This window comes from Streptomyces sp. NPDC053673, from assembly GCF_055585225.1.
In genome coordinates this window covers 49,562-91,662 of record NZ_JBVJKN010000030.1, presented here as the reverse complement: position 1 = coordinate 91,662, position 42,101 = coordinate 49,562, and the positions used below count along the sequence as shown (strand labels likewise).

At 70.9% G+C, this 42,101-nt stretch carries 35 protein-coding genes; 15 read left to right on the top strand and 20 right to left on the bottom strand.

Annotation, left to right across the window (positions count from 1 at the left end; genetic code table 11):
* Window positions 1–395 precede the first annotated feature (395 nt).
* The gene (locus tag ACZ6ZQ_RS30960; protein ID WP_469771826.1) at window positions 396–1,403 is read right to left on the bottom strand and encodes a stage II sporulation protein M; all 1,008 of its coding nucleotides are present in this window, start codon (window positions 1,401–1,403) and stop codon (window positions 396–398) included.
* Between the two features lie 214 nt (window positions 1,404–1,617).
* Here ACZ6ZQ_RS30960 and ACZ6ZQ_RS30955 point away from each other — a divergent pair, with 214 nt between their 5' ends.
* Complete coding sequence (locus ACZ6ZQ_RS30955; protein ID WP_469771829.1) at window positions 1,618–2,622, top strand: RDD family protein; 1,005 nt, start codon at window positions 1,618–1,620, stop codon at window positions 2,620–2,622.
* 12 nt (window positions 2,623–2,634) lie between these two features.
* Here ACZ6ZQ_RS30955 and ACZ6ZQ_RS30950 read toward each other — a convergent pair whose 3' ends face one another.
* The 3 genes from ACZ6ZQ_RS30950 to ACZ6ZQ_RS30940 form a co-directional block, all read right to left on the bottom strand.
* Complete coding sequence (locus tag ACZ6ZQ_RS30950; RefSeq protein ID WP_469771825.1) at window positions 2,635–3,249, bottom strand: hypothetical protein; 615 nt, start codon at window positions 3,247–3,249, stop codon at window positions 2,635–2,637.
* Window positions 3,250–3,586: 337 nt separating this feature from the next.
* The gene (ahcY, locus tag ACZ6ZQ_RS30945; RefSeq protein ID WP_469771824.1) at window positions 3,587–5,044 is read right to left on the bottom strand and encodes an adenosylhomocysteinase; all 1,458 of its coding nucleotides are present in this window, start codon (window positions 5,042–5,044) and stop codon (window positions 3,587–3,589) included.
* A gap of 379 nt (window positions 5,045–5,423) precedes the next feature.
* A complete protein-coding gene (locus ACZ6ZQ_RS30940) occupies window positions 5,424–5,627 on the bottom strand; it encodes a hypothetical protein (RefSeq protein WP_469771823.1) in 204 nt (67 codons plus the stop codon).
* Between the two features lie 25 nt (window positions 5,628–5,652).
* On the opposite strand from ACZ6ZQ_RS30940, the gene ACZ6ZQ_RS30935 reads away from it, so the two are divergent.
* Window positions 5,653–6,153 carry a PTS sugar transporter subunit IIA gene (locus ACZ6ZQ_RS30935; RefSeq protein ID WP_469771822.1) on the top strand — a complete coding sequence of 167 codons (501 nt, stop codon included), beginning with the start codon at window positions 5,653–5,655 and terminating at the stop codon, window positions 6,151–6,153.
* 148 nt (window positions 6,154–6,301) lie between these two features.
* Here the strand turns inward: ACZ6ZQ_RS30935 and ACZ6ZQ_RS30930 are convergent, their stop codons facing one another.
* From ACZ6ZQ_RS30930 to ACZ6ZQ_RS30905, 6 genes are all read right to left on the bottom strand, one after another.
* Entirely contained in the window at window positions 6,302–7,279 is a 978-nt protein-coding gene (locus tag ACZ6ZQ_RS30930) for a cation diffusion facilitator family transporter (RefSeq protein ID WP_469771821.1), read from the bottom strand.
* A gap of 104 nt (window positions 7,280–7,383) precedes the next feature.
* On the bottom strand, window positions 7,384–8,535 hold the full coding sequence (manA, locus tag ACZ6ZQ_RS30925) for a mannose-6-phosphate isomerase, class I (RefSeq protein ID WP_469771820.1): 1,152 nt from the start codon (window positions 8,533–8,535) through the stop codon (window positions 7,384–7,386).
* Window positions 8,536–8,727: 192 nt separating this feature from the next.
* Entirely contained in the window at window positions 8,728–9,861 is a 1,134-nt protein-coding gene (locus tag ACZ6ZQ_RS30920; RefSeq protein WP_469771819.1) for an SIS domain-containing protein, read from the bottom strand.
* An 81-nt stretch (window positions 9,862–9,942) separates the two neighbouring features.
* Window positions 9,943–10,125: a Trm112 family protein gene (locus ACZ6ZQ_RS30915; RefSeq protein ID WP_453663151.1), complete on the bottom strand. Its 183-nt coding sequence runs from the start codon at window positions 10,123–10,125 to the stop codon at window positions 9,943–9,945.
* Between the two features lie 309 nt (window positions 10,126–10,434).
* Window positions 10,435–11,811, bottom strand: a complete 1,377-nt coding sequence (locus tag ACZ6ZQ_RS30910) for a phosphomannomutase/phosphoglucomutase (RefSeq protein WP_469771818.1) — start codon at window positions 11,809–11,811, stop codon at window positions 10,435–10,437.
* A gap of 112 nt (window positions 11,812–11,923) precedes the next feature.
* Entirely contained in the window at window positions 11,924–12,352 is a 429-nt protein-coding gene (locus tag ACZ6ZQ_RS30905) for a DUF3499 domain-containing protein (RefSeq protein ID WP_469771817.1), read from the bottom strand.
* Window positions 12,353–12,740: 388 nt separating this feature from the next.
* Between ACZ6ZQ_RS30905 and ACZ6ZQ_RS30900 the strand changes: the two genes are divergently transcribed.
* Window positions 12,741–13,169 carry a metallopeptidase family protein gene (locus ACZ6ZQ_RS30900; RefSeq protein WP_469771816.1) on the top strand — a complete coding sequence of 143 codons (429 nt, stop codon included), beginning with the start codon at window positions 12,741–12,743 and terminating at the stop codon, window positions 13,167–13,169.
* 98 nt (window positions 13,170–13,267) lie between these two features.
* Here ACZ6ZQ_RS30900 and ACZ6ZQ_RS30895 read toward each other — a convergent pair whose 3' ends face one another.
* From ACZ6ZQ_RS30895 to ACZ6ZQ_RS30885, 3 genes are all read right to left on the bottom strand, one after another.
* On the bottom strand, window positions 13,268–14,857 hold the full coding sequence (locus tag ACZ6ZQ_RS30895; protein ID WP_469771815.1) for a DUF5719 family protein: 1,590 nt from the start codon (window positions 14,855–14,857) through the stop codon (window positions 13,268–13,270).
* Window positions 14,854–18,549, bottom strand: coding sequence for a glycosyltransferase family 2 protein (locus ACZ6ZQ_RS30890; RefSeq protein WP_469771814.1), 3,696 nt, complete (start codon window positions 18,547–18,549; stop codon window positions 14,854–14,856). The genes ACZ6ZQ_RS30895 and ACZ6ZQ_RS30890 overlap by 4 nt, the downstream gene beginning before the upstream one ends.
* Window positions 18,550–18,898: 349 nt before the next feature.
* A complete protein-coding gene (locus ACZ6ZQ_RS30885; RefSeq protein WP_017945871.1) occupies window positions 18,899–19,162 on the bottom strand; it encodes a WhiB family transcriptional regulator in 264 nt (87 codons plus the stop codon).
* A 685-nt stretch (window positions 19,163–19,847) separates the two neighbouring features.
* Here ACZ6ZQ_RS30885 and ACZ6ZQ_RS30880 point away from each other — a divergent pair.
* The 3 genes from ACZ6ZQ_RS30880 (at window position 19,848) to ACZ6ZQ_RS30870 (ending at window position 22,719) form a co-directional block, all read left to right on the top strand.
* Window positions 19,848–20,348, top strand: a complete 501-nt coding sequence (locus ACZ6ZQ_RS30880; protein ID WP_469771813.1) for a cysteine dioxygenase — start codon at window positions 19,848–19,850, stop codon at window positions 20,346–20,348.
* Between the two features lie 119 nt (window positions 20,349–20,467).
* On the top strand, window positions 20,468–21,424 hold the full coding sequence (gene cofD, locus ACZ6ZQ_RS30875) for a 2-phospho-L-lactate transferase (protein ID WP_469771812.1): 957 nt from the start codon (window positions 20,468–20,470) through the stop codon (window positions 21,422–21,424).
* On the top strand, window positions 21,421–22,719 hold the full coding sequence (locus ACZ6ZQ_RS30870; RefSeq protein ID WP_469771811.1) for a coenzyme F420-0:L-glutamate ligase: 1,299 nt from the start codon (window positions 21,421–21,423) through the stop codon (window positions 22,717–22,719). The genes cofD and ACZ6ZQ_RS30870 overlap by 4 nt, the downstream gene beginning before the upstream one ends.
* Before the next feature lie 133 nt (window positions 22,720–22,852).
* Here the strand turns inward: ACZ6ZQ_RS30870 and ACZ6ZQ_RS30865 are convergent, their stop codons facing one another.
* The 3 genes from ACZ6ZQ_RS30865 to ACZ6ZQ_RS30855 form a co-directional block, all read right to left on the bottom strand.
* Window positions 22,853–23,857, bottom strand: coding sequence for a DNA-3-methyladenine glycosylase family protein (locus tag ACZ6ZQ_RS30865; RefSeq protein WP_469771810.1), 1,005 nt, complete (start codon window positions 23,855–23,857; stop codon window positions 22,853–22,855).
* A 177-nt stretch (window positions 23,858–24,034) separates the two neighbouring features.
* Window positions 24,035–25,126 (bottom strand): mannose-1-phosphate guanylyltransferase, encoded by a 1,092-nt coding sequence (manB, locus tag ACZ6ZQ_RS30860; RefSeq protein ID WP_469771809.1) that lies wholly within the window; start codon window positions 25,124–25,126, stop codon window positions 24,035–24,037.
* Between the two features lie 116 nt (window positions 25,127–25,242).
* Complete coding sequence (locus ACZ6ZQ_RS30855; protein WP_469771808.1) at window positions 25,243–26,697, bottom strand: peptidoglycan recognition protein family protein; 1,455 nt, start codon at window positions 26,695–26,697, stop codon at window positions 25,243–25,245.
* A gap of 128 nt (window positions 26,698–26,825) precedes the next feature.
* On the opposite strand from ACZ6ZQ_RS30855, the gene ACZ6ZQ_RS30850 reads away from it, so the two are divergent.
* From ACZ6ZQ_RS30850 to ACZ6ZQ_RS30835, 4 genes are all read left to right on the top strand, one after another.
* Window positions 26,826–27,581: a TIGR03089 family protein gene (locus tag ACZ6ZQ_RS30850; protein WP_469771807.1), complete on the top strand. Its 756-nt coding sequence runs from the start codon at window positions 26,826–26,828 to the stop codon at window positions 27,579–27,581.
* Between the two features lie 162 nt (window positions 27,582–27,743).
* On the top strand, window positions 27,744–28,961 hold the full coding sequence (locus ACZ6ZQ_RS30845) for an LCP family protein (RefSeq protein WP_469771806.1): 1,218 nt from the start codon (window positions 27,744–27,746) through the stop codon (window positions 28,959–28,961).
* 225 nt (window positions 28,962–29,186) lie between these two features.
* Window positions 29,187–30,926, top strand: coding sequence for an LCP family protein (locus ACZ6ZQ_RS30840; protein ID WP_469771805.1), 1,740 nt, complete (start codon window positions 29,187–29,189; stop codon window positions 30,924–30,926).
* Window positions 30,927–30,976: 50 nt separating this feature from the next.
* Window positions 30,977–32,656 carry an LCP family protein gene (locus tag ACZ6ZQ_RS30835; protein ID WP_469771804.1) on the top strand — a complete coding sequence of 560 codons (1,680 nt, stop codon included), beginning with the start codon at window positions 30,977–30,979 and terminating at the stop codon, window positions 32,654–32,656.
* 137 nt (window positions 32,657–32,793) lie between these two features.
* On the opposite strand, the gene ACZ6ZQ_RS30830 is transcribed toward ACZ6ZQ_RS30835, so the two are convergent.
* Window positions 32,794–33,813: a glycosyltransferase family 2 protein gene (locus ACZ6ZQ_RS30830; RefSeq protein ID WP_469771803.1), complete on the bottom strand. Its 1,020-nt coding sequence runs from the start codon at window positions 33,811–33,813 to the stop codon at window positions 32,794–32,796.
* A 168-nt stretch (window positions 33,814–33,981) separates the two neighbouring features.
* Between ACZ6ZQ_RS30830 and ACZ6ZQ_RS30825 the strand changes: the two genes are divergently transcribed.
* A complete protein-coding gene (locus ACZ6ZQ_RS30825; RefSeq protein ID WP_469771802.1) occupies window positions 33,982–35,535 on the top strand; it encodes an LCP family protein in 1,554 nt (517 codons plus the stop codon).
* A 255-nt stretch (window positions 35,536–35,790) separates the two neighbouring features.
* On the opposite strand, the gene ACZ6ZQ_RS30820 is transcribed toward ACZ6ZQ_RS30825, so the two are convergent.
* Window positions 35,791–36,339, bottom strand: a complete 549-nt coding sequence (locus ACZ6ZQ_RS30820; RefSeq protein ID WP_469771801.1) for an acyl-CoA thioesterase — start codon at window positions 36,337–36,339, stop codon at window positions 35,791–35,793.
* 119 nt (window positions 36,340–36,458) lie between these two features.
* Here ACZ6ZQ_RS30820 and ACZ6ZQ_RS30815 point away from each other — a divergent pair, with 119 nt between their 5' ends.
* Both ACZ6ZQ_RS30815 and ACZ6ZQ_RS30810 read left to right on the top strand, forming a co-directional pair.
* Window positions 36,459–37,670 (top strand): LCP family protein, encoded by a 1,212-nt coding sequence (locus ACZ6ZQ_RS30815; RefSeq protein ID WP_469771800.1) that lies wholly within the window; start codon window positions 36,459–36,461, stop codon window positions 37,668–37,670.
* Window positions 37,671–37,761: 91 nt separating this feature from the next.
* Window positions 37,762–38,070: an antibiotic biosynthesis monooxygenase family protein gene (locus ACZ6ZQ_RS30810; RefSeq protein ID WP_469771828.1), complete on the top strand. Its 309-nt coding sequence runs from the start codon at window positions 37,762–37,764 to the stop codon at window positions 38,068–38,070.
* A 69-nt stretch (window positions 38,071–38,139) separates the two neighbouring features.
* Here the strand turns inward: ACZ6ZQ_RS30810 and ACZ6ZQ_RS30805 are convergent, their stop codons facing one another.
* A complete protein-coding gene (locus ACZ6ZQ_RS30805) occupies window positions 38,140–39,297 on the bottom strand; it encodes an acyl-CoA dehydrogenase (RefSeq protein ID WP_469771799.1) in 1,158 nt (385 codons plus the stop codon).
* 165 nt (window positions 39,298–39,462) lie between these two features.
* On the opposite strand from ACZ6ZQ_RS30805, the gene ACZ6ZQ_RS30800 reads away from it, so the two are divergent.
* The gene (locus tag ACZ6ZQ_RS30800) at window positions 39,463–40,803 is read left to right on the top strand and encodes a UDP-glucose dehydrogenase family protein (RefSeq protein ID WP_469771798.1); all 1,341 of its coding nucleotides are present in this window, start codon (window positions 39,463–39,465) and stop codon (window positions 40,801–40,803) included.
* A gap of 121 nt (window positions 40,804–40,924) precedes the next feature.
* On the opposite strand, the gene ACZ6ZQ_RS30795 is transcribed toward ACZ6ZQ_RS30800, so the two are convergent.
* Window positions 40,925–41,287, bottom strand: coding sequence for a VOC family protein (locus ACZ6ZQ_RS30795; RefSeq protein ID WP_469771797.1), 363 nt, complete (start codon window positions 41,285–41,287; stop codon window positions 40,925–40,927).
* Between the two features lie 96 nt (window positions 41,288–41,383).
* On the opposite strand from ACZ6ZQ_RS30795, the gene ACZ6ZQ_RS30790 reads away from it, so the two are divergent.
* The gene (locus ACZ6ZQ_RS30790; RefSeq protein WP_469771796.1) at window positions 41,384–41,896 is read left to right on the top strand and encodes a CGNR zinc finger domain-containing protein; all 513 of its coding nucleotides are present in this window, start codon (window positions 41,384–41,386) and stop codon (window positions 41,894–41,896) included.
* The last annotated feature ends 205 nt before the right edge of the window (window positions 41,897–42,101 follow it).

Here is a 42,101-nt window from a genome sequence, read left to right as displayed (position 1 = left end):
AGTTCTCAAGGAACGGACGCTTCCTTCGTACTCACCCTCTCGGGCTTTCCTCCGGGCGCTTCCCTTCGGTGTTTCCAACCTTACCAGATTCTTTTTCCGTTCCGTTTCCGGTCTGGATTTCGTTTCCGGTGGCCGTTGGAAGGCCTTTTGCCTTTCCGGCGATATCGACTTTATCAGAGTCTTTTCGGCCGATCTAATCGGCTTCGTGACTCGGATGAGGAATCGATTGGCTCTGCGGAAATTCGTTTTCCAGCGAGAGCAAGATAGATGTTAGCCGTGACACTCGAACATGTCCAGTCCGAGGCAACCGTTAGAATCTACCTCCCCACTCCAACCGTGTCAACGGTCTTTGCGGGCGAAGAGGAGACTAGCAGGTCACAGGGGGTGCTCGCACATCAGGCGGCCGTGGGGAGCTCGGCGCTCCGGTCGGCGGCGTCTACGTCGCCCAGCTCCCCGGCGCGGGCCGCTCGGCCGCCGAGGACGTACACGTACAAGAGGAAGGCCAGCTCAGCGGCGATTCCGATGGTGATGCGCGCCCAGGTCGGAAGGCCGGAGGGGGTTACGAAGCCCTCGATCATGCCCGACACGAAAAGGACCAGGGCGAGGCCGATCGCCATGCCGATGGCGGCGCGTCCTTGTTGGGCGAGGGCCGTGCGGCGGGACTGGGGGCCTGGGTCGATGAGGGTCCAGCCGAGTCGGAGGCCCGTGCCGGCAGCGACGAAGACCGCGGTGAGTTCGAGGAGGCCGTGAGGGAGGACGAGGCCCAGGAAGACGTCGAGGCGGCCGGCCGAGGACATCAGGCCGATGCCGACACCGAGGTTCGCCATGTTGAGGAAGAGGATCCAGAGCACGGGGACGCAGAGGAACGCGCCGAGCACCAGACACATGGCGGCCGCCTGCGCGTTGTTCGTCCAGACCTGGGCGGCGAACGAGGCTGCAGGGTGGCTCGAGTAGTACGTCTCGTACTCACCTCCCGGACGGGTGAGCCGGCGCAGCTCGTCCGGGGCCGCGATGGCCGACTGGACCTCGGGGTGTGTGCCGATCCACCAGCCGATGATCGCGGCGAGGAGTGTGGAGAGCACTGCCGTGGGGATCCACCAGTGCCGGGAGCGGTAGACGGCGGCCGGGAACCCGGCCGTCAGAAAGCGGACGGCGTCACTCCAGGAGGCGCGGCGGGTGCCGGTGACCGTGGAACGGGCGCGGGCGACGAGCTGTGTGAGCCGGGCGGTGATCATCGGGTCCGGTGCGCTGGACTGGATGAGGGAGAGGTGGGTGGCGGTGCGTTGGTAGAGCGCCACGAGCTCATCGGCCTCGGCGCCGGTGAGGTGGCGCCCACGGTGCAGGAGGTGGTCCAGGCGGTCCCACTCTGCACGGTGGGTCATCACGAAGACGTCGAGGTCCATGGTCGGCTGCTGCTCCAGGCACTGGTTCGGGTCCGTTCCCGGTCCGGTCCGGGTTCGCTCTGGATCCGTACGCTCTGGATCCCGTACGGACGGTTCGTACTACGACTCGTACTACTGCTCGTATCTACTGCGGCGCACTGCGGGTCAGCTTGGCAGACTGGCGTTCTGAGGGGTCCAGAAGGTCGAAGTGCGTCAGGAAAGTGGGGTGGGTGCGGTGAGTGGGGTGGTGACGGGGGACGCCGTCGTACTGGGGCTTCGTCCGGCGAGGCTGCCCAGCAGGGCGCTGGCGCTCGCGATCGATCTCGCCGTGGTGTGGGCGGCGTATCTGCTGATATCCGTGGGCCTCGCGGTCGCGACGGCCTCTCTGGACGAGGCCGCGGTCATGGCGGTGACGATCGCGACGTTCCTGCTGGTGCTCGTGGGGGCGCCGATCGCGGTGGAGACGCTCAGCCAGGGGCGTTCGCTGGGGAAGCTGGCATGCGGGCTGAGGGTGGTACGGGACGACGGCGGTCCGATCCGGTTCCGGCACGCGCTGGTGCGTGGCGCGATCGGGGTGGTGGAGATCCTGATGTCTTTCGGGGTCATCGCGTGCATCGCTTCGCTGGTGTCGGCGCGGGGGCGGCGGATCGGCGATGTCTTCGCGGGGACTCTGGTGATACGGGAACGGGTTCCGGCAGCCCGGGCGGTGCCGGTGCCTCCTCCGCCGCCGTGGCTGGTGGGGCGGTTCGCTGAGCTCGATCTGTCCGGGGTGCCGGACGATCTGTGGCTGGCGATACGTCAGTACCTGACCCGGATGCATCAGCTCGACGCGAAGGTCAGCTGGTCCCTGGCGGAACGGCTGGCCGCTGATCTGGTGGCTTGTACGGGGACGCCTGCGCCGCAGGGGGTGCCGGCGGGAGCGTTCCTGGCGGCCGTGGTGAACGAGCGCCAGGCGCGGGACGCGCGGCGGGCCGTCGCGGTGGCCTCGGCGTCCATGACCTCTCCGTCGCCTACTCCCGCGGCTCCTCCTGCTTCTCCCGTGCCTTCTTCCCCTTCGCCCGTTTCGGCGTCGTCTTCGTCCGCGTCTGTGCCCTGGTCTGCGCCGTCGCCTGTGCCGTCGCCTGTGCCTCCGGTCCGGACCAGCCCGGTTTCCGCGGCCTCGGGCACGCCGGCCGATGCGGCGGGGTCCGGCGTCGCGGGGGCCCCTCGGCCCGCGACGGGGTTCGTGCCGCCCGCGTAGGGCGGCCGCGGGTCAGGGGAAGACCGAAGGTGGGGTTTCGAGGTCCTCGAGCTCGATGCCGGGGGCCGACAGGACCACGTCACCCGCGATGTGGACCGTGTGCTGTTCGCCGGTGTCCAGGGCGCTGACCTGGTATTCGTCCACGGTCAGGACGCCGTTGTCAGTGGCGTGCGCTTCACTTTTCACCAGGGCCCACGACTGGTCGACGGTGCGGGGGGCGAGGACCGGGTCCGTGAATGCGACGAGGCGGACGCGGGTCGCGGGGGCGCCGGGTGTGAGGCGGAGCAGCCGGGCTGTCGCGACGAGGAAAGCGGGGGAGGTGCCGGTGAAGGCGTGGGCGCGGACATTGCCTTCGGTGGCGTGTGTGCCGGTGGGATCGGTGCGGACCCAGGTGACGCCGTCAAGGGCGGCGCCGCGGACCTGCCAGCTCGAGGCGTGGAGTTCGAGGCGGATGGGGCGGCCGAGTTCGTCGAGAGCAAGGTCGACGGAGCCTGCGTGGTCTCCGGAGGGGGTGGTCAGCTGGGAGACATAGCGCCAGCCGGAGGGGCCGGGTGCACAGTGGAAGTGCTCTTCACCGAGGGGGGTGTGATCGTGCGGATCATGGAGCGAATAGCGGCCGCGGGGCATGGGGCGGGGTCCTTGCGATGCGTTGGGGCCCGGTAGCGACGCGGGGGATGTGTCCCTCCGGAAGGCCGGGAGTCCGGATGGCTGCCTGGCCGGATGGCTGCCTGGCCGGAGTCTGTCTGGCCGGAGTCTGTCTGGCCGGATGGCCGCCCGAGTGGATGGTCGGGGCCCTGGTCCCCGACGACGGGGGCCGACGGGGACGGCATGGGCCGCAGGCCCCCGTGCCCGGGGGTCCGGGGGCCTGCGGTGGGTACGTCAGTACCGGTTGGAGTGCCGGTAGGCGCCGGTATCTCTGGGCACCTGGTGGTGCCCGGACGGGTACCTACTGGTACCCGCAGCGTCAGTACCGGTAGTGGTCCGGCTTGTACGGACCCTCGACCTCGACACCGATGTAGGCGGCCTGCTCGGGGCGGAGCGTCGTGAGCTTCACGCCGAGTGAGTCGAGGTGGAGGCGGGCGACCTTCTCGTCGAGGTGCTTGGGCAGCACGTAGACGTCGGTCGGGTACTCCTCCGGCTTGGTGAACAGCTCGATCTGGGCCAGCGTCTGGTCCGCGAACGAGTTGGACATCACGAAGGACGGGTGGCCGGTCGCGTTGCCCAGGTTGAGCAGACGGCCCTCGGACAGCACGATGATCACCTTGCCGTCGGGGAACGTCCAGGTGTGGACCTGCGGCTTGACCTCGTCCTTGACGATGCCCGGGACCTTGGCGAGGCCTGCCATGTCGATCTCGTTGTCGAAGTGACCGATGTTGCCGACGATCGCCTGGTGCTTCATCTTGGCCATGTCCGAGGCCATGATGATGTCCTTGTTGCCCGTCGTCGTGATGAACAGGTCGGCCTTGTCGATGACCTCGTCGAGGGTCGTGACCTGGTAGCCGTCCATCGCCGCCTGCAGCGCGCAGATCGGGTCGATCTCGGTGATGATCACGCGGGCGCCCTGGCCGCGCAGGGACTCCGCGCAGCCCTTGCCGACGTCGCCGTAGCCGCACACGACCGCGACCTTGCCGCCGATCAGCACGTCGGTGGCGCGGTTGATGCCGTCGACCAGGGAGTGACGGCAGCCGTACTTGTTGTCGAACTTGGACTTGGTGACGGCGTCGTTGACGTTGATCGCCGGGAAGAGGAGGGTGCCGTCGCGCTGCATCTCGTACAGACGGTGGACACCGGTCGTGGTCTCCTCGGTGACGCCGCGGATCTCGGACGACAGACGGGTCCACTTCTGCGGGTCCTCGGAGAGGGTGCGGTTCAGCAGGGTGAGGATGTGGCCGTACTCCTCGCTGTCCGCGGTGGACGGGTCCGGGGCCTCGCCGGCCTTCTCGAACTCGACGCCCTTGTGGACGAGGAGGGTGGCGTCACCGCCGTCGTCCAGGATCATGTTCGGGCCGCCGGTGGGCGAGTTCGGCCAGGTCAGGGCCTGCTCCGTGCACCACCAGTACTCTTCCAGGGTCTCGCCCTTCCAGGCGAAGACCGGGATGCCCTGGGGGTTGTCCGCGGTGCCCTTGGGGCCGACCGCGATGGCGGCGGCGGCGTGGTCCTGGGTGGAGAAGATGTTGCAGGACGCCCAGCGGACCTCGGCGCCGAGGGCGACCAGGGTCTCGATGAGGACGGCGGTCTGCACGGTCATGTGCAGCGAGCCGGTGACGCGGGCTCCGGCGAGCGGCTGCGAAGCCGCGTACTCCTTGCGGATCGACATCAGGCCGGGCATCTCGTGCTCGGCGAGGGTGATCTCCTTGCGGCCGAAGTCGGCGAGGGAGAGGTCGGCGACCTTGAAGTCCTGGCCGGCGGCGACAGTCGTCATTGCGAGCTGCTCCTCATGTGGGTCGAGAGGTGGGTAGGGCTGGATGGCTCTGCGGCCACTGCGGCGATACGGGCACAGCGATGCCCGGACGCCCGCAGACGTCCGCAGCGCAGTCCGTCGGAGGCCCTCTCTCCCTCGGCCGGTCCACAGTCGCGGACCGCCCGACCGCCATCAGCAGCGACGTCTGGCACTGGTCACGAATCTACACCGATCGCCGCGGCCGCCCACAGCCCGCCCATGGCCGCACTCCGGCCGAATCCCGGGCCCACGGGCCCGCCGGAAGGAGGCTCTTCGCCTTTTGACGTGGCGTCCATCTGTTGCACGATGCTGCGCGAGGATCGCGAACACGAGCACGACGCGATCAACAGCGCGACGCGACCTACAGCACGATCTGCGCCAACGGCACGATCTGCTCCACCAGCATCGCGGCCGGGACCCTCGTCACAGCGGTCACCACGAATGCGCTGATCGGAATCAAGGAGCGGACAGCGGGCGGACGCGCCCCGGTGCCGACTCCCGTGTCCGTGCCGACTGCCGTGCCGGCGCAGGCGGCGGAGCCGGTCCTCGCGGGAATCGGTGCCACGGGTGCTCCTACGGCGGCCCCGTCGGTGGAGACGGCCGCCCCCGCTGCGAAGTCGGCCGGGGCCGATGGCGCCGAGGTGCTCTCCGGGTATCTGAACGGGCAGACCGTGAGGGTCCGCCTTGCCGCCGGCAGCAAGGATGCCGCCATCCGCGAGATGGCGGCGATGCTCGGGACGACCGGCAAGGTCGCGGATCCCGAGGAACTCGTACGGGCCGCTTTGGCCCGTGAGGAACTGGGCACGACCGGCCTCGGCGAGGAGATCGCCGTCCCGCACGCCAAGACCGACGCCGCCACGGCTCCGATCGTCGGCTTCGCACGCTCTCCGGAGGGCGTGGAGTGGGGGTCGCTCGACGGCACGAAGGCCAAGTTGATCTTCATGATCACGGTGCCGGAGGCGGCCCCGGGCGATGAGCATCTGCGGATCCTGGCGCCGCCGTCGCGAAAGCTGATGGACGCGGAGTTCCGTGAGCGGTTGATGGCTGCTCCGGACCGGTCATCAGTCCTGGCCGCCCTCGGCGAGAGCTAGTAGTGAGAGTCAGTAGCGCGCGAGATCCAGTGGCGAGCGAGATCCAGGAGAGACAGGAGAGACAGGAGAAACGCGGGAAACAGAAGAGACCCCCGGACCGATCAGCTCGGTCCGGGGGTCTCCGTGTCCACGGGTCTCCGCGCGTACGTCAGTGGCCGAGGTCCGGGCCGGGGCCACCCGGGGACTTCGCCGGGTTCACACCGGCCGCAGCGGCCTCCTCGCTGTAGATGTCCGGCTCCAGGTAGATGACCCGGGCGATCGGCAGGGCGGAACGGGTCCGGTCCTCGGCGGCGTTGATGGCGGCGGCGACCTCGGCGGCCGTGTTGTCGTGCCGCACGGCGATCTTGGCGGCCACCAGCAGCTCCTCCGGACCGAGGTGGAGCGTACGCATGTGGATGATGCGGGTCACGGTGGTGCCGTCGACGATCGCCGCCTTGATCTTCTCGACGTCCTCCGTGCCGGCCGCCTCGCCGAGGAGCAGGGACTTGGTCTCGGCCGCGAGCACCAGCGCGATCAGGATCAGCAGCGTGCCGATGCAGAGCGTGCCGATGGCGTCCCAGATGCCGTTGCCGGTGAGCAGAGCGAGCCCGACACCGCCGAGCGCGAGGATCAGACCCACGAGCGCGCCGAGGTCCTCCAGGAGGACGACCGGCAGCTCAGGGGCCTTGGCGTGGCGGACGAACTCCTTCCAGGAGCGCTGACCACGCAGAGGGTTGGACTCCTTGATGGCCGTACGGAACGAGAACGCCTCGGCGATGATCGCGAAGACGAGAACGCCGATGGGCCAGTACCAGTCCGTGATCTCGTGCGGGTGCTTGATCTTCTCGTAGCCCTCGTAGATCGCGAACATGCCGCCGACCGAGAAGAGGACGATCGAGACGAGGAAGGCGTAGATGTAGCGCTCGCGACCGTAGCCGAAGGGGTGCTCCGGTGTCGCCTCGCGCTTGGCTTTCTTGCCGCCGAGGAGCAGCAGGCCCTGATTGCCGGAGTCGGCGACCGAATGGACGCTCTCCGCGAGCATCGACGAGGAGCCGCTGAAGAGGAACGCCACGAACTTGGCTGCCGCGATAGCGAGGTTCGCGGCGAGCGCCGCCACGATCGCTTTGGTTCCGCCTGACGCGCTCATGGGTGCAGGGTGTCCTTCCTCGAAGCTCCTGATGTTCTTGCTCGCGCCGAGGCAGGGCATCGGCACGGCGGGACATTGTTGCAGCAGCTGATGTGGACGGTGCGTCAGGCCACCACTGTGGCACGGAAGACCGTGCCCGTACCGGACAGTTCGACCGATTCGCCCGCCGGTACGAAGACCGACTCCCCCGGGGCGAGGGTGATCTCGCCCGCCGTGGGCCGGCCCGCCGTGGCGAGCAGGATCTGCGGGGTCGCGGCGGTCACGTCCCGGGGAGCGGCGTGCGGCGACAGGACGTAGCGGGAGAGCCGGAACTCGTCGATCGGGGTGTCGTAGACCTCCTCCCCGGAGGGGGAGGCCTCGGGGCGCAGCACGCCGGGGTCGCCCGCCTCGAAGCGGACGACACGGAGGAGCTCGGGGACGTCCACGTGCTTCGGCGTCAGCCCGCAGCGCAGGACGTTGTCGGAGTTGGCCATGATCTCGACGCCGAGGCCGCTGATGTACGCGTGCGGGACGCCGGCGCCGAGGAAGAGGGCCTCGCCGGGCTGCAGCAGTACGTGGTTGAGCAGCATGGCGGCGATGACGCCCGGATCGCCGGGGAAGTGGTGCGCGAGGGTGGCGTACGGGGCGTACGGGCCGCCGAGGCGTTCCGCGGCGGTGGCGGCCTCGGCGACGGTGTGGGCCATCTCCTCCGGGTCGGCGGCGAGGACGGCGGTGAGAACCTCGCGGAGGGCGGCCTCCTCGGGGTGGGCGTGGAGGAGGTCGACGTACGGCTTGAGGGAGTCGACGTCCAGACCCGCGATGAAGTCCGCTGCCTCGACGGGCGGGCGGAAGCCGCACAGTCCGTCGAAGGGGGTGAGTGCGCAGATCAGTTCGGGCTTGTGGTTGTCGTCCCTGTAGTTGCGGTGGGGCGCGTCGATCGGGATGCCCGCGCTCTCCTCGGCGGCGTAGCCCTCCCTCGCCTGGGCGAGGTCCGGGTGGACCTGGAGCGAGAGGGGGGCACCGGCCGCGAGCAGCTTGAAGAGGAAGGGGAGGCGGGGGCCGAACGCGTCGACGGCCGCCTGGCCGAGTTCGCGTACGGGGTCGGCGGCGATGACGTCGTCCAGAGAGCCGCGGTCGGTCTGCGAAGGCGCACCTGGGTGGGCGCCCATCCACATCTCGGCCTGCGGCTCGCCGGTGGGGGCGATGCCGAGGAGCTCCGGGATGAGGGTCGTGGAGCCCCAGGCATAGGGGCGCACGGTGTTGGAGAGGCGGTCCATGGGGTCCCTTCGCGCTGTGTCAGAGCGACGTGTCGGTACGGCAAGTCGGTACGGCGTGTCGGTACGGCGGGTTGGTACGGCGGGTCGATGCAGTGCATTGGTGCGGGTTGCCGCAGTGCGTCGGGGCACGGAGCAGTGTGTCGGGACACGTTCTGGTTTGTGAGTGGCCCGCCGCGGGTCCCGGGTGACTCGCTATGCGTGGCCGCTCGTCGCCAGCGCCAGGTAGCCGGCCGCGAAGTCGGTCACGGCCAGCAGCTCCGCCAGTGTCTCCAGGGCGCTGCCCTCCTCCGGCTCGAGTTCGCTGATGGCGGTGTCATGGCTGAGCGCGAGTTCACGTGCGGCGGGGGCGGCGGTGAGGCCGTTGTCCGTACGGTCACGCAGCAGCAGGACGCGCGCCCGCAGCGCCTGCGGCTCCTCGACGCGGTCCCTGAAGAAGTCCTCCGGGTCGGCGCCGGCCGCGAAGTCGCCGGCGAGGAGGACGCCATGGGCCGGCAGCGCCTCGGGGAGCTCGGCGGCGAGGGCGGGAAGGCCGGCCAGCTCGCCCAGTACGGCGGCGAACCGGCGGCCGACCGGGCCTGCCGTGCCTTCCGTCCAGATGATCGGGAGGGTGTCCGCCAGCTCGGCGGCGAGCGTCTTGGCGGGGTTGCTGTACGTGGCGATGGCCGGGCCGCAGCGTTCGGCGATGCGGTCGAGGCGGTCGGCGACGCTCTGGAGGGCATCCTGGGGCGCTGACATGAGACCGACACGGTCGAGGAGCGCGAGGAGCGGCGTGAACAGGGCCCAGAACGCGCCGGGGCTCGCCGCCGCCTGCGTCTCCTCGTACAGCTCGTACGGGGCGGTTGCCATGGGCACCACGATGCCGTGGACCTTGTCGACGGCCTCGGTGAGCGGGGAGTGCTGCGGGGCGACCGCGACGACGGTGCAGCCGCGGCGGTAGGCCTGCTCGGCGAGGAGCGCGAGGCCGGGCTCGGAACCGTCGGTGGTGGCGATGAGGAGGAGGTCCACGGAGCCCGCCCAGCCGGGGAGCGCCCAGCGCAGGGCGCCCGCGGCGGGGGCGACACCGGTGGGGTGCAGGCGGGTGACCGGGGCGGTGGGGCCGGTGAGCTCGGCGAGCAGGTCCGCCACTCCGATGGCGGCAGTGCCGGGGCCTGCGATGAGGACGGCGCGGGGGCGGCCCTCGGGCTTCAGCTCGGCGATCCCGGCCTCGGCGGCGTGCCGGGCGGCGGTGCGTACGCGCGCCCCGGCCTCCGCGGCGCCGCGGAGCAGACCGCGGCGGTCGGCGCGGGCCAGGGCTTCCGGAGCGTCGAGGAGTGACTCGTCGAGCATGGGGTGGGCCTCCGATCGTCGACGTACACGTGCGTGTGCGCGTGCGGGTGCGCGGGGCGGGGCGCGGGGTACGCGGACGGGTCAGGCGGGGCGGCGGGCCTCGTCGACGAGGAGGACGGGAATGTCGTCCCGGACGGGGTACGCCAGGCCGCAGTCCTTGCCGGTGCAGATCAGCTCGGGAGTGTCGGTCGCCGTCTGGTCGCTCAGTCGGGCGTGGCAGGCCGGGCAGGCGAGGATCTCCAGGAGACCGGCTTCGAGCGGCATGGGGGTGTCCCTTCGAACATGCGGTTTGGGCCACGTCAGCCTACCGCTGGGGGGCGGCCTGCGCGGCTCGGCGTGGCGGCCCGTGCCTCCGGCAGCGGCGGCTGTGGGTCGCCCGTCCGGACGAGAGGGTTCATGTCCCGACGGTCACGTCCCGACGGTCGCGTCGCCACGGTCGCGCGGTCACATGGCGGGAGCACCACGATCACATGGCGGGAGCCCCACGGGCATGTGGCGCGACCGGCTGCCTTGGGCGGTCGGCCGGGACAGTCGGCCCGGGACAGTCGGTCGCGCCCCGGGCCGCACGGTTTGTCAGGCTCCCCGCACCAGCTGCAGGACCTCGTCCCGGATGGCCGTCATCGTCGCTTCGTCGCGAGCCTCCACGTTCAGGCGGAGGAGAGGCTCCGTGTTGGACGGGCGGAGGTTGAACCACCAGGTGTCGGTGGCGACCGTGAGGCCGTCGAGCTCGTCGGTCGTGACGCCGTCCCGGGAGGCGAAGGCCTCGCGGACCGCGACGGTCCGTGCGGTCTGGTCGGCGACCGTGGAGTTGATCTCGCCGGAGCCGCGGTAGCGGTCATAGCGGGCGACCAGCTCGGAGAGGGGACCGTCCTGGTTGCCGAGGGCGGCCAGGACGTGGAGGGCCGCGAGCATGCCCGTATCGGCGTTCCAGAAGTCGCGGAAGTAGTAGTGGGCCGAGTGCTCGCCGCCGAAGATGGCGCCGGTGCGGGCCATCTCCTCCTTGATGAAGGAGTGGCCGACACGGGTGCGGACCGGCTTGCCGCCCTGCTCGCGTACGACCTCGGGGACGGACCACGAGGTGATCAGGTTGTGGATGACCGTGCCGCCGGGGTGCTTGGCCAGCTCGCGGGCGGCGACCAGTGCGGTGATCGCCGACGGGGAGACACCCTCGCCGCGCTCGTCGACGACGAAGCAGCGGTCGGCGTCGCCGTCGAAGGCGAGGCCGATGTCCGCGCCCTCGGCACGGACCCGGGCCTGGAGGTCCACGATGTTCTTCGGGTCCAGCGGATTGGCCTCGTGGTTCGGGAACGTGCCGTCCAGCTCGAAGTACATCGGCACGAGCTCGACCGGCAGCGAGGCGAACACGGTGGGGACCGTGTGGCCGCCCATGCCGTTGCCCGCGTCCACGACGACCTTCAGCGGGCGGATCGACGCCACGTCGACAAGGGACAGCAGGTGGGCTGCGTAGTCGGTGAGGGTGTCGCGGTTGCTGACCGAACCAGGTGCCGGTACGGGGGCCGGAGCGCCCTCGGCGAGCCAGCTCTCGGCCAGCGCGCGGATCTCACCGAGGCCCGAGTCCTGGCCGACCGGTGCGGCGCCGGCCCGGCACAGCTTGATGCCGTTGTACTGGGCGGGATTGTGCGACGCCGTGAACATCGCGCCGGGCAGCCCGAATTGCCCCGATGCGAAGTACAGCTGGTCCGTGGAGCAGAGCCCGATCAGGGTGACGTCCGCGCCGCGGTCCGCGGCGCCGCGGGCGAAGGCCTCGGAGAGCCCCGGTGACGACGGCCGCATGTCATGGCCGACGACGATCGCGTCCGCGCCCGTCACCTGGACGAAGGCGGCGCCGAAGAGCTCGGCGAGCGACTCGTCCCACTGATCGGGCACCACCCCGCGGACGTCGTACGCCTTCACGATCTGCGACAGATCAGCAGCAGCAGAAGCAGCCACGGCCCAACCTTCCTGAATTCTCTGCGGTCGCCTCAAACTACCCGCAGAAGCTGAGGCAGCCGCCAACGCCTCCGCACCGAGGGCCGTACGGATGCGAACGCGTCGGAATGCTTCAGGAGTCGGGGGAACGCAGCACGCGGAGATGGCCGCGGCGTCCGACCTCCATCGGCTCCGACCGGCGGACACCGGGGCCGCCGCCCGCCTCGGCCGCACGTTCGTGGGGGCGGGCCGCCTCCCGGACCGCGTTCGCCAGCGCTTCGAGATCGTCGCCACTGGGCCGGCTCGGGCCGGAGGCGTCCGAGAGCCGTACGACCTCCCAGCCGCGCGGCGCGGTGAGGCGCTCACTGTGCTCGGCGCACAGGTCGTAGCAGTGGGGCTCGGCATAGGTGGCGAGGGGGCCGAGGACCGCGGTCGAATCGGCATAGACGTACGTCAGTGTCGCGACGGCAGGGCGGCCGCACGCGGTGCGCGAACAGCGACGTACAGGGCTCACGACGTTGGACGGTACCGCACTCTTGAGCGGGCCGCGACGACTCTCCACCACGTCACTCCACCGTGTCGTGCTGTGAGGTCCGGCACAGGCGCCTTTCGGGCAACTGCCCTGACCTGCACGGGAGGAGAAGCGCACGGCCGGCGACGGTACGTCATCCGGTCATCGCTCGACACAAATCGCGTCAATCGCGGCGAGAGCGGTGATCGAGCGGAGGCATCGAATCGAGCCCAAGCTTGGCTGGAATGTTCAATAAGCGACATGCCGTCGCGCAGGGCGGAGACACTCCACGCGATCGGGCGGCGACATACCGCACTCAGGAGGGCAACATGCCGCACGCCCGGGTGGCGGCAGGTCGTCGGGCGGGGTGACGACATGCCGTGGGGTGGGCACGCGGGCGCGATGCGTGCGGGGTCCGGAGAGCTACGCTGCGTCAGTGATGGACAGTCCCGTACCGCCCCGCCCGACCGAGCCCAGGCCGCGCCGCCGCGACCGCCATGGCCGAGGAATGCGCGGGCCCGTCGCACCGCCTCAGGTACCGCTCTCCGCCAGCCGCGCGGAGTCCTTCCGCGATCTCGTACAGGATTCGGTGGAGCGGCTGGAGCGGCGCTGGCCCCAGCTGGCCGAGGTGGAGTTCCTGGTGCTGGAGGTACCGGGGTCGCCGAACGAGACCGTGCCGCTGGGCAGCTCGGCCCCGGCCGACAAGGGCCGCCCGGCGAGGATCGTCGTCTACCGGCGGCCGGTCGAGATCCGCACCAAGAACCGCGACGAGCGGGCGCTGCTCGTCCACGAGGTGGTCGTGGAGCAGGTCGCTGACCTGCTCGGCCTCTCCCCCGAGTCGGTCGACCCGCGGTACGGCCAGGACTAGGGCGTGTTGCCTAAGTCCCGCCTGGCTCCGGGGTACGGCCAGGACTTGGCTCTGTCCGGTCTGCGCGGGGCGCCAGGACGCCGTACCGCCGGACAGCACTAGTCGTCCAGGACCGACAGGTCCTGCTCCGCCTCCGGGACCTCGACCAGACCCCGGTCGTCGGGGAGCGTCTGGACCGTGAACATCTCGATGCCGTCCTGCGGGAGCAGCAGCGTCCGGGCCGCGTGGACCGGGCCGCCGCCCGGCTGGGGTTCGACGGTCAGCGCGTACGAGCCCTTGAGGCCGGCCGGGACGGGCGGGGCGGTGACCGCGAGGGTCGTGCCGCCCTTGACCGTGTACGTCTTGGAGACGGGGGTGCCCGCCCCGGTGCCCGCCGAGGCCGTGACCTTGACCTGGGCGGTCTCGCCGGGCGCGGTCAGGGAGAGCACCGAGCCCTTGGCCCGGTTGTCGGCCGCGGTGGCGCGTTCCTGCACGGGTGCGGTCGCGGGGATGAAGGCGATCTCCTGCTTGTCTCCCTTGCCCCGGGTGACCTGGAGGGCCGCGACCACAGGGGTCGCCCGACCGCTCTGGGAGGGGACGAGGAGGAGTGAGCCCGCCTCGCCCCTGGTGACGTCCTGGAGTTCGACGGACGCGGTCATCCCCGACTTGACGCGCAACGTCTCGTGGCCGGCCGGGGTGATCGTGCCGGACGGGCCCGCCAGCCGCACCTTCAGATCGGCGTCGTCGTCGCCCGGCGCGAACGCCACCAGCCGTACCGACGTCGCGTCCGCCGGGATGCCGGGCAGCACGAGCGTGCCGGACGGGTCGGTGGAGGCGGGAAGCCAGTCACTGCCGGTCTTCTCGCCGGCGCCCCGCACCGCGGCGCCGACCCTGCCCGTACGCGTGGTGACATGCACCGTCACGTCCTCGGCGGGGTCGGACGTCAGGGTGGAGAGCAGCACGGGGACGCTCGCCCCGGCCGGGACCGGGATGCCCTCGGTCAGCTGGGTCTTGAGGGCGCCCTGCTTGCCGTAGAGCTCGATGTCGACGACGGCGCCCGTGTCGTCCGGGTTGGTGAGGTGGACGTAGTCCACACGGTCCTTCGCGATGCTGGCGCCCGGGAACCAGAAGTCGGTGTCCGGTGCGGTGCAGCTGACCCCGAGCACGCCGCGTCCGCTGCCCGCGGTGACCGTGGTGGTCTGCTGGGTGGTCCAGCCGGGGGCGAGCCTGCCGCCGGCGGAGCCGATGAGCGCGGGAGCGTCGCCGCCGCTCGCCTCGGCGCCGACGGGCTTACCGGGCTCCTTGAGGGTGACGACGGCCTTGTCCGCCGCGGGCTTCTTCGCCGCGCCCGCCTTGGCTTTGTCCCCGGCCTTGGCCTTGTCCCCCGCCTTCTCGTCCTTCTCGTCCCCGTCGTCCGGGTCCGACAAGGTCGTGACGGACGGCTTCAGTTCCGCCGCGCCCTCCGCGTCATCGCTCGATCCGGCCGATCCGGCCACCTGCGCAGCGGGCGTGAAGGACGTGTACGTCGTCTCCGCGATGTCGGACGTCGCAGGCGCCGGACACAGCAGGCTGGAGCGCTCGACCGGCAGCCGGGCCGGAGCCTTCGCCTCGGCGGCCGCCCCGCCGTCCGGCGCGCTGAGCGCGGCGAATCCGGTCACGGCGGCGAGCGCGGCCGCGGCCGCGAGAAGCGAGAGGGTCGTGCGGTTCACTGGTTGCTGCTCCCGTCGGGACGCTGCTCGGTCTCGTAGCCGTAGGGGTCGTACTGGCTCGTCCGGTACGGGTCGTCCGGGTACTGCCCGTACTGCTGCTGCCCGTACTGCTGGTCGTACTGCTGCTGCGGCTGCTGGTCGTACTGCTGCTGCGACTGCTGCTCTCCGTACGCGTACTGCTGCTGGGCGTCCTGGTAGGGCTGCGCGGCGTACGGGTCGGCGTACTGGTCGTTCGCGTACGACGCGTACTCGCCGGCACCGGCACCGACGCCTGCGCCCACACCCTCGCCCGCGCCGGATCCCGCACCCGCGTACGTCCGGCCGTCCCACTCGGCGTCGCCGCCGTAGTGCTGCTGGTGCGGCACGGCCGCGTACGGGTCCGGCTCGGAATCCGGCTGTGGCGCGGGGTCCAGTCCCACGGCCTCGTCCGCCTCCGCCGCGGCCTGCGCCGCGCGGAGCCTGCGGGCCCGGCGGCCCTCGCCCTCGACGGGCTGGGCCGGGATCGCGGCCTCCTCCTCGGGCAGGTCGTCGTCGATCTCGCGGCGCCTGCCGGGCAGGGCCAGCACGACCAGGACGAGGGCGAGCGCGCCCTGCGTCCAGATCCAGGCGGTGTGGGTCGTCGGGTCCTCGTAGGAGAGGTCGAGCCGGCCGCCCTCCGCAGGGAGTTCGAATCCCTGGGCCCAGCCGTCGACCGTGGTCTTCTTCAGCGCGCGACCGTCCAGCGTGGCCTGCCAGCCGTCGTCCGCGCGGTCCGCGATGCGCAGCACCCGCCCGGACGCGCCGGCCGGGATCTCCGCGTGGGACTCGACGGGGCCGGCGGCCACGGGCAGCGGCTCCTCCTTGCCGTTGACGATGACCGCACGGGCGACCTGGCGGTCCACGCGCCACAGTGCGCTGCCGTCGAGCTGGCTGAGCCGCGAAAGGCCGGGGGTGGCGTCGAGGACGCGGCTCATCTGCCGCGGTGCGCCGTCCCGTACGAGCACGTACCGGATCGCGAAGCCGCTGAGCTGGCTGGTCTGATCGGCGCCGGAGCCCGCGACGAGGTTGGCGACGACCTTGTCGAGGCGGGCGTCGTTGCCGCCGGCCTCGGTCAGCTCCGCGTCGCCGAGGCGGCCGCCGGAGCCGCGGACCAGGGCGTACGACACCTTGGCCGGGGACGAACCGCCGAGTACGAGTGTGCGCGGCTGGTCGCGGGTGTCGCTCTCCTCCGCGACGAACGCCGGGACCTGCACCGGGTCGCGGCGGTCCAGCGGGCCCGTGGCTCCGCTGATCATCCAGCCGGCGGCGGACAGCAGCGGGGCGGCTCCCGCGGCGAGGGCGATCAGCCCGGCGACGGGCTGGCGCCAGCCGAAGCTCTGGGCGGCGACCCGCTCCCGGGCGCCCTCCGCGCCGAGCACGGTGGCGGCGAGCAGGGCGATGCCGTAAACGAGGGTGGTCGGGCCTGCCCAGCCCGAACCGTTGGCGAGAGCCGCGAAGACGAGGGCGACGAGGGCGACGGCCCAGGCGGTACGGATCGCGAACTGCCGCTCGCCGCGCAGCAGGGCCGCGAGCGCCGCCAGGACGATCCCGATCAGCAGCAGTCCGCCGAGGGCCTTGGGGCCGCCGGGGCTGATGCCGAGGAGGTCGAGCGGCGAGGCGGCGCCCGCGCCGAACTCGAGCCCGGCCTCACGGAGGAAGCCGGAGGGGCTCGTCAGCAACGACAGCGACCAGGGAGCGAGGATCAACAGCGGTGTGCCGACGGCGGCGAGGAAGCGCAGCCCGTAGGCCGTGATGTCGTCCCGCCGCAGCGCGAGGCCGGCGAGACCGAGGACGACGGCGACGGGCCACACGATCGGGGTGAAGGCCATCGCGAAGGTCAGCAGAAGGGCGTACGCCCAGGTGGCACGCCAGCTTCCGCGCGCTCCGCCGTCTCCGCGGGCCAGTCCGTACGCCGCGACCGCGGCGCGGGCGATCAGCGGCAGCACGATCGCGAGGACCGCGGTGCCTAGCCGCCCGGTGGCGAGCGCGCCGGTCGCGGCGGGCAGAAAGGCGTAGGCGACGCTCGCCCAGGCACGCAGCAGCCGGGATTCGATCAGCGGCCTGGAGGCGAAGTACGCGGTGACGCCGGCGAGCGGCACCGAGCAGACGAGGAGCAGGGTGAGCGCGAAGCCCGTCGAGCCGAGGAAGAGACCGGACAGGACCGCGAGGACGGCGAGGTACGGGGGCGCCGTCTGCGTACCGCCCGTGCCGAGTGGGTGCCAGCCGTCGGCGTACCGGCTCCAGAGGTCGGAGATGTCGGCAGGTGCGGGCAGCAGCGCGCCGCCCGCGAGCGCCCCGCCGCCGAGGAGCCCGCGGCAGGCGACGAGGGAGACGATCAGCAGGACCGCGAACAGCACGGGTCCCGGCTTGCGGGCGATCCGCTTGAGCCGGGCGAACTGCTCGATCTCCAGGAAGTCCGCGTCGTCGCCGCCCGGTCCGGACTCGACGGCGCCGTGCCGTGAGCCTCCGCCGTCGGAGTCGCTGCCGGCGCCGAGACTGCTCGCGACCTGTTCGACGGTGGCGCGGATCGTGGCGCCGTGCGGCGGGAAGAGCGGCCGCAGTTCGCTCGCATCCACGGCAGGCTTTCTGCGTCTGCGGCGGGCGGCGAGGATCCTCTCCGGCCGCAGGAGGGTCTTGAAGAGTCCCATGACCTCGTCGACGGCCTGCCCGGGAGCCTTGCCGACAAGGTAGGCGAGGGTGCGCAGCAGGGTGCCGAGGACGAGGCGGAGCAGAACGAAGGGGAGGGCGGCGCCGCGCGCGTTGGCGAGCAGGGTGTAGACGGCGCCGGCCTTGTCGACACGGTGCGGGCTGGTGACCGAGCGTCCGGCGCAGTCGACGGTGCGGCGCTCGCGGGCCGCTGCCTCCGCGTGGCGCAGGACGGCTCCGGGAGCGACGAGGACGCGGTGACCGGCGGCGTGTGCACGCCAGCACAGGTCGACGTCGTCACGCATCAGGGGCAGCCGCCGGTCGAAGCCGCCCAGCTCCTCCCAGACGTCGCGGCGGACGAGCATGCCCGCGGAGGACACGGAGAGGACGGAGCGGACCTGGTCGTGCTGGCCCTGGTCCTGCTCGCGGCGGTCGAGTCCGGTCCAGCGGCGGCCGCTGTTGGCGATGGAGACGCCGGCTTCGAGGAGCTGCTTGCGGTCGTACCAGCCGCGCAGCTTGGGGCCGATGATCGCCGCGTATTCGTCGGAGTCTGCGACGCGCAGCAGTTCGGCGAGGGCGTCGGGGGCGGGAGCGCAGTCGTCGTGGAGCAGCCAGAGCCACTGGACCGGTTCGCCGTACGGCAGCTCCGGCATGTCGTACGCCTCGTCGCGCCAGGTCCTGCTCACGGGGTCCCAGCCGCTGGGCCGCTTCAGGTACGGCAGGTCGTCGGGGGTGAGTACGCCCGCGGTGCGCACGGCCTCGTCGACGGCGGCACCGAAGCCGGTGCGGCGGGCGAGATGCAGCACCCGGTCGGCGCCGAGTGCCTCGGTGATCAGCGCGGCGGAGTCGTCGGCGCTGCCGGTGTCGGCCGCGACGGCGTTCTGTACGGGGCGCTCCTGACCGAGCAGCCCGGCGAGCGCGTCCGGCAGCCAGCGGGCACCGTCGTGGGAGACGAGCACGGCGGTGACGACGTGCCGCGGGAACTCGGGCGGGGTGGCGGGAACAAACTCCGCAGTGGTGGCGGACATTGAGGTACGGGCCCTCCGGCCGGGGTCGCCCCGCGAGGGGCGCTGGAGCGTCTGGGACGGGGCCCCACACTAACGGCTGGCAGGGAGACGGTCCGCCGCCTGTGGACACTTCTCGGGGCTCCGCCCCGAACCCTGCGCCTCGATCGCCGGACGGACCGGATGTTCCAGCGCGCCCAGGGGTCCCCACGCCCACGGGGCATAGGGGGAGATTGAGGACTGGGGGCTGGGAGGGCGAAGCCCCGGATCGGTCGGCCGGCAACGCTCGTCGGACGGCGGCCTTCTCCAGACGGCGCCCCTCGCCGGACGGCGGCCTACTTCAGACCGCGCCTTCTTCGCACGGCGGCCTTCTTCAGACCGCGGCCTTCTTCAGACGGCGGCGCTCACGTTCGGACAGGCCGCCCCAGATACCGAATCGCTCGTCGTTGGCAAGGGCGTACTCGAGGCACTCGGAGCGGACCTCACAGGCGAGGCAGACCTTCTTGGCCTCGCGGGTCGAACCGCCCTTCTCGGGGAAGAAGGACTCGGGGTCGGTCTGGGCGCACAACGCGCGCTCCTGCCAGCCGAGTTCCTCGTCCGCGTCCTCGACCAGCAGTTGCTGAAACAGCTCGGTCATGTGCGCCCCTCGTCCGTCTTTGCGTCCCCGTGATGTGGCCGTGAGCCGTACCGATTTCGGCCGAACGACACGAGTGAAATTACAAGTGTGTGGATCCGGGCCAGTCAAGCCGAGATCTGCTATTGAGCCCCGTATTCACTCTGCAGAACCAAACGTATGCGGAAAGTGTGCAAATCACCAAAAACCAAGACACTGACCACTGACCTGTCCGCACCCCCTCCGACCCTCGGTCCGGCACCGGCATCAACCGGTCCTCACGAAGGAGGACGTCGCGCGGTTCGATCTTGTTGCGATCCAGCCACACAAGCGATCCGGATCACAGTCTGATCACGAGAACACAACGGCGTTTAAGAGCGCGGTTGCTGCGCCATGTCTCCGGTCCCATCACTGCACAAACCTTTCTCCGACCGGAGTAACCGGATGAGGTGAAACATTGCCACCAAATCGGGCATTGAGTTGACATCTGGGACCGCGTTGGTCACCTTTGGATGCATGCCAGCGACCACAGCGCCCTCCGCGGCCCACGCGACCCGTGGGTTCCGCAGCGCTGTCCAGACTCGCTGTTGCTGTTGCTGTTCCAGCTGTTGATGCCGTAGCGCTCCAGCTCTCCCCACTCCGCCCCGGGCGGAGACTCGCGACACCCCAGCACTGACCCTCCCGTTTCTGCCGAGGAACCACCGCACCCATGAACAGCGACAGCGACCTCCAGATCGCCGGCGACATCCTCGAGGTTCAGCACCTCCTCCAGCCCGCCCGCGAGCACCCGGCGACCGTGGCCGAGTTCGCCGGCCTCGCCCGCTCCATCGCCGCCGACCCCGCCCAGTGGGCCCACCTCGTCCAGTACGACGCCACCACCCGCTGGTACCACCGGCTGCGCACCGGCCCCGGCTACGAGGTCTGGCTGCTCTCCTGGGTCCCCGGCCAGGGCAGCGGACTCCACGACCACGGCCGCTCGTCCGGTGTGCTGACCGTCCTCGAGGGCGAGTTGACGGAGCGGACGGCCACCGCCTCCCGTTCCCTGGCCGTCGGCGCCCAGCGCGTCTTCGCACCCGGATATGTGCACGAGGTGGTCAACGACTCGCTCGAACCGGCCGTCAGTCTGCACATCTACTTCCCGGGCCTGACCGAGATGCCGATGCACACGGCCCACTGCTCCCCGGCCCGACAGGATGCCGTCGCCGCCTGACGCCCCCTTCCGTCGCCCCACCCACCACCCCTCATGGGAACAGCCTTCGGCTGACAGGCCCGCCCGTCGCCCGACCACCACCCCTCAACCGAACAGCCTTCGGCTGACAGACTGTCTTCATGCGCATTGTGGTTCTGGCCGGTGGTATCGGCGGTGCTCGTTTCCTGCGTGGCCTCAAGGCGGCCGCCCCCGAAGCCGACATCACGGTCATCGGCAACACCGGTGACGACATCCATCTGTTCGGGCTGAAGGTGTGTCCCGATCTCGACACGGTGATGTACACGCTCGGCGGCGGCATCAACGAGGAGCAGGGCTGGGGACGTACGGACGAGACCTTCCAGGTCAAGAGCGAGCTCGCGGAGTACGGCGTGGGCCCCGAGTGGTTCGGGCTGGGCGACCGTGACTTCGCCACGCACATCGTCCGTACGCAGATGCTGAGCGCGGGCTATCCGCTGAGCGCCGTCACCGAGGCGCTGTGCGCACGGTGGCAGCCCGGGGTGCGGCTGCTGCCGATGTCCGACGACCGCGTCGAGACGCATGTCGCCATCGACGTCGAGGGCGAGCGCAAGGCCATCCACTTCCAGGAGTACTGGGTCCGGCTGCGGGCCTCCGTCGACGCCCAGGCCGTCGTGCCCGTGGGCGCCGAGCAGGCCAAGCCCGCGCCGGGCGTCCTGGAGGCGATCGGCGCGGCCGACGTCATCGTCTTCCCGCCGTCCAACCCGGTGGTGAGCGTGGGGACGATCCTCGCGGTGCCGGGCATCCGGGAGGCGATCGCCGAGGCGGGCGTCCCCGTCGTCGGCCTCTCCCCCATCGTCGGGAACGCTCCGGTGCGCGGCATGGCCGACAAGGTGCTGGCGGCGGTCGGGGTCGAGTCGACGGCAGCGGCGGTGGCGAAGCACTACGGCTCGGGGCTGCTGGACGGCTGGCTCGTGGACACCGTGGACGCGGGGGCCGTGGCGGACGTCGAGGAGGCGGGGATCCGCTGCAAGGCCGTGCCGCTGATGATGACCGGCGTGGAGGCTGCGGCGGCGATGGCGCGTGAGGCGCTGGCGCTCGCCGAGGAGGTGCGGGCATGACGCATCCGTCCTACCGCGTCTGGGCGTTGCCCGGGCTGCCCGAGGTCCGGCCGGGCGACGACATCGCGAAGCTGATCGCGGCCACCGAACCGGGCCTGGTGGACGGCGACGTCCTGCTCGTCACGTCGAAGATCGTCTCCAAGGCCGAGGGCCGGATCATCGCCGCGGACTCGCGGGAGGAGGCCATCGACGCCGAGACGGTGCGGGTGGTGGCCCGGCGCGGCACCCTCCGTATCGTCGAGAACCGGCAGGGCCTGATCATGGCCGCGGCCGGGGTCGACGCCTCCAACACCGCCGCTGGGACCGTGCTGTTGCTGCCCGAGGACCCGGACGCGTCGGCGGCCCGTATCCGTGAGGGGCTGCGGGACACCCTCGGTGTCGAGGTCGGTGTGGTGGTGACGGACACCTTCGGGCGGCCCTGGCGCACCGGGCTCACCGATGTCGCGATCGGAGCGGCGGGGGTCCAGGTCCTGGACGATCTGCGGGGTGGCGTCGACGCGCACGGGAATCCGCTGAGCGCGACCGTCGTCGCCACGGCGGACGAGCTGGCAGCGGCGGGCGACCTGGTCAAGGGCAAGGCGGCCGGGCTGCCGGTGGCCGTGGTCCGAGGCCTCCCCCATGTCGTCGCCGAGACGACGGACGGCGCGGCGGCGCTGGTGCGGGGCGCCGAGGACGACATGTTCCGCCTCGGCACGTCGGAGGCGGTACGGGAAGCGGTGGCGCTGCGGCGGACGGTGCGGGAGTTCACGGACGATCCGGTGGACCCGGGCGCGGTCCGGCGCGCGGTCGCCGCGGCCGTGACGGCGCCCGCTCCGCACCACACGACGCCGTGGCGCTTCGTGCTGCTCGAATCGGAGGCTTCGCGGCTGCGGCTGCTGGACGCGATGCGGGAGGCCTGGATCGCGGATCTGCGGCGCGACGGCAAGTCGGAGCAGTCCATCGCCAAGCGGATCAAGCGCGGGGACGTACTGCGGAACGCGCCGTATCTGGTGGTGCCGTGCCTGGTGATGGACGGCTCGCACCACTACGGCGACGAGCGCAGGGACGCCGCGGAGCGCGAGATGTTCGTCGTCGCGGCGGGCGCGGGTGTCCAGAACTTCCTGGTGGCGCTGGCGGGCGAGCGGCTCGGGTCGGCGTGGGTGTCCTCGACGATGTTCTGCCGCGAAGTCGTGCGCGAGGTTCTCGGGCTGCCGGAGTCGTGGGATCCGATGGGGGCGGTGGCCGTGGGACGGCCGGCGGCGGCAGCGAAGCCGCGACCGGAGCGGGAGGCGTCGGCGTTCATCGAGGTGCGCTGAACGGACGCGACACCCTGGCCCGGCTCTGGGCCCGGCTCACGCCCTGAGCGCTCCTGTTCTGAGCGCTTGTGGTCAGAGAGCTCGTGATCAGAGGGCTCGTGATCAGAGAGCTCCTGGGTCAGAGCGCTCATGGTCAGAGTGCGGCGATGTCGTGCCGCGGCATCTTCGGCTTGCGACGCGCCGGCACCCGCCCGCTCAGCAGGATCAACCGCGCCGCGCGGTGGCGCTGGCCCGCGTAGGGCTGCAGGAGTTCGAGCATGGCGGCGTCGTCGGCGTCCCGGTCGCCTGCGAGGGCGTAGCCGACGATGCCGGGGAGGTGGAGGTCGCCGACCGTGACGGCGTCGGGGGCGCCGTTGCTGCGCTGGATCGTCTCGGCGGAGGTCCAGGGGCCGATGCCGGGGATCAGCTCCAGGCGCGCCATGGCCGCTTCGGGCTCCATCGCCGCGGCCTCCTCCATACGGCGGGCGACGCGGACCACGCGCAGGATCGTGGCAGCTCGTTTGTCGTCGACGCCCGCGCGGTGCCACTCCCAGGAGGGGATGAGTGACCAGGTGCGAGGGTCGGGCATGACGTGGAGACGACCGCCCGGACCCGGTGCGGGCTCGCCGTATTTCCGTACGAGGAGGCGCCAGGCGCGGTAGGCCTCGTCGGTGGTGACCTTTTGTTCCAGGATCGACGGGATCAGGGACTCCATGACCAGTCCCGTACGGGTCAGGCGCAGGCCGGGACGGCGGCGGTGGGTGGCCGCGACGAGGCGGTGGCGCGGCTCGAAGGCGTCCGGATCGTCGGACTCGCCGAGCATGGCGGGCAGTTGCTCCATCAGCCACTCGGCGCCGGGGCCCCAGGCTTCGGTGTGGACGGCCCCGTCCCGTGCCGCGACGCGGAGGGTGCCCGGTCCGTCGGGGGTGCGGGTGGCACGCCACACCGAGCCGTCCGGTGTCGTACGGAACGTCGGATCGGCCGGCCCGCGCCGCAGCGGCCCCAGCACGAGCCCCAGGTCGAGCGGGCCCGGCGGTACGTAGCGCCGCTCCCTGCCCCCGAGCGCGGAGGCCGAGGCCCTGGGCGCGGGTACGGGAACCTCGCCGCCGCGCACGGTGGTGCGGGTGACGGCGGGGCGTGGGTCGAAGCGTCCTGCCACGGGAGGGGTCCTCGGTGTCGGGGGTCCTCGGCTCGGGGTCCTCGGTGGGAGCCCCCGGGAGGGTTCCGGGAGTCCCTTGGGAGTGCAGTCCCTTCGGGAGGCCCCTGGGGAGTGCAGTCTCTTAGAGAGTAGGGCTCCGGGTCCGGCCCGGGGGCGGACGCCCCCGGGCACACGGCCCTACTGGTCCGAGGAGAAGCGGATCGCCCCCGCCGGGAGCGTCGCGTCGCACCACACCCGGACCCCGTCCTTGAGCTCGTTGTCGGGGCCGACGACCGCGCCGTCGCCGATGACCGCGCCCGTGAGGACCGTGCGGGCACCCACGTGGGCGCCCGCGCCGACCAGGGAGTCGGTGACGACGGCTCCGGCCTCGACGGTCGCGCCGTCCAGGATCGTGCTGCCGGTGATGCGGGCGCCCTCGCCGATGACCGCGCCGGCGCCGATCACCGTGCCGCCGGTGAGCTTGGCGTCCGGGGCGACCGTCGCGGTCGGCAGGATCAGGCGGTCGCCGCAGCGGCCGGGCACGGCCGGGGAGGGCGCGCGGCCCAGGACCAGGTCGGCGGAGCCGCGGACGAAGGCCTGCGGGGTGCCGAGGTCCAGCCAGTAGGTCGAGTCGACCATGCCCTGGAGGTGGGCCCCGGAGGCCAGCAGATCGGGGAAGGTCTCCCGTTCGACCGAGACCGGGCGGCCCGCCGGAATGCCGTCGATCACCGAGCGGCGGAAGACGTACGCCCCCGCGTTGATCTGGTCGGTGACGATCTCTTCCGGGGTCTGCGGCTTCTCCAGGAAGGCCGTGACCCGGCCCGTCCCGTCGGTGGGCACCAGGCCGAACGCCCGGGGGTCCGCCACCCGGGTCAGGTGCAGGGAGACGTCCGCCCCGGACGCCGTGTGCGTCTCGACCAGGCCACCGATGTCCAGGCCCGTCAGAATGTCACCGTTGAAGATCAGTACCGGATCCTCCGGCCCCGACCGCAGCCGTGACGCGACGTTCCGGATCGCCCCGCCCGTGCCGAGCGGCTCCTCCTCGGTGACGTACTCCAGGTGCAGGCCCATCGAGGAGCCGTCGCCGAAGTACGGCTCGAAGACCTCCGCGAGGTACGACGTCGCGAGCACGATGTGCTCGACGCCCGCGGCGCGTGCCCGCGCCAGCTGGTGCGTGAGGAACGGCACGCCTGCCGCGGGGACCATCGGCTTGGGCGTGTTCATGGTGAGCGGGCGCAACCGCGTGCCCTTGCCGCCGACCAGGAGGATCGCTTCTGGGGCCTGAGTCAATGCCTTCTCTGCTTCCTGCTGGGGCCGGGCGATTCGTGCGTATGACCGGCCAGTGTATTCAGCCTGTTCGTACGTACGTATGCGGTACGGGCCTTCACCGGCCCGTCCGCGACCCGTCAGCGGCCCTGGAGTCTGGCCGCGACGGTACGGGCCGTGCCGAGCTGGCCGTAGAGGCGGCCTCCCGGGCAGTCGGTTGCGAATCCGTCCCGGTGCCCCGAGATGACGTTGAGTCTGGCCTGCGTGCCTTTCGCGAACTTGTTGCCGCCCCCGGACGTCAGATACGTCTTCGACTTCGGGTTCACCCCGTACAGACCGAGCTTCCAGGCGGTGAGCTTGGCGACCGCCTCCACCGCGGCCGGCGGCGGGGTGGTCGAACTGTACGTTCCGAGGACCGCGATGCCCATGCTGTTCGTGTTGAAACCGCGTGTGTGTGCGCCGAGCACCGCCTTGGCCACGCCTCCTGCCCGCCCTTCGTAGATGTTTCCGCACTTGTCGACGGCGAAGTTGTAGCCGATGTCCCGCCAGCCACTGCTCTCGACGTGGTAGCGGTAGATACTGCGCAGGACGGAGGGCGACTGCTCGCAGGTGAATCCGTTGCCCGTCGCACTGTGGTGGACGAAGGCCGCCTTGACCGCGTTGGTGTACACGAACTGCTTCTCACGCAGCGACTCGTCGGCGCCCCAGCCCTTGCGGGTGATGATGCCCGGCCGCGGGCCGATGTACGGCTTCGCAACGCCGTACAGCTTGGCCACCGCGTTCGTCTCCGCCTTGGACAGGGCGGGGATCACGTCGGCTCCGAGCGGCGCGAGATCCGCGTTGACCGCCGAGGCGGCCGCGGACTCGGCCGTCAGGTCGGCGGCCTGCGCTTCGGCCTGCGCCTCGGTCTCCGGACCGCCCGCAGCCGGCTCGTCCTCCGCCGCTCCCTCGCCCTCGCCCTCGCCTCCCCCCGGCCAGGGGTTCGCCGACGCCGCGGGCCGCGGCTCGGGCTCCTCGGACAGCGGCGGCACCTCGGCCTCCGCGACCCGGCCCGGGTCGACGAGCTGGAGCCGCAGGCCGCGCGGGAGGGGCTCCGTGGGGCCGCGCCGCGGCCCGGCCGTCGTCCCGGCGCTCGTCTCGGCCGTGGTCCCGGACTGTACGCGGACCTCGACGCCGTCCGATTCGCCGACCCACAGGGGCGCGGTCGAGCCGCGTACATGTCCCGCGACACGCTCCGGTGAGCCGGGGTCAGGGGCGTGTTCCTCGTCGTGGGTCTCCACGTGCTGCCACGCGGACCACGTGCTGGAGCCCGCGGCGCGGGTGCGGACCTGGACCGTGCCGTGGAGTTCGGTCTCCACGTCGTCCCAGACGACCCCGACGAGCGAGAACGGACGGACCTCGCGTCGCTCCAGCCCCTGGACGACGGCGCCGCCGGCCGCCCGCTGGTGGCCGGGGAGCGGCTCGAGCGGCAAGGACTGGGTGGAACCCGGCAGATCCGGCACCGGCGGCGCGGCGGTGGCCGGCAGCGCGAGTGCGGGAAGGGCGAGGACGGCTGTGCACGCGACGCCGATCGCGGATACATGGAAGGCACGCATGCCAATGATCATTGGACGGGCGGACGCATTCCGCCTTCCGGGAATCTGACGGCCCGTCGGCCCGACCGGGGGACGCCGTCACCGGTACGGCGGCGCCCGCGGCACCTCGGCGGCGTACTCTTGCGCGGGTGAACGCCAGCGACCGCACCCCCGCCGACCTGCTGCGATCCGCCCTCGCCGAGGATCCGGCCCGCCCCCTGGTCACCTTCTACGACGACGCCACCGGTGAGCGCGTCGAATTGTCCGTCGCGACCTTCGCCAATTGGGTGGCCAAGACGGCGAATCTGCTCCAGGACGGGCTGTCCGCGGAGCCCGGCGACCGGCTGGCGCTGCTGCTGCCGGCGCACTGGCAGACCGCGGTGTGGCTGCTCGCCTGTCATTCGGTCGGGGTGGTCGCCGAGGTCGGCGGTGACCCCGCGGGCGCGGACCTCGTCGTCAGCGGCCCGGACACCCTGGAGGCGGCGCGGGCCTGTTCCGGGGAGCGGCTCGCCCTGGCGCTGCGGCCGCTGGGCGGCCGTTTCCGGCAGGTGCCCGAGGGCTTCGCCGACTACGCGGTGGAGGTGCCGAGCCAGGGTGACCGGTTCGCGCCTTATGTCCCGGTGGACCCGGGTGCGCCCGCCCTCACGGTCGCAGGCATGGAGCTGACGGGCGAGGCCCTCGTCGAGCGCGCCCGCGCGGACGCGGCGTCGCTGGGCCTGGGGGACACCGGGTCGCGGCTGCTGTCGGGGCGCCCGTACGACACCTGGGAGGGGCTGTCGGCCGGGCTGTACGCGCCGCTCGCCTCGGGCGGGTCGGTGGTGCTCTGCCGCAACCTCGGCCAACTCTCCCCGGAGGGGCTGGAGAAGCGGACCGGGAGCGAGCGGGTCACGCACCGGGCGATGTGATCGCCCCCGGGCGGGCAGCGCGGTACGACAAGCGCTCCGACGTCCACTCTTCCGGCTCACCGGCTGCCGAGCCCTCGGGCCTGATCGCCGGCTCCGGGACATCATCGGCGTACGCGCGGGCAACGAGCCCGACAAACCTACTGGGCCCGACGAGCCGCGAGGATGAACGCAGACGTGACCGACAGCGCCGACACGCCCGCCGAACCGGACGACCCGGCGGAGGATGCCGCCGGGTCTCCGGACGCGGCGGGCGACGGCGCCGTCGGCCGCAGGCGCCGCTGGCCGCGTTGGGCCGCGTTCGGCCTGTCGTTCCTCATCCTCGTCATCGCCGGTGTCAGCTGGTGGCTGTACCGGCTGCTCGACAGCAACATCGGGACGGACCTGACCGCCGCCGAGGAGCTGGAGCGGTACGAGAGGGAGCGCCCGCTGCACACGGTGAGCGGGGTGCGGAACATTCTGCTCATCGGCTCGGACACCCGTGCGGGCTCAGTCAACCGCACATACGGCCACACCGAGGGCCAGCGCTCCGACACGACGATCCTGGTGCATCTCGCCGCCGACCGGCGCAGTGCGACCGCGGTCTCCGTCCCACGCGATCTGATGGTCGACATCCCCGGCTGCCGCACCGCCGGGGGCACCCGCAGCCGGCCGCAGTTCGCCCAGTTCAACTCCGCCTTCGCGATCGGTGGCGCGGCCTGCTCGATCCGTACCGTCGAGCGGCTCACCGGTATCCGCGTCGACCACCACATGGTGATCGACTTCCATGGCTTCAAGGACATGGTGGACGCGGTGGACGGGGTGCAGGTCTGCCTCGACGAGCCGATCAACGACCCCGATGCCCATCTCAGGCTAAAAGCGGGCAAACAGACCCTCAATGGTGAACAGGCCCTCGGTTTCGTGCGCGCCCGCAAGTCCCTCGGCGACGGCAGCGACACCGAACGCATGGACCGGCAGCAGAGGTTCCTCGGCGCGCTCTTCAACAAGGTGCAGAGCAACGGCGTCCTGCTGAACCCGGCCAAGCTCTACCCCGTACTGGACGCGGCGACCAAGGCGATCACCGCCGACCCCGGCATGGACTCGCTGAGGGACCTGTACTACCTCGCCCGCTCACTGCGGGACGTACCGTCGGAGCGCGTGCAGTTCCTCACGGTGCCGCGCCGGGCGTACACGTACGACCCGAACCGCGACGAACTCGTCGAGCCGGCCGCGAGCAAGCTCTTCAAGCGGCTGCGCGAGGACGCTCCCGTGAGAGTGGTGCCGCAGGACACGACCCCGAGTGATGCTCCGGCGACGGAAAGCGACGGCGGCACGGGCTCCGAGAACCCCTCGGCGACGCCGACGTTCCCCGGCACGAACGCCGCTTCCGGCATGTGCGGGTAAAGCCATCGCCAAGGACTTGTCGGCAGTCCATGAAGATTGGGCGGATTGCCCAGTTGTAAGGAGCGTGGAATTTGTCACGGACGTCGCTCGGCGCTGAACTGGGCGGATAGTGTGTCGCGACCCGGTACATCCGACCGCCAGGTCGCACACAACCGGATCGACGAACCAAGCGTCTCCCGGGGGGAGGGACGCCTCGCGTGGCACCGACGGAGGACTCAAGCAACCGTGGATGCGCAGAGCCGTGGGCAGGCGGACGAAATCGACCCCGCCGACCAGTGGGTACTGAACCCGCAGACGGGCAATTACGAACTGCGACTGGACCGTTCCACACGGCAGTCGACGGCCTCCCGCTCCACCGGCGCCTCCCCCTCCAGAACGGCCGGCCGCCGCGGCACCAGCGGCACCGCGGCGCAGCAGACGGATGTCCCGGGACAGCGCACACGCCGCTCGACGCGCAACGCGGGCGCGGCAGGCGGAGCGGGCGGCGGCAACACGCCCCCCACCGGTCCTGGCCGTCGTAAGCGCAAGCCGCCGAAGGCGCGCAAGAAGAAGGCGTTGCTGTGGACCGGCGGCGCCATGGCTGTCGTCCTCATCGCCGTCGCCGGCGGCGCCTACTACGTGTACGAGCGGCTCAACGGCAACCTCAACACGGTGGACGTCGGTGATGCGGGCGCCAAGGGCATCACCAAGGACGGGCCGGTCAACATCCTGCTCCTGGGCACCGACAAGCGCACCGGAGCGGGCAACGAGGGCTACGGCGACCGGGACAACAGCACCGGCCACGCCGACACCACGTTCCTCTTCCATGTCTCCGAAGACCGCACCAACGCGACCGCGCTGAGCATCCCCCGGGACCTGATCACCGACATCCCGGACTGCCCCACGAAGCAGCCGGACGGCTCGACCAAAATAATCAAGGGTTCCCAGGGCGTCCGCTTCAACCAGAGCTTCGGGGTGGCAGGACGCGACCCGGGCTGCACGATGCGCACGATCAAGCAGATGACCGGCGTTCCGGTCGACCACTTCATGATGGCCGACTTCAACGCGGTGAAGACGCTCTCCACCGCCGTCGGTGGCGTCGAGATCTGCCTGGCCAAGCCCATCAAGGACAAGTCCTCCAAGCTGGATCTGCCGGCCGGACCGTCGAAGGTCCAGGGTGAGGACGCGCTCGCGTTCGTCCGTAACCGGCACGGCCTGGGCAACGAGAGCGACCTGGACCGGATCAAGCAGCAGCAGCAGTTCATCGCCTCGATGATCCGGCAGATGAAGGAAGACACCCTCGGCAATCCCAAGAAGATGTTCGCGCTCGCGGATGCGGCGACCAAGGCGCTCACGGTCGACAGCGCGATCGGGGACATCCCGAAGCTGACCTCCCTCGCCGAGGAACTCGGCAAGATCGACATCAAGCACATCAGCTTCACGACCGTGCCGGTGGTCGACAACACGGACGGCGCGACCGTCATCCTGGACAAGTTCAAGGCTCCGCAGATCTTCAGCCTGCTGCAGAACGACGTGTCCCTCACCGAGGTGAAGAAGAAGGAATCGGCCGCCAAGAGCAAGCAGGCCGCCCTGCTCAAGGGCCCGCGGGCCGCGGCCGCCGACGTACGTGTGGACGTCTACAACGGCAGCGACACCAACGGGGCCGCGCAGACGACCCTCAACTGGCTGCAGAACGAAAAGGGCGTGTTCAAGTCCTCGAACAAGAGCAACGCCCCGGAGAAGATCGCCAAGACGACCTTGGCGTACGCACCGAACCAGGCCGACCAGGCGCGCAAGCTCGCGGACCTGATGGGCCTGCCCGCCGCGGCACTCAAGCCCGGCACGAAGAACGCCGAGGGCACGGAGGCGATGGTCCTGACCCTCGGTGCCGACTTCAAGGGCGCAGGGGTGCCCATCGCCGCTCCGACGAAGCCGCCGGCGGACGTGGACAAGGTAGAAGCCGACAAGCAGGTGTGCGCCAAATGACCCCGGACCACCGGGTCATGAGGCGCGCCTGAAGCGACAGGGGGCCAGGGGTGGGAAACAGCAGCGTGCGTGGGGAGGGGACGCGGGAACGCGTCCGGCACGCCGGTGAACGGGGCTGGGACGACGGCCTCTACGAGGAGGAGCACGGCACGGCGGGCGCCGGTGGCGGCAGGACCGCGGAGGGCAGGCCGCCGGGCGGAGACACCGGACCCGCACGCCGCGGTGGCGCCCCGCACCAGCACGGCAAACGCGGCAAACGCCGGATACTGCGCTGGGTCGCCTCCGTGCTGTCGCTGCTGATACTCGGTACGGCCGCCGCCGGATACCTCTACTACCAGCACCTCAACAACAACATCCGCAAGGGTGCGCGCAGCGCCAGTGACAGCAAGGCACGGAGGACCGCGCCCAACGCCGCGGGACAGACACCGCTGAACATCCTGCTGATCGGTTCCGACAGCCGTAACTCGGCGGCGAACGTGGCGCTCGGCGGCTCCCGGGACAAGCAGGACGCCCCGCCCCTCGCCGATGTCCAGATGCTCCTGCATGTCTCGGCCGACCGCAAGAACGCCTCGGTCGTCTCGATCCCGCGCGACACCCGGGTCCAGATACCCGAGTGCGTGGACCCGAAGAGCCGGCAGAAGTACAAGGCGACCAGGACGCTGATCAACGAGAGCCTGGCGCGGGGCGGCCCCGGCTGCACCCTGGCCACCTGGCAGAACCTCACCGGGGTCTACATCGACCACTGGATGATGGTCGACTTCGCCGGTGTGGTCTCGATGGCCGACGCGGTCGGCGGGGCCGAAGTGTGCGTCGAGTACAACGTGCACGACAAGCCCACGGCCATGGTGAAGGGCGGCTCCGGGCTCAAGCTGAAGGCGGGCACGCAGAAGATCCAGGGTGAGACGGCCCTGCAGTGGCTGCGCACCCGGCACGCCTTCTACGACGACTTCGGCCGGTCCAAGGCCCAGCACATGTACATGAACTCGGTGATCCGCAATCTGAAGGCGCAGAACGCGTTCACCGACACCGGGCAGCTGATGGACCTCGCCGAGACCGCGACCAAGTCGCTTGAGGTCTCGGAGGAGATCGGCACCGTCAAGAAGCTGTTCGATCTGGGCATGCAGCTCAAGGACGTGCCGACGGACCGGATCACGATGCTCACCATGCCGCGCATTCCCGATCCGTACGACGAGAACCGGGTACTGCCGGCGCCCGGCAAGGCCGACGATCTGTGGCGCATGCTCCGCGACGACACCCCGCTGGACGGCAAGGGCCCCACCTCCAAGCCGAAGCCCGCCGCGACCAGCAAGGACCCGGTGGTGCCCGCCGGCGAGACCGGTGTCACCGTGCAGAACGGCACCTACACGCCGGAGCTGGGCTCGGTGAAGGGGCGGGCGGCCGAGATCATGGAGGTCCTCTCGGGGAAGGGGTACACGCGGGCGTCGGCGGACCGCACGAGCAACCCGCAGGCGAAGACGGTCGTCCGCTTCCCCAGCGCCGAGCTGGAGGGGGAGGCCCAGGCGGTCGCCAAGGCCCTGGGCATTCCGGTGAGTTCCGTGAAGAAGTCCACCGATGTCTCGGGCGTGACCGTGATCGTGGGGGCCGACTGGCGGAGCGGGGACACCTTCCCGAAGGCAGCCACGCCGACGGTGTCGAAGGACGACACCGAAGCGCTCAACGGGGCGGACAACGGCGCCTGCATGGACGTCTACAAGCCCTACCGCTGGTAGCTGATGCAAACGCCGCGGCCGGTCGGTCCCCCTGGGGGCCGACCGGCCGCGGCGTTTGCATCAGGCCGTAGGTTCGTCAGGCCGTAGGTTCGTCAGGCTGTCAGTCGTCAGGCCGTGGCTCGCCAGACTGTCAGTCGTCAGGCCGTCGGTGCCGTGACCGCCGGGCGGCGGCTCGCGATGACCTTGTTCGCCAGGGATCGCGGGCTGGTCAGGAAGCCGAAGCCCCACGACATGTGCATCGTGGCCAGCGCGACCGGGATCTGCAGCCGGGCCTTCAGCGGCAGCCCCTTGCCCGCCGGGACCGATCCGGCGGTGATCGCCGCGAGATAGCCGGCGGGGATCACGAAGCCGAGCGGGCTGACCGCGGCGCCCACCACCAGGCTCGCGGCGATCGCGCAGACGGCGGTCGGCGGAGCGAGATAGCGGAGGTTGATCGAACCGGAGTGGTAACGGGCGACGACATGGCGCCAGCGGCCGTAGTCCTTGTACTGCTTGGCGAGCGCCTTCACGGAGGGCCGCGGCCGGTACTGCACCTTCAGCTCCGGTGAGAACCAGATGAGTCCGCCGGCCTCGCGGATCCGGAAGTTCAGCTCCCAGTCCTGGGCCCGGATGAACTCCTCGTTGTACCCGCCCTGCTGCTCCAGCGCCGCACGGCGGAAGACACCCAGATACACGGTCTCGGCCGGGCCCGCCTCACCGCCGGTGTGGAACGCGGCGTTGCCGACACCGATCTTCGAGGTCATCGCGGCCGCGACCGCGTGCTCCCAGTCGTTCTCGCCCTCGGCGTGCATGATGCCGCCGACGTTCTGCGCACCGGTCTCCTCGAGGAGCCGGACGGCGGTCGCGATGTAGTTCGGCGACAGCATGCCGTGACCGTCGACCCGTACCACTATCGGGTGCCGGGATGCCTTGATCGCGGCGTTGAGCGCGGCCGGCGTACGCCCGGTGGGGTTCGGCACGGTGTGGACGCGGGGGTCTTCGCGCACGAGCTCGGCAGCGATCTCGTCGGTACGGTCCGTGGACGGGCCGAGCGCGATGACCACCTCCATCTCACCGTCGTACTCCTGCTCCAGGATGTGACGGACCGAGTCACGCAGATGCCGCTCCTCATTGAGGACCGGCATGATCACGGAAACGGCGGGGGTGGGGGCGGGCATGGCTTCCTCGGGGTCCGGGGGTCGTCCCGGGAGACGTCACTATCGCCCGCCACGTTACCGCGAACGGGGGACACCGGTGCGCGCCGCCCGGCCCGCTCCCGGTGCCGCAGATCGTATGGGCCTACGGTTCTCGGGATCACGGTCTGCCACCCCGCGGAGGTGCCCCTCGTGCCCACACCGCCCCGCTCGCCCCGTCCGCGACCGGCGGCGGCCCGTCCGCGACCGGAGGCGGCCCGACCGAGGCCGGAGGCGGCCCGGCCGAGGCCGACGGCAGCACGACCCGGACCGCAGGGCGCCCGGCCACGGCCGCCCGTCGGACGGCAGGCCGAGCGACACCGCTGGGGAATCCGGATGGCGACGTCGCTCTCGGTGCTGGTCCTGGGGGTGGGTGGTATCGGTCACACCCTGGTGACGGGGCTGGACAGCGGGATCGGGCGGGTCGACCCGTTCAAGGACATGAAGAACCGGCCGGAGGCCGGGAACGGGATGAACATCCTGCTCGTCGGCACGGACGGGCGGGACAGGATCACCAAGGAAGAACGCCGCAAGTACCGGCTCGGCGGCGCCCCCTGCCGCTGCACCGACACGATCATGCTGGTGCATATCTCCGCGGACCGGGAGCGCGCGAGCGTCGTGAGCCTGCCGCGGGACTCGTACACGGAGATCCCCGATCACACCGACGTGACCACCGGCAAGCACCACGGCAAGCACGCGCTGAAGCTCAACGCGGCGTACGCGGAGGGCGGGCCCGCGCTGACGGTGCGGACCGTCGAGCACATGACGAAGGTGAAGGTCGACCACTATCTGGAGGTCGACTTCACCAGCTTCATGAAGACCGTGGACGCGATCGGCGGGGTGGAGATCTGTACGGCCCGGCCGCTGAAGGACTCGTACACGGGACTCGACCTGGCCGCGGGCACGCACACGCTCGACGGCGGGAAGGCGTTGCAGTACGTACGCTCACGCCATATCGACGGGGCGGCGGACCTGGGCCGGATGCAGCGCCAGCAGCGCTTCATGGCGGCTCTGATCCACCGGGCCACCAGCAGCGGGGTGCTGCTGAATCCCGTGAAGTTCCGCGAGGTCGGCTCGGCGATGCTCAACGCGGTACGGGCGGACAAGGGGTTCGGTACGGACGAGATGCTCGCGCTCGGCAAGGCGATGCGGGGCTTCACCCCGGCGTCGTCGGAGTTCACGTCGGTCCCCGTCGGGGACGTCAGCTACCCGGTGAACGGCATCGGCTCGACGGTGAAGTGGGACCCGGTGAAGTCCCAGCGGCTCTTCCAGGCGCTGCGCGACGACAAGCCGCTGGCGCCGCGCCGCCCGGGGAAGCCGGGGGTGCAGCCGTCGAAGATCATCGACGTACCGCCGAAGCAGATCCGGGTCCAGGTCTACAACGGGACCCGGCTGGACGGCCTCGGCGCGCGTGTGGACGCCGCCCTGCGGGCGACCGGGTTCAACACGACCCGGGTGCCGCGCAACGACGACCGCCACGATGTGAAGCGCACGCTCGTCTCGTACGACCCGCGCTGGGACCGCTCGGCGAGGTCCCTTGCCGTGGCCCTGCCGGGCTGCGAACTCCGCGCGGTGCACGGCCAGGGCCCGACCCTCAAGGTGACGGCCGGCTCGGGCTTCACCAAGGTGATCCCGGTCCGCGCCGAGGCCCCCCGTCCCCAGGGCGCCTTCGAGGCCGTCACCGGCGACCAGGTGCTCTGCAACTGACCGACGGAGCGCGTCGGGCCCCCGGTCGCCAGGACGCCGGGAGCGGAGGACCGGGAGTCGGCGCCCGGAACGCAGGGCTGGGAGTCGGCGCCGGTGCCGGGCGCATTCCCAGCCCGCTGGGGGTGCCCCCAGGCGAAGCTCTGGAGGAGTGAGGACGGACACCCGGGGCCGGGGCCGGGGCCAGGGCCGGGGCCAGGGCCAGGGCCGGGGCCAGGGCCAGGGCCGGGGCCGGAAGGCCCCGGGAGCCCGAGGGCATCAGTCCTCGTAGCCCTCCGCCGCGCGCTTCTCGCGGAGCTCCTTGATCGCGCGGCGGCGGGCGAGCCGGTGGGTGCGCCGGATCTGCGCCTCCTGGTACCGGCGCTTGTCGCGTTCCGTCTCCGGGACCACCGGAGGCACCTGGCGCGGCTTGCCGTCCGCGTCGACGGCGGCGAAGACCAGATACGCGGAGCCGACCTGCGTCGCCGGCGTCGACTCGTTCCAGCGCTCGGCCAGCACGCGCACGCCGACCTCCATCGAGGACCGGCCGGTCCAGTTGACCTGTGCCTTCACATGGACCAGGTCCCCGACCCTGACCGGCTCCAGGAAGACCATCTCGTCCATGGAGGCGGTGACCGCGGGCCCGCCCGAGTGCCGGCCAGCGACGGCCCCTGCCGCGTCGTCCACCAGTTTCATGATCACGCCGCCGTGCACGGTCCCGAGGAGGTTGGTGTCAGTGCCGGTCATGATGTGGCTGAGGGTCGTACGCGAAGCCGAGGTGGGCTTACCCGGAATATTGCCCTCCGGGCGCTGGGCCTGATCTGTCATGCCCTCCACCCTATGCGCGGACCTGCGCACCGATGCATTGCATCAGGTTCGCAACAGCCCCGGTGCGATTTCTCACCCGCCCTGTCAGACGGGCGGACCGCACCTGCACACTGTTCCGCATGAATGATTGGCCCGATGGATACGGACGCGGCAGCCACGGTGCACCCGAGGGCGCTCGTGCGATGCGCCATGTGCAGCGACGACCCGTTCCGCAGCAGCAGTCGCAGGGGTACGACGACGGGTACGACGCCCCGTACGACAGCGGCTACAACACGGGCCAGGTCTACGGCTCGCCGCCCGGGGGCGGTGGTCGCGGTGGCTACGCCGCGCCTCCCGGGGACTACCGCCCGGCGCCCGACTGGCGCCGTCGCCTCAAGGTCGGGTCGGCCGTCGTGCTCGTCGCCGTGCTCGGTGTGTCCATAGGCACCTACTTCTGGGCCGACTCCAAGATGCGCCGCGAAGTCGACCTCTCCAAGGTCATCGACCGGCCGGAGGAGGGCGACTGCACGACGTACCTGATCGTCGGCTCCGACAGCCGTGAGGGCCTGACGGCCGAGGACAAGAAGAAGCTGCACACGGGTTCGGCCGACGGCAAGCGCACCGACTCGATGATGATTCTCGCGGCCTGCGGCAGCGGAAACACCATGATCTCGCTCCCCCGCGACTCGGACGTGGAGATACCGTCCTTCGTCGGCTCGGAGTCCGGCAAGACCTTCCCGGCCGAGGGCCGCCGGGTCAAGCTCAACGCGGCCTACGCGGAGGACGGTCCCGAGCTGCTGGTCCGTACCGTCGAGCACAACACCGGCCTGCGGATCGACCACTACGCGGAGATCGGCTTCGCCGGCTTCGCGAACATCGTGGACTCCCTCGGCGGTGTCGAGATGGACATCCCGAAGGCCTTCAAGGACAAGAAGTCCGGCGCCGACTTCCAGGCCGGCAAGCAGACCCTCAACGGCGAGCAGGCCCTGGCCTTCGTCCGCACCCGCTACGCCTTCGCGGGCAGCGACCTGGACCGTACGAAGAACCAGCAGAAGTTCCTCGCGGCCCTCGCCAACCAGGCCGCGACGCCCGGCACGATCCTCAACCCGTTCAAGCTCTACCCGACGCTCGGCTCCGGCCTGGACACCCTGGTCGTCGACAAGGACATGTCCCTGTTCGACCTCGGCGAGATGTTCTTCGCGATGAAGGGCATCAACGGCGGCGACGGCACCTCCCTGAACATGCCGATCTCGGGCAGCCGCGGCGGCAACCTGGTCTGGGACAAGGAGAAGGTCAGGCAGCTGGTGAACCAGATCAAGAACGACGAGAAGGTCACCGTCACCGGCAACTAGGGCAGGCCCCAGCACACCGGCGTCCGCCTCGCGCGCCCGTACCGGCCGCCCTACGCTGCCAGTACGGCGATCATGGAATGCGGTGAGCGCGATGGCGGACGTCAGCCGGTACTGGGCCTCGGGGAACTGGCGGGTGGCCGACGGCAGGGCCGATGAGTTCCTGGAACGCTGGACGGAATTCCTGACCTGGACCAGGGAGTCCGTCGACGGATTCCTCTGGGCACGGCTCATCCGCGACCGGCACGACCCCACGCACTTCGTCTCGTTCTCGTCGTGGCGCGACCTCGACTCCCTGAAGTCCTGGCGGAGCCACCCGGAGTTCGAAGGCCTCTTCGCCGCCTGCCGGGCCCTCTGCACGGACATGAACACCGGGAGCTTCGAGCTGGCCAGGGCGGTCTGAGACGGGCCAGAACGGTCCGTGAACGCGCAAGCCCCCGGCACGGGATGTGCCGGGGGGCTTGCTGATGCGTTACGGAAGGTTCCGGGCCATGACGATGCGCTGGACCTGGTTCGTACCCTCGTAGATCTGCGTGATCTTGGCGTCGCGCATCATGCGCTCGACCGGGTAGTCGCGCGTGTAGCCGTAGCCGCCGAGGAGCTGCACCGCGTCCGTGGTGATCTCCATGGCGACGTCCGAGGCGAAGCACTTGGCCGCGGCGCCGAAGAAGGTCAGGTCGCCGTCGAGGCGCTCGGACTTGGCGGCCGCGGAGTAGGTGAGCTGGCGGGCGGCCTCCAGCTTCATCGCCATGTCGGCGAGCATGAACTGGACACCCTGGAAGTCGGCGATCGGCTTGCCGAACTGCTTGCGCTCCTGGACGTAGCCCTTGGCGTAGTCGAGGGCGCCCTGCGCGATGCCGAGAGCCTGGGCCGCGATGGTGATGCGGGTGTGGTCCAGGGTCTTCATGGCGGTGGCGAAGCCGGTGCCCTCCTCGCCGATCATGCGGTCGGCGGGGATACGGACGTTGTCGAGGTAGACCTCGCGGGTCGGGGAGCCCTTGATGCCGAGCTTCTTCTCCGGGGCGCCGAAGGAGACACCCTCGTCGCCCTTCTCGACGACGAAGGCCGAGATGCCCTTGGAGCGCTTGGTCGGATCGGTGACGGCCATCACCGTGTAGTACTCGGAGACACCGGCGTTGGTGATCCAGCGCTTCACACCGTTGAGGACCCAGAAGTCGCCGTCGCGTACGGCCTTGGTCTTCATACCGGCGGCGTCGGAGCCCGCGTCCGGCTCGGAGAGGCAGTACGAGAACATCGCGTCGCCCTTGGCGAGCGGGCCCAGGTACTTCTTCTTCAGCTCCTCGGAGCCGGAGAGGATCACCGGCAGCGAACCCAGCTTGTTCACGGCAGGGATCAGGGAGGACGAGGCGCAGACGCGGGCGACCTCCTCGATGACGATCACGGTCGCGAGCGCGTCGGCGCCGGCGCCGCCGTACTCCTCCGGTACGTGCACGGCGTGCAGGTCGGAGGCGACCAGCGCGTCCAGGGCCTCCTGCGGGAAGCGGGCCTCTTCGTCGACGGCGGCCGCGAACGGCGCGATCTTCGCCTCGGCGAGCGAGCGGATCGTCTCGCGGAGCATGTCGTGCTCTTCGGACGGGCGGTACAGATCGAAATCGGCCGATCCTGCCAAGGTCTCTCACTCCCCAAGAACGCTAACTACCGTTAAGTAACTCAAATTTTAGAGGCCCTGCCCTGACCTGGCATACGTGAGCTTGCTGACAGCGGAAAAATGCCCTCGCCCCTGCCCGGTTATGCTCGGGCGCGCAGTCCCTCCGTCCCCCTCAGGAGCACCTACATGGCCCTCAAGATCACCGTGATCGGCACCGGGTATCTCGGCGCCACGCACGCAGCGGCCATGGCGGAGCTGGGCTTCGAGGTCCTCGGACTCGACGTCGTCCCGGAGAAGATCGAGATGCTGGCCTCCGGTCGGGTCCCGATGTACGAGCCGGGACTCGAGGAACTGCTCGCGAAGCATGTGGCCGGGATCGCGGGGTCGAGCGGGCGGCTGCGTTTCACGACGTCGTGGGACGAGCTCGAGGAATTCGGCGGTGATGTGCACTTCGTGTGCGTGAACACCCCGCAGAAGCACGGCGAGTACGCGTGTGACATGTCGTACGTCGATTCCGCATTCGACTCGCTCGCGCCGCGCGTGAAGGGCGGGGCGCTCGTCGTCGGCAAGTCGACCGTGCCGGTGGGGTCGGCCGACCGGCTGGCCGGGCTGCTCGCCGAGCGGGCACCGGAGGGTGTGGAGCTGGCGTGGAACCCGGAGTTCCTGCGCGAGGGCTTCGCCGTCCAGGACACGCTGCACCCGGACCGGATCGTGGCGGGTGTGGCGAGCGAGCGCGCGGAGAAGGTGCTGCGCGAGGTGTACGCGACGCCCGTCGGTGAGGGCTCGCCGTTCGTCGTGACGGACTTCCCGACGGCGGAGCTGGTGAAGACCTCCGCGAATTCGTTCCTGGCGACGAAGATCTCGTTCATCAACGCCATGGCGGAGGTGTGCGAGGCGGCCGGCGGCGATGTGGCGAAGCTCGCGGAGGCGATCGGCCACGACGAGCGGATCGGTGCGAAGTTCCTGCGGGCCGGTATCGGCTTCGGCGGCGGCTGTCTGCCGAAGGACATCCGGGCGTTCATGGCGCGCGCGGGTGAGCTGGGCGCGGACCAGGCGCTGACGTTCCTGCGCGAGGTCGACTCGATCAACATGCGGCGCCGCGGGCACATGGTGGAGCTGGCGCGTGAGGCCGTGGGCGGCGGTTCCTTCCTGGGTACGCGGGTCGCGGTGCTCGGTGCCACCTTCAAGCCGGACTCGGACGACGTCCGGGACTCGCCGGCGCTGAATGTCGCCGGGCAGATCCATCTCCAGGGCGGCCAGGTCACGGTGTACGACCCGAAGGGCATGGATAACGCGCGCCGCGTCTTCCCGACGCTCGGGTACGCGGAGAGCGCGCTGGAGGCGGTGCGCGGCGCGGACGTGGTACTGCACCTGACGGAGTGGCGCGAGTTCCGCGAGCTGGACCCGGCGGCGCTGGGTGCGGTGGCGGCCCGCCGGATCGTGCTGGACGGGCGGAACGCGCTGGACGGTACGAAGTGGCGCGAGGCGGGCTGGACGTACCGGGCGATGGGCCGGCCCCGCGCCTGACATCTCGTACGTGTCGGGTGACGTACGTGTCGTACGCACGTGCCGTACGTGTCGCACGTGCGTATCTGTCGCACGTGTCGCACGTGTCGCGCGTGCCGTACGTGCCGTACTTCCGCGATTGTCAGCAGGCGCAGAGACAGAACGGGTGGCCGGCCGGGTCGGCGTAGACCCGCCAGCTGCGTGAGCGGTTCTCCGTGTCGAGCGGCTTCGCGCCCAGGGCGAGCACCTGGGCCTCCGCCGCGTCCAGGTCCTCGACTGTCAGGTCGAGGTGGAACTGCTGTGAGGCGTCGGACGCGGGCCACTGCGGCGGTACGTGGCCGGGGGCGGCCTGGAAGGCCAGCGGCGTGCCCTCGTGTCCCTTGAGGTCGAACCAGTCGTCGCCGTCGGACTCCACTCGCGCGCCCAGGAGCTCGGCGTAGAAGGCGGCGAGTGCGCGCGGGTCGGCGCAGTCCAGGACGACGGTTCCCAATGTGGCGATGGCCATGGTTCTTCCTTTCGCATGACTGCGGAGTTACCAGTAGCTGCGGTTAACCGGTAACGAGTTACCTCATGGTGGCGTACGGCAGGTAACGTCGCAACCATGAATGACAGGGCGCCCGCACCTGGAGGGCTCGCGCTCATCGAGTCCTTGGTCAACACGCTGCGCGTCGACACCGGTGCCGACGCCCTCGACACGGAGGACGGCCGGGCCGTCTTCGGGCTCGCCGCGACGGACGTAGCCGCGGCGCGGGAGCTGCGGGAGGCGCTGCGGGCCGCGTGCCTCGCACACGCCGGGCACTCCGTTCCCGGCCGCCCGGTGGGCGCGCTGGACCGCGTCCTGGCGGGCGCGCCGCTGCTCGTCTCCGTGGACGATGCGGGCGCGGCGGCGCTGCGGCCCGCGGATCCGTCCGCTCTCGTGTCACGGGTCGCGGCGGCGATCGCGGCGGCGACGGTCGACGGGACGTGGCTGCGGCTGAAGGCGTGCGAGGCCGAGGACTGCCACTGGGCTTACTACGACCGGAGTCCGGCCGGTCGCAGCCGGTGGTGCACGATGTCGGTGTGCGGCGCCCGCGCGAAGATGCGGGCGTACCGGGCCCGGCGGGGCGGCCGGTAGCGCGCGGCGGTTCTGCGGTGCGGGGTGCGGGGTCCGGGCCGGGTAGTGCGCCGCGCCCGTCCGGGCGCCCGGTGTGTCCGTCCTCAAACGCCGGACAGGCTGAGAAAGCGCCCGGCACCCACACGCGCCGGACAGGCCGGGAAGGTGCCCGGCGTCCACACGCGCCGGACAGGCCGAGAAGGTGCCCGGCGTCCACACGCACCGG

Bases quoted from the DNA above. Each gene is read 5' to 3' on its own strand.
- ACZ6ZQ_RS30845 (WP_469771806.1), top strand. From the start codon at position 27,744: ATGAACGCAGACGTGACCGACAGCGCCGACACGCCCGCCGAACCGGAC.
- ACZ6ZQ_RS30870 (WP_469771811.1), top strand. From the start codon at position 21,421: ATGACGCATCCGTCCTACCGCGTCTGGGCGTTGCCCGGGCTGCCCGAG.
- ACZ6ZQ_RS30900 (WP_469771816.1), top strand. From the start codon at position 12,741: ATGGACAGTCCCGTACCGCCCCGCCCGACCGAGCCCAGGCCGCGCCGC.
- ACZ6ZQ_RS30950 (WP_469771825.1), bottom strand. From the start codon at position 3,249: ATGCCCCGCGGCCGCTATTCGCTCCATGATCCGCACGATCACACCCCC.
- ACZ6ZQ_RS30960 (WP_469771826.1), bottom strand. From the start codon at position 1,403: ATGGACCTCGACGTCTTCGTGATGACCCACCGTGCAGAGTGGGACCGC.
- ACZ6ZQ_RS30930 (WP_469771821.1), bottom strand. From the start codon at position 7,279: ATGAGCGCGTCAGGCGGAACCAAAGCGATCGTGGCGGCGCTCGCCGCG.
- ACZ6ZQ_RS30800 (WP_469771798.1), top strand. From the start codon at position 39,463: ATGGCCCTCAAGATCACCGTGATCGGCACCGGGTATCTCGGCGCCACG.
- ACZ6ZQ_RS30795 (WP_469771797.1), bottom strand. From the start codon at position 41,287: ATGGCCATCGCCACATTGGGAACCGTCGTCCTGGACTGCGCCGACCCG.
- ACZ6ZQ_RS30820 (WP_469771801.1), bottom strand. From the start codon at position 36,339: ATGACAGATCAGGCCCAGCGCCCGGAGGGCAATATTCCGGGTAAGCCC.
- ACZ6ZQ_RS30920 (WP_469771819.1), bottom strand. From the start codon at position 9,861: ATGCTCGACGAGTCACTCCTCGACGCTCCGGAAGCCCTGGCCCGCGCC.
- ACZ6ZQ_RS30810 (WP_469771828.1), top strand. From the start codon at position 37,762: ATGGCGGACGTCAGCCGGTACTGGGCCTCGGGGAACTGGCGGGTGGCC.
- ACZ6ZQ_RS30885 (WP_017945871.1), bottom strand. From the start codon at position 19,162: ATGACCGAGCTGTTTCAGCAACTGCTGGTCGAGGACGCGGACGAGGAA.
- ahcY (WP_469771824.1), bottom strand. From the start codon at position 5,044: ATGACGACTGTCGCCGCCGGCCAGGACTTCAAGGTCGCCGACCTCTCC.
- ACZ6ZQ_RS30815 (WP_469771800.1), top strand. From the start codon at position 36,459: ATGAATGATTGGCCCGATGGATACGGACGCGGCAGCCACGGTGCACCC.
- ACZ6ZQ_RS30790 (WP_469771796.1), top strand. From the start codon at position 41,384: ATGAATGACAGGGCGCCCGCACCTGGAGGGCTCGCGCTCATCGAGTCC.
- ACZ6ZQ_RS30915 (WP_453663151.1), bottom strand. From the start codon at position 10,125: ATGCCGCTCGAAGCCGGTCTCCTGGAGATCCTCGCCTGCCCGGCCTGC.
- manA (WP_469771820.1), bottom strand. From the start codon at position 8,535: ATGGACCGCCTCTCCAACACCGTGCGCCCCTATGCCTGGGGCTCCACG.
- ACZ6ZQ_RS30880 (WP_469771813.1), top strand. From the start codon at position 19,848: ATGAACAGCGACAGCGACCTCCAGATCGCCGGCGACATCCTCGAGGTT.
- ACZ6ZQ_RS30855 (WP_469771808.1), bottom strand. From the start codon at position 26,697: ATGCGTGCCTTCCATGTATCCGCGATCGGCGTCGCGTGCACAGCCGTC.
- ACZ6ZQ_RS30890 (WP_469771814.1), bottom strand. From the start codon at position 18,549: ATGTCCGCCACCACTGCGGAGTTTGTTCCCGCCACCCCGCCCGAGTTC.
- ACZ6ZQ_RS30830 (WP_469771803.1), bottom strand. From the start codon at position 33,813: ATGCCCGCCCCCACCCCCGCCGTTTCCGTGATCATGCCGGTCCTCAAT.
- cofD (WP_469771812.1), top strand. From the start codon at position 20,468: ATGCGCATTGTGGTTCTGGCCGGTGGTATCGGCGGTGCTCGTTTCCTG.